This is a genomic window from Streptomyces sp. SX-6 (assembly GCF_059089585.1).
The window spans coordinates 1-56107 of sequence record NZ_JBTHHU010000023.1 but is presented as its reverse complement, the minus strand read 5'-3'; the positions used below and the strand labels follow the sequence as shown (position 1 = coordinate 56107).

Genomic DNA, 56107 nt, shown 5'->3' with positions numbered 1-56107 from the left:
GCGAGGTTGGTCGTCACGACCATCGGCAGCATCTCGGGGGTGAGCCCGACGGCGACGGCGATCGCGAAGGTGAAGGCCTCCGCCCAGTCGCCCTTGGTGAACCCGTTGATCGCGAACACCACGGGGACCATGACCAGCATGAAGCGGATCAGCAGGTAGCTGACCTTCTTCACCCCGGTGTCGAAGCTGGTCTCCGGGCGCGCGCCGACGAGCGAGCCGGCCATCGAGCCGAAGTACGTGTTCGCCCCGGTGGCGACGACCACGCCGCTGGCCGTACCGGAGGTGACGGACGTGCCCATCAGGCACAGGTTGTCGGCCTCGACCGGGTCGCCGGTCGCATGCTGTCCGTAGTCACGGACCCGGGTGTCGGCCTTGGCGACCGGCAGCGACTCCCCGGAGAGCGCGGCCTGGCTGACCATGAGGTCCTTGGACGTGAGCAGCCGCAGGTCCGCGGGCACGAGGTCGCCGGCCGCGAGCCGCACGATGTCGCCGCGTACGACCTGCTCCATCGGGATCTCCGAGACGGCCGGGGCGGCATTGCGGCCGTCCCGGCGCCGTACCGCGCACGTCGTGGTCACCAGCGCCCGCAGTGCGGCGGCGCTGCGGCCCGAGCGGTACTCCTGCCAGAACCGCAGCAGACCGCTGACCAGCACCATCGTGGCCAGGATGGCGATGCCCGGGTCGAAGGGCTCGGTGTCCGCGACCTGGAGCCACTGCCACAGCATGACGCTGTCCAGCGCGATCAGAACCATCACGAACGGGTTCCAGAACGCCTTCGCCAGCTGGACGAACCAGCGCGGCGCGCGCTCCTGGGCGACGACGTTGCCGCCGTCGCGCTCCAGGCGCTCCGCGGCCTCGTCCTTCCGCAGGCCCTGGGCGGTGGCCTGCATGTTCTGCAGCACCTGCGCGGCGGGCTGCGAGCTGAGCACCGTGAGCCGCTGGCCGACCGAGCGGGTACGGGTCTCGAGCTCGGCGGCCTTGCGCTCGCGACGGCGAGCACGGCCCGGCGGTGCGAGCTTCTGGGGGGTGAGGGTGGTGTTGGTCATGGCGGAACCTCTCTCCGGGCATGACGGCATGGCGGCATAGCGGCGCGACGGCATCGCGATGCGACGCGCGGCGGCCGGGCCGAAGCACGGATGACATGGGGATGCGCCTGACGCATGCAGACGCGAAGGCATGAGAAACAGGCCTTGAAGGCCGGAGGGGAGGGGAAATACGCGCAACAGCGCACCCAGGGCTCAGAGGGCCCCGGCGCGCCGGCTCAGCCGACGATCAGCGGAATCGGTTGATCGCGAGCGAGGCAGGGACGCTGCGGCGAGGACTTCCCTCGGGACTCCGACTGGTCATCCCGATCACCTCCTCGCTCGTACGGACAGCGTGGGTGCGCGAGGCGCACCGCCGCGCCCCAGCTTGCCATAGGTTTGTGTGACGTCAAGGCCGAATGTTAAGAGGGCGGACCCGGCCACTGCCGAATCCGCCCTCTTTAAGTCGCTGTCTCGCTAGGAAGAGACCATCGCATTCCACGAACCGAGACCGTTCGCCGAGGTGCTGTCGTAGAGCGTGGTCTCGCCGTCGCCCCAGCGGACGATCAGGTTGTTACTGGCGCCGAAGCCGCCCGCGACCATCGCGGTCCCCGTGTACGAGGCGTTCCCTCCCTGGACGACGCTCGCAGCACCGAGGCCGTTCGCGGCGCTGGTGCCGGTGAAGGCCTTGAGCTGCCCGTTGGGCATGCGCATCAGCAGGTCCGTCCCCGCCTTGCCCGAGAACCGCGCCGAGGCCAGCGCGCCGGCGTTCGCGAACTCGGTGTTCTTCGCCCGGAGTTGGCGCTCCTTGCCCTTGCCGGTGGCGGTGACTCCGCTGTAGAGGCTGAGCTCGCCGTCCTTCCACAGGACGGCCAGGTCACGGGAGTTGGCGCCCGCAGTGATCTTGCGGACGTTCTTCCACTCACCGTACTTGCCGATGGTGGTCTCCTTGCCGAGGACGGACGGACCGACGTCCCCGAAGACGCTGAGCTTGCCGCTCTTCCAGAGCACGACCAGGTTGGACCGGCCTCCGGTGACCTTGGCGCCCGTGAGGGCGACCACGTTGTCGCCCTTCCAGTACTTGTCGCCCGACTTCTTGAGCGTGCTCTCCGCGCCGAAGCCGCCGTTGCCGTCGTTCGGGTAGAGGGTGACCTCGCCGTCGTCGTACGCCACCAGCAGGTCGTCGCGCCCGTTGCCGGCGAAGTCGCCGGTGGCGAAGTGCTGGGCGTGCTTCCAGGTCCCCGCACCCCCGGGCAGGACGGTGCGGGGCGGAGCGCTCACGACGCCGGTGCGCGGAGCGCGGCCGGCCACAGCGTCCTGGTAGAGGTTCTGGATCTGGTCGTCGAAGACCGGGGAGTAGCTGAGCCAGTCGTCTTCGGTCGAGTTACCGCCGCCGTTGCTGCCACCCACGACGCCGATCACGTCACCGGTGTTGCGCTTGGCGTCGTAGTTCATGATCCACGGGCCACCGGAGACGCCGCCGTAGTACCCGCCGCACATCATCTTGAGCTGCCGGTAGTCCTTGAGCTGCGAGGTGGGAACGGTGCAGCTGACGGCCTTCTGGTCCGGGTTGTGGCTGCCCGGATATCCGATCACGTTGACCGTGTTGGCCGGACCGGGGGTGTTGGTCAGCCGAAGGCCACCCGCCTTGTCCTGGACCTTCGCCTTCTGCTTGTTGGGGGCGACGCGTACGAAGCCGAAGTCCAGATTGCTCTCGGGACCCGTGCCCTGCACCCACTGGTCGTAGACGAAGACGTTCTCGACCGGGAAAGCACCGAACTTCTGCTTGTCCGCGTCCAATCCCTTCTTGTACTGCGGGATGAAGAACTTGTTCGTGGCGCCCTTGAACCGCTTGAGGCAGTGCGCGGCGGACAGCACCAGGTTGCGGCCCGGGCTGTTCACGACACTCGCGCTGCAGGACATCTTCTTGTCCTTGCCCTCGAGCCAGAAGAACGTGCCCACCATCGACAGCCCGTCCCCGAGCTTCCCCTGCGGCGTCCCGGGCGGCTTCGCCACCGTCCGCATTCGCGGCGCGGCCGCCTTCGCGGCCTTCGCGTCCACCGGCTTCGCCTCGGCGAGCCGGTCCGCCGTCCAGTACTTCGCGGCGTCGGGTCCGTCACCCCCCGGTGCCGCTTCGGCCGCTGTCACGGTGACGGCGGTGCCGCAGGCGGCCATGCTGAGGGCTATCGCGAGGTTCCGGGACCATCTGGAGGGGGTCAAGGCGAACGAATCTCCGACCTAGGGGACAAGTGTTCGCCGAATGTTTTCACAAGGTAAAAACTCACCGGTAACCGGGGTCGAAAACGATCACCCCCACAACCCAACGGGCCGCCCAGCCCGCCCAGTTCGCCACCCGCGCCTCACCGCTACGGCAATCACCCTCCGCAGCGCTCCAGGCACACAGAGCTCATCCGCACCGCTCGGCGGCGTCAGCAGCCAGTGCACCCCGGGCGGCTCGGCCCGGTGCGGCGCCGGTACGCCGAGGTAATGCCGCTCCCCCAGCGCCTCGCATCCGTCCTCGCCCCAGGCGGCTGCGGTGCCGGGCGGCACGAGCGCGTAGTACCAGCGGCGCGCGGGGTCGGCGATCACGGCGGTGCCGATGCCGACGTCGCGGAGCGCGCCCTCGACCGCGTCGCGGTCGTCGCTCCCGGCGACGAGGTGCACAAGCCCGGCCGGGAGCCGGACGGCGTCGAAGTGCACGCCGGTGCGGAGCATGGCGGGGGTGTCGAGCATCCACGCTTCGCGGGCGACGCGGGGGTGGAGCTCGCGGGATACGAGCCAAGCACCTGCATCTACGGCCGGGTACAGGCCAGTTGGCTTCTTCTCCGGAGAGTTCATGGCTCAAGAACACCGCGCCGCGTCAGCCAGGGCCAGGCCGGAAAGGAGGCCGATCAGGCGGACGTTTCGGAGGACATTTCCACACCCGCAAGCCACTGCACGGGATACGTTGTGCGCTAGGCCACACTGCGGAGGCAGCACATGTCAGGTCTGCCGGGCAACCCCTTGCTCGTGCATGCGCGCATCGCCAGAGGCATCTACACACAGGAGGAGTTCGTCGAAGCCTTCGAGGCGAAGGCGGCCGAGCTGGGCATTCGGCTCAGCGTGTCCGTGCGGCAGGTCCGGCGCTGGGAGTCCGGGAAACCTGGGTGGCCGCACCCTGGAGCGCGGACCGTTCTTCAAGCTCTGTTGCAGTACCCCATCGAGCAATTGGGCTTTACGCGCCCGGTCAAGGCAGCCCAGCCCCTGTTCTCTCCCGCGGAGGCGCAAGATGGCCCTGTGAGACGACGTGAGTTCATGGCCGGTTCGCTCGCCGCGGTGACCGCCTTGAGCGTGCCCGCCGTCCCCGACGATCTGCTTGGGCTTGCCTCTGCGGACCCATTGGACCCGCTGAGGAATGTACTTACCGGCACAATCGCCACCACCGTCGAGCCCAGCAGCCCTGACACGCTGAGTAAAGCGACAGCCTCCGCAAAGCGGCAGGTCCAAGCCTGCCGTTACGCCCAGGTCGCGCAATCCTTACCCAGTCTGCTAGTCGAACTGAAAGCTTGCCGTGAGCAAGGCAATGAACAAAAGAGGATCGACTTCCTCGCGGCCAACGCCTATCACGTGGCAGCCTCGCTGCTTCTCAAGTCCGATGATCCGGCCTCGGCTTGGATCGCCGCAGAGACAGCCATGGCAGCCGCCCGCCGGACCGAGAGTGCCGCTGCCTTTGCCACAGCTTCCCGCATCCTCACCCATGCAGTCGCTGCCGTCGGTCATCACCGTCAAGCCATCCGAGTGGCCACGCACGCAGCCGATCAGCTCAGCGGCGGAGTCAACCGAAACGACCCCGATCGAGTGGCAGTATTCGGCTCTCTGCTCTTGCGAGGGGCCTGGGCAGCCTCAACCGCCAGAGACCGAGACACCGCCGAGTCTCTGCTGGAAGACGCCGACAAGGCAGCTGAGTTGCTGGAGGAGTCCGGCAACAATCGTCAATGGACAGCCTTCGAAGCCAACAACGTTTCCCTGCACAGAGTCTCGGTTGCCCTCACTCTCGGCGATGCCGGTCGTGCACTCGACGAAGCCCGGAAGGTCAAGGTGGGCACCTTGGCAGTGGCTGAACGCCGCGCTGTCTTCTGGACTGACGTCGCACGTGCCTTGTACGGCTGCGGACGAATGCAGAAGGCAGCGGCGGCCCTTCTCGCAGCCGAGCGCGAAGCACCGGAAGAGGTACGTTCTCGCCCCGTGGTTCGCAACCTGATCGGAGAACTCTTGATGGGCGACGGAGGCGGACGATCCTCTGCCTTTCGCGCGCTGGCGGACCGCGCTCAGGTAGTGTTATGAGCATTGAACTCAAGGATTTTCTCACCGAGTTCAGCGAGACTGTCGATGCGGAATGTCGTCAACTCGGCTGCCGACGGATCATGCTGCTGAATCACGCCCCAAGGCCCGCGACGGATCAGAGCCGTCCGCATGCCGGCGGCGACAGCGGGCCTGATGTCGTTGTCCAGGCGGTCACCGACATACACGATCTCGTGTGGTTCGAACGGCGCGGCCTTCGCAACGCGCACGAAGAACTCGGGGTCTGGCTTGCTCGCTCCCCAATCATCCGACGTACCGATCAGGTCGACGTCAGAACTGAACAGCTCCCGAAGCAGCGCCCCGGCGCGCGCCGTCTGGTTCCCGGCAATGCCGAGCCACAAGTCGCCTGTGCGCAATGCACGCAACGCAGGCCGAACGTCCGGATAAAGGTCATCTTCACCGAACCACTCCGGCTGCCCGGCCACCGCACGCTTCTCGCGTTCCGCGCAGAGATCAAAACCCGGGCGGAATACCTGAAACGTCTCACGGTAGTCCTGCCCTCGGGCAATGACCGCGCCGAATACGGCAGCGAAGGTATGCCGCGGTACCCCGAGCCAGTCCGCCCAGGTTCCGTACTCACGTGTCTCGTCGACGAGGCACTCACCGACGTCGAACACCACAGCTCTGATCGCAGGACGCATCGTAGGGCCCTTTTCCACAGGAGGAACCATGTCAGACAGCCCAACTCGGCTCACGGATGAGCAGATTTCGCAACGCTTACAGCAGACACCCGGCTGGCACCGGGACGGCGACCGGATCACCCGCACCTTCAGGATCCGCTATCACGGCAGCGTCGCACTGATCGTGCACGTCGCAGACGTCGAGCGCCTCATCGGCCACCACGCGGACATCGACCTGCGGTGGGACCATGTCCGCTTCTCGATCACCACCCACGACGCAGGCCATAAACTCACCGACGCCGACTTCGACCTCGCCGCGAGGATCGACGCAATCGCTCACGCCCACCAGGCGGCCCCCGCCTAGAAAGCAGGTCAGGCTGTGCCCGGCAAGGTCCTCTACCACGTAATCTGCGCCGCCGGACCAGCCGCCGACGCAATGCTACTGACCCAAGCGGCAGTTGAGCAGGATTGGGACGTCTGTGTCATCACCACCCCCACCACCGCGAGCGGAGGCTTCATCGACCGCCCCGCACTGGAGGCGGCTACGGGTCGCCCGGTCCGCTCCGACTGGCGCCGCGCCAACGAAGAGAAGCGCAACCCTCCCGCCGATGCCATCATCGTCGCCCCGATGACGATGAACACCGTCAACAAGTGGGCCGCCGGTATCGCAGACACCTACGCCCTGGGCCTGCTCTGCGAGGCCATCGGACTCGGCCTGCCCATCGCGGCCCTGCCGTTCTGGTCAACGGCTTTCGACAGGCACCCGGCCACGCAGCGCTCAATCGAGACCCTGCGCGCGTCCGGCGTACAGATTCTGCATGGGCCGGGCGAATGGACACCCCATGCACCGGGAACCGGCGGCCAGCAACTCGACTCGTATCCGTGGCACTTCGCACTGGAAGCGTTGGCGGCCCGGGAAGCAGGGCGATGAGGAGGCATCCATGCGTCTGGTCCTGTGGGACATCGACCACACGCTCCTCGACACGAGAGGTGTCGGACGGTCCCTGTTCGCCGAGGCCTTTCACCGGGTGACTGGCCGGACCGTGCAGCATCAGCCACCCATCGACGGGCTGACCGAATCAGTCGTCTTCCGCGAGGAGGCCAAACTGCACGGAATCACCACCACCCACGAGGACTTCGAGGCATTCGCCAGAACCCTCGCCGAAGTACACCTCCAACACGTCACCGAACTACGCGAGCGAGGCCACGCACTCCCCGGTGCCGCAACCGTCCTCGGAGCCCTGGCTATCACGCCCGGCGTGGCGCAGACCGTGGTGACCGGCAACGTCCGCAAGGCATCCGAGATCAAGCTTGCGACGTTCGGGCTCGATAGCCACCTGGACCTCGGCGTCGGCGCATACGGCGACGAGGACGACGAGCGGTCCGCACTGGTCACGCTTGCACTCGACCGAGCCGGCTTCGCCGCCACGCAAGCCGTGCTGGTGGGCGACACACCACGGGACATACAGGCCGGACTGGACACAGGAGTTCGTGTAGTGGCCGTCGCCACGGGACGATACTCCGAGGGCGAGTTGCTCTCGGCCGGTGCGCAGGCCGTCGTACGCGACCTGACAGATACCCCGCACATCGTCGGCGTGCTTACGGAACGGGGACACCGGTGATCGAGGCAGAGATCAAAGCCCGACTCCGCGACCCCGAAGCCGTCACGCGGCACCTCGATCAGCGCGCGACCACGGCCCGCTCGGAGCTGTACCAGGACACGTACTACGACACCCCCACCGGCACCCTGGCCCAAAGCGACCGTGAGCTACGCGTCCGAACCGTCCATGGCCCAGAGGGCACCGGCACCCGCTCCCTCCTGACATACAAGGAAGCCCGCGTCGACGAAGCCTCCGGCTCCAAGCCGGAGCACGAGACCGAAGTCGCCGACCCGGCCGCAGTGCACGCCATGCTCCGGGGCCTCGGTTACGTCCCCTCCATCGCCTTCGAGAAGCGATGCCGCAACTACGCCTTCGACGCGAACGGTCGCCGCATGCTGGCCACGCTCGTCCAGGTCCCCGAGCTCGAAGGCACCTTCATCGAGCTCGAGACACCGGCGGACGAGGCCGACGTCCAGTCAGCACTGACGGACGTACGGACCGTTCTCGAGGAACTCGGAATCGGAGACGAAGACTTTACGACGGAGACGTATACCGAAGCTGTCGCCGCCCGCCGGGACGTTACGGCAAGATCTCCAGCTGAACAGCGCTTCCGCTGCCCTGGAGACCAGAGGTGAGGCAGTCCGTGGGCAGCTGCCGGGGCGGGGCGGCCACCGTCCGCCGTACAAGGTGTCCTGCACCGCGCCCTTCGGTGACCCGGCCGGTTTGCTGGATGAACAGGGTGCCCGCGGCGCGGACCGTGGTGACACCATCGATGACGATCAACGACCGTCCGCCGTCGGCGTACTGGACGGCTTCCACGCCGCGTGCAACGGAATCCGAGACACAGGACGCCGCGGTCGGGGAAGAGTCGAAGGTGCTGGTGGCCTCGACGGTACGGCCGGGTCCGACAGTGCACGCGTACCGCACATCCGCGTGAATGCGGGTCGGCTGGGTGACCAGGGTGAGCGGTGGGTCGTAGCTGCTCTCGGAGTTGCCCGTGCAAGTGACGGCCCCCTGCCCGCCGTTCCGGGCCTGACCGGCCGGCGCCCACACCAGCGACGACAACACCAACGCCAGGGACCCCAGCGTCACCACCGTGCCACGCATCCCGAACACACACCCTCCAACAGTCCGCACCGCCACTGCCCCTTGGCTGCCCTCGGCCGCAGCCGCCACTCCGGCGCCTCGAAGCGCGCCTCCCTCGCCCGTACGGCCGGTCGCGCGGTCCAACGCGCCACTGCTCCCGCCGGGTTGCACCCGTTGCCACGGCCGCATCAGACGCGCAGAGCGTCGGGGTAGGAAGGGCCGGGACGAGCCCTCGTCGGGCCGGAGCGAGCAGGAGGAAACACCGCATGGACCGTACGACCGTCACAGCCGCCGCCACCCCCACCAGGCGCGTCTTCGCCATGATGGACGCGGACGGCGACAGCGTCATCTCGGCGCACGACTACCTCTCCCGCATCGACCGGGTGGTCAAGGCGACTGGGCGTACGGAGGACGATCCGCTCGTCGCCGCCGCCCGTGCGGAAGGGCACAAAGCCTGGAGCGCGATGGACGCCAACGCGGACGGCCGGCTGACCTTCGACGAATACGACGCATGGGTGGATGCCGACAAATTCGACAACATCTGCCGGTTCGCGCTCGGCTCGCTGTTCGACCTCGTCGACGCCGACGGGGACGGTGCCCTGGACCGGACCGAGTTCACCACCCTGCGCACCGCGCTGAACAATCCGTCCGGCAATGCCGAGGCCGCGTTCGACGCGCTGGACACCGATGGCGACGGCCGGGTCGCCCGCGACGCGTACCTGGCGGCGATCCGCGCCTATGTCGTCGGGGACAACTCGCCGATGGGCGAGGCCCTGTACTGAGCTTGTTCCTCAACCTCGTCCGTCAGCACCGACACGACCGCGCCGCAGGCCTGGGCTACTGGCCCCCGGCCACCCGGAGGATCGCTCCAGTCGCGTACGAGGGGGGCGACGTCTCGCGCTTCGGCCGAGCCGAAGCGGTCGCGGTATCCGCTGGGGGCGATCCCGACGCGGCGGTGGAAGGTGCGGCGCAAGGTCCCGGCGGTGCCGAAGCCGAGGCGGCGGGCGAGTGCGGCCACTGGCCCGTCGGCCTCGGTGAGCGCCCGACGGGCCGCCTCCACCCGAACGCGTTCGACGTAGGCCGCCGGCCCCACGCCGATCTCCGCAGTGAAGCGACGCTGCAGGTGACGCGGGCTCAGTCCGGCGCGGTCGGCCAGTGCTGCGACGGTGTGCCTGCCGCCGGGATTGTCCTGGACCGCCCGCACGGCTTTGCGGATCGGGTCGCTGGTCGGCTGCGCCGACCGCACCTGGTGGGGTCAGATGCCGCGCTGGACCATGTCGATGAGGTGCTGGCCGGCGTCGTACGCCTGGGTGGGGTGGAGGCCGCGCAGCGGGCCGTCGATGAGGAGGACGGCGAGGCCGTGGACGGCGGACCAGGCGAGGAACTCGGCGCCGGGGCGCCGGTCCTCGGGCAGCACGCCCGTCTCGACCAGCCCGTCGAGGGCGTCGCCGAGCAGTTCGAAGGGAGTCTTGCCGGTGGTGCCCGCCGCATCGTCGTCGGCCGCGTGCGTCATGTCGCCGGGGACGTGGAAGGCGATGCGGAACAGTCCCGGCTCCTCCTGAGCGAAGCGCAGATAGCCGGTGCCGACCGCGCGGAAGCGGGCCCGTGCGGTGGCCGCCGGGTCCTCGGCCGACGGCAGCACGGCCTGCTCGGCCTCCATGGTGCGGGCGACCTCGGCCATGGCGGCCTGGGAGACGGCGTGCAGCAGGGCGCCCCGGTCGGCGAAGTGCCGGTAGGCGGCGTTGGGGACGACCCCGGCCTGCCGGGTGGCGGCCCGCAGCACCACGGCCTCGGGCCCGCCCTGCCGGGCCAGCTCGACCCCGGCCCTGATCAGCGCGTTGCGTAGGTCGCCGTGCCGGTAGGTGTCCCGCTTCGGCTTGCCGTTCCCGGTTGCCGCCATGGCCGCCGCCTCCAATGTGGACAGCATCCACTTAGGTCGTCTAGGCTCCTGCATGATCACTCGGGGGCGCGGATGCCTGCATCCCTCGAATGTGGACATCGTACACAAAAGGCGGCCGATGGCCGTCCGGACACCTGTCGCCAAGGGGGACCCGGCACTCATGGGTAAGATCACGCACTTCGTGCACCAGTCGCTGGACGGTTTCATCGAGGGCCCGAACGGCGAGTTCGACTGGCCCCGCATGGACGGCGAGTTGTCCGCCTACTCGCAGGCCCTCACCGACAGCGCCGACATCTTCCTGTACGGGCGCACGGTGTGGGACATGATGTCCGGCTTCTGGCCCCGCGCCGAGGAGTACTCCACCCACGAACACGACCTCGCCTTCGCCCCCGTCTGGCGAAAGGCGTCCAAGGTCGTCGTCTCCTCCACCCTGACCGAGGCCGACTGGAACACCCGCGTCATCACCACCGACGTCGTCGATGAACTCACCGCCCTCAAGAACGGCGGCGCGCACCTGCTGCTGTTCGGCGGCGCCACGCTGGCCGGGTTCCTGACCGAGCACCAACTGATCGACGAGTACCAGATCTTCGTGCACCCCGTCGTCCTCGGCGGCGGCAAGCCCGCCTTCACCCCGCAGCAGCGGTTCGACCTCACCCTGACCGAGACCCGGACCTTCGACTCCCAGGTGGTCCTCCTCCGCCACACACGGGCCCACTAGACCGCTCGCTCACACCGCCCCGACGGGCGGCGGCCGATGAGTTTCTCCGCGGCCGGCAGTCAGAGATCACAGTTGGTGCGCCGCGGCAGCGCATGCAACCGAAGCGTGCACCGGCCGAACCCATTTGCACCCAGGCACGAGATACCGAGGAACCCTACGATGCGTACCCTGATCAGCACCGCGTTCGTCTCGCTCGACGGCGTCGTCGAGGCACCGGGCGGCGAACCCGGCTACCGCAACTCCGGATGGACCTTCAAGCACACCGAGTTCGTGCCCGAGGCGTTCGAGATCAAGGGCAGGGAGCAGCAGGAAGCCGCCGCGATGCTCATGGGGCGGACCAGCTACCAGGCGTTCAGCCAAGCGTGGCCGGACATGAAGGAGTTCGCCGACTACAAGGCCATGCCGAAGTACGTCGTCTCCACCACCCTCGGCAACGACGAACTGGTCTCCAACTGGGGCGAAACCGTGATCCTGCGCTCGGTCGACGACGTCGCCGCGCTCAAGGAGACCGAGGGCGGCCCGATCATCCTCCACGGCAGCGCCACGCTCAACCACGGCCTCTCGGACGCCGGCCTGATCGACCGCTACCACCTCCTCGTCTTCCCGCTCCTGCTCGGCGCGGGCAAGCGCCTGTTCAGCACCACCGACAAGGACGCCCAGAAGCTGACGCTGGTCGAGTCCGAGGCGTACTCCAACGGCCTCCAGAAGCAGGTCTTCGACGTCATCCGCTGACACGCTGCCCGCACCCGAAGAACACCCCCGGGCAGAAGGACGAAGCCCTGAAATGACGGCAGCGGTAAAAGGCCCCGCGGGGCACGCTTGCGGGCCCCTGCCGCATGCTGATGAGCCCGGCAGACGGTGGAGTCCGCGCTCACCAGGGACCAGTCGATCCGCCCCTCCGCATCCGCGGCTGCCTGGACGGCACGCAAGATCTTCTCCCAGGTACCGTCCGCCGCCCACCTGCGATGGCGGGAGTACACCGTCTGCCATTTTCCGGACCGAGTTGGCAGATCCCGCCACGGGATACCCGTCCGCAGACGGAACAGAATCCCGTTGATCACGCGACGGTGACCCTTCCACCGACCGCCTCGGCCCACGTTCTTGGGCAGGTGCGGCTCCAGCCGAACCCACTCATCGTCTCTCGGATCACCCCGCGCCACATTGCTCAGAACGAGTTGTTCGTCCCGCCCGTCACCGACCCATCAGACAGGCTCCAGGGCCGGTCGGGACGTTGCATGCAACAAGGCTGATTGTCCATGAACTGGAGGACAGACAATGACCGCTACCACTCGCGACGCGTTCGAGCGCTACCACGCTTGTTGGGAGGCTCGCGACCCCGATCGGATCGCCGAACTCCACACGGTCGACTCGGTGTTCCATCTGCACTCGGGTCAGCCCCCGGCACACGGGCGGGCAGCCATCCGTCAGGCGGCGGCCGGCATGTTCGAGCTCGTCCCTGACCTGACGTTCGAACTTGTCTCGCTGCGTGTCGGGGAGGACTTCTGGGTGGCCCAGCTCAAGATGACCGGGAAGTCCGCCTCCGGCACCGAACTCGACGCCGACCTCGCGGACTTCGTCCTGGTCGAGAACGGGGCGGTGAAGGAAAAGCACTCCTACGTCGACGGAGTGGCGATGCAGGCCGCGACCGCGCCCGCCGAGGTTTCCCCTTGATGTTGGACACGCGGAGACCGGGCGATGCACGCCCGGAGGAAGCAGCACCAGTCGGTAACTGCACGTAGAAACAGTGCCGCCAAGCATCACGAGGCCATACTGAGGCCTTCGTGTGATTGATGCCGACGGCGGAAACTCATGCGAGTTTTCTCGCGGGCGATGTCAAGACGACGGCCACGGCTCCGACTACTGGTCGAAGGGCCCAGCCGGGGCTCGCGAACCGCGAGGAGAAGCACACATGAAGTTCCTGATCAGCCTGCACATCAACCCCGCCGTGCTGGACGCGCTGACCGACGACGAGAAGGCGGCGATCGGCGAAGGCCACGGCAAGTTCATCGAGGTGCTGGAGGAATCCGGCGAGCTGATCACCACGCAGGCGCTCGTCGACCCGTCGCAGGCCGCTGTTGTGTCCGTACGCAACGGCCAGCCGGTGGTGACCGACGGCCCTTTCCTGGAGGCCAAGGAGTTCCTGGGCGGCCTCTACCTGGTCGACTGCGAGAACAAGGAGCGGGCGATCGAGCTGGCGGCGCAGATCCCGGACGCCGCGATCGAGGGGCTGGGGGTGGAGGTGCGGCAGGTGATGTTCGCTGACGGACACTTGGAGGCGTGACAGCACCGGAATTCGAGGACCTGCTGCGTGAACTCACGCCGCAGGTCCTCGGCGCGCTCGTGCGCCGCCATGGCCAGTTCGAAGGGTGCGAGGACGCCGTGCAGGAGGCTGTCCTCGCCGCCACCGTGCAGTGGCCGGAGGAGGGCGTGCCGGGCAACCCGCGCGGCTGGCTGGTGACCGTCGCATCCCGGCGGCTCATCGACCAGGTGCGCAGCGACCACGCGCGCCGCGAGCGGGAGTTGGCGACGACGGCCGCCGAGGTGGTGCCCGAGGACGTGCCGGACACCGACGACACGCTCGTCCTGCTGTTCCTGTGCTGTCACCCGACGCTGACCGCGGCCTCCCAGACCGCGCTGACGCTGCGGGCGGTCGGCGGCCTGACCACTGCCGAGATCGCCCGCGCGTTCCTGGTGCCGGAGGCCACGATGGCGGCCAGGATCAGCCGGGCGAAGCAGCGCATCAGGGCCGCAGGCAGTTCGTTCGGCATGCCGGACGGTGCGGAGCGCGAAGAGAGACTGCGCGTCGTGCTGCACGTGCTGTACCTCATCTTCAATGAGGGCTATACCGCCTCCTCGGGCGCCGAGTTGCACCGCCCCGACCTCGCGCACGAGGCGATCCGGCTGGCCAGGATGGTGCACGCGCAGCTGCCCGAGGACGGCGAGGTGAGCGGGCTGCTCGCGTTGATGCTGCTGACCCACGCCCGCCGGGAGGCACGTACCACGCCAACCGGCGACCTCATCCCGCTGGAGGAGCAGGACCGTACGGAGTGGGACCGCGCGCTCATCGACGAGGGCACGGCACTGGTCAAGGCCTCGCTGGCCGGTCCTGCGCTGGGGCCGTACCAGCTACAGGCCGCCATCGCCGCCACGCACGCCGACGCGGCCACGGCCGGGGAGACCAACTGGCGGCAGGTGAACGCCCTTTACCTGATCCTGGAACGGATCGCGCCCAACCCGATGGTCACGCTCAACCGCGCCATCGCGCTCGCCGAGGTCGAGGGACCGGAGGCCGGCCTGGCCTTGCTGTCCGCTCTGGACGGTGACGAGCGGATAGCCGGGCATCACCGGCTGCTGTCCGTACGGGCGCACCTGCTGGAGAAGGCCGGCGACACGGCCGGGGCGTACGAGCTCTACCGGCGCGCCGCGAAGGCCACCGCCAGCATCGCCGAGCAGCGCTATCTCGAATCCCGGGCCGCCGCTACGGCTACTGCCGCAGGGCGGGCGTGTTCTCGATGAAGCTGTCGAAACCCAGCGGCGGGCGCCCGAGCAGTTCGGCGACGTCGTTCGTCACTCGGTCGTAGCGGTTCTGACCGTGGAGCCGGGCCATCGTGGCGATGTGGTCGAAGACGTGGGGCGGCAGGTCCTGTTCCGCGAGGTCGTGCTTCAGCCACTCCTCGTACGGCACGTCGACGTACGTCACGTCACGGCCCAGGGCGGCGGAGAACTCGGCCGCGATGGCCGTCATGTCACGCGACCGCGCCCCGGTCAGCTCGTAGACGCGGCCGACGGGCGGTGGGGCCGGGTCGAGCAGGAGGCGGGCGATGACCTCCGCCACGTCGGCCGCGGCGACCGGAGAGGTCCGGGCGGAGCCGAACGGCAGGCGGATCGTGCCGTCCCGCAGGATCGAGGCGACGGCGATCCTGGCGAAGAGCGGATTCTCCATGAACACCGTGGGCCGTACGTGGACGACCGGCACCCCCGACCAGTCGAGGACGTGCTCGGCCAGCCAGTGCAGTCGCTGCTGCCGGGATTCGGCTTCGCTGGTGAGGTCCATCTGCGAGACCGTCATCTGCGAGATGCTCACCAGCAGATCGAGGCCGTCGCCCTCCCGGGCGGCCGCGGCGACCGTCGTCGCGGCCTCCAGGTACGCGGGCGAGACGCTCATCCCAAAGTAGGCGCGGCGGCAACCCGCCAGTGCCTTCACCACGTCGGCGCCACGGGTGAGGTCGCCGATCACCACGTCCACGCCGGCCATGGCCCGCAGGGCCACGGCCCGTTCGTCGTCGTGGTGCAGCAGAGCCCGCACCGGTACGCCCTGCGCATGCAACCGGTCGAGGACGGCTCTGCCGATTCCTCCGACGCCACCGCCGACGCCGGTGACCAGGACGGGTTGGGCATTCACCACGATCGCCTCCTGCCTTTGCGGACTGCTCCACCCTAGGCCGGAATCCGGTGGGCCACCCGTCGGCGATGCCATAGCGTGCCGTTGACGACCTGCTTGATCACTGCCAGGAGCCCGAGATGCCCGTCGAGGCCTTCAGCCACCTCCATGGCCGCCGCTTCGCCTACCTGGACTCCGGGGGACCCGGCCCCGTTCTGCTCGCCCTGCACGGTCACTTCGGGCGCGGACGGATCTTCGCCCCGCTGGCCGCCGCCCTCGCCGGGCGCTACCGCGTGGTCGCGCTCGACCAGCGGGGCCACGGACTGTCGGACCACGGCGGCGAGGTCACGCCCGACGCGTACGTCGCCGACGCCGCCGCCTTCCTGCGGGAGCTCGGCCTCGCGCCCGCGGCCGTCCTGGGCCACTCGATGGGCGGCGCGATCGCCTATCTCCTCGCCGACCGCCACCCCGAGCTCGTCTCGTCCCTCGTCGTCGCCGACATGACCGTCCTCAACCAGGAGCCCGAGACCCACCCCGTCCTCGATATCTCCACATGGCCCCGGCGCACCGCCTCCCGCCAGGCCCTCAAGGACGCCATCGAGGCACAGGGCATACCTGATGCCTCGTACTTCCTCGACAGCGCGGTCGAGTTCGACGACGGCTGGGGGCTGCTCTTCGACACCGACGAGATGGTGGAATCCCAACGCGCGCTCGTCGGTGACTTCTCCGCCCAGTGGGCGGCCTCCGCGCAACCGGCCCTGCTCATGCGCGCCGGTGACAGCTTCATCCTCACCGCCGCTACGGCGCAGCGCATGGCGGCAGAGCGGCCGAACACGCGGCTGGTCGGGTTTCCCGGGTGCGGGCACTGGCTCTACGCGGACGCACCGGACAGATTCGCCGCGGAAGTTCGGTCATTCCTCGACCGGTTGCGCGAACCTCACTTGCACAGCAACTGAACTGCCGCCCGCTTGAGTTGCGTATCCATCGCCTCCGACCGGACCCCGGCGATCCCCGACCGCATCAGCGCCGCCCCTTCCACCAGCGCCACGAACGTCTCCGCCCTGGCCCGGCAGAGGCCGACCGGCCAGTCGGGGCGGTACTGCCGTACGAACGCCTCCACGTGGGCAACGTACTTCCGGTAGAACTCGCGCACCGCTTCCGCGATGTCCTCGTCCCGCGCCGCCAGTGCCCACACCTCGACGTACAACCGGACCAGCCGCGGGTCCTCCTGTTCGGCCAGCACCACCGCCACCGCCTCGGCGGGGTCCACGGACTCCACCGCGGCCAACCGCGCCAGGGATCGGTCCAACGCCCGTTCCAGGACGGCCTTGATCAGCTCGGCCCGTGTGGGGAAGTAGTGCTGCAAGTGACCGACCCGCACGCCCGCCTCGTCGGCGATGGCCCGCAGCGACGCGTCCGCGTTGCCCTTGGCGATCAGGACGGTCTCGGCGGCGTCCAGCAGGCTCGTGCGCCGGATGCTCCCCTGCCGGGTCAGGCGCGGTTTCGTGTCGCCGGTCATGACACCGTCACCTCGACTCCCAGCTTCTCCAGGGCGGGGACGACGTCCTGCGGTGCCGGTGTCATCTCCGGGAAGGCCACGCCGCCGGGGGCCTCCGCACTCAGCACCCGCCTCAGCCCCAACAGGCCTCCCACCGCAGTGAGATGAGCCTGTCCGGCGGTGTCCCTGATCGTCGCGGTGCGGTGCTCCCCGTTCCGCCCCCGCACGTCGACACGGACCAGCGCCTCTCCGCCCTCGCCCGGCGAGTACAGCACCGACCGCCGTATCGACTCGAACCTGTCGCCGCGCCCCCACCGGAAGAACCCGGTCCTCTTGAGCGCCAGCAGGGTGGACGTCGACGAGTTCGCGCTGAACCCGATCCGTGTGACGGCCATGTCGACGCCCAGCGACAGCGGCAGCGTGAACTGCTCCGGTGTGTCGATCCGGGCGACCTTCGTGCGGTGCTCGCCGATGGCGACGTGTCCGGCATCGCTCAGCGGCATGACCATCCGGCGCTGCCCGGCCTCCGTCACTTCGTAGTCCAGCCCCAACCGGTCCATGAACTCGACCGAGTCTGCGCCCGCACGGTCCTTGAGGTCGTACCGGACGGCGATCTCCACCGCCGACGCCCCGCCGAGGCCGTCCGCCAGGGCCGCGGCGACCAGGGCGCTCACGCCGCCCATCCAGCTGGACGACAGCAGCACCGGAGCGCTCGGGGGTGTTACGGCGGCGATCGCCGCCGCGCGCTGCAACCGTGCGGTCCACCGTGTGATGTCCACGTACGACACCCCGCCGCGGATCGCGGCGTGCAGCACCCGGTCGTCGGGGTCGTTCACGGCGCTGATCACGGCGCGGGCCTTCGCCGAGAACGGTTCCGGGTCGCTCAGGTCCCAGCGGCGCGCCGCTGCCCCGGTCTCATCGGCCAGGCCCTTGCCGCGTTCCGGGGTACGGCCGGTGAGCAGCAGCGGCCAGAACGGCGCGGCCAGCCGCGCCAGTTCGCTACCGACGGTTCCCCAACCGCCGACTACGAGCACGGGGCCTGTTGTGTCGAGCTGTATGTCATCGTCCACGACCTCGACGCTAGGTCACGTGACCTAGAAACTCAACGGTCGCCCATGTCGCCCAGATCACATGGGAGTTCGCGACGCACGACCCGAACCGATCGCACGCCCCTAGCACGGCCAGGCGTATTTACCACCCGTCCGCATGAACGGGCGGTTCCCCTGCCGAATAGCGGTCATGCATATCAACGGGGGCAATTCGGGTGCGTGATCGGCATGCAACATCAAGTTCCTCTCCCCCTTGCACTCGTCGACCGCACACGGAAGGAGTGCCTCTCAATGAAAGCCGGTATTCCACTTCCGGACGTACCCGCCGCGTATGACGCCGCTTGCGCGCGCCTCCTGGGGCTTCAGTCCGACGACGGCTCCTGGGAAGGGGAGATGGAGTGGAACACCACGATCCTCTCCCAGTACGTCATCGTCATGCGGGCGTTGGGGCGCGCACCGGACGAGACCTCCCGGCGGAGGATGGTCACGTACTTCCGTAACTCGGTCACACCGCAGGGTGGTTGGGGCATGCATCCCGTGGCTCCTGCTTCGCCGTACGCCACGGTGCTGGCCTATGTGGCGCTGCGCCTGCTCGGCGTGGGTCCGGAGGAACCGCCGGCCGCCGAGGCCAGGAAGTGGCTCGGTACGCAGCCGGGTGGTGCGCGGGCCGTTCCGCAGTGGGGGATGTTCTGGCTGGCGGTGCTCGGGCTGGTGCCCTACCGCGAGGTGGCGCCGTTCCCGCCGGAGGCGATGCTCCTCCCCCGCTGGGTGCCGCTCCATCCGGAGCGGATGCTCGGCTGGACCCGCATGCTCTACCAGGGCATGAGCTACCTCTACGGCGCGCGGTTCCGCGTGGACTTGGGGCCCGTGGGCGACGAGCTCGGGCGCGAGCTTTTCGGCGATATGCCACCGGTCCCGACGAGCGGCCCTCGCTCCGACGTGGTGTTCCCGCGCGGCCGCCTCCTCCGCGCTCTCCAACTGGGCCTGCGCGGCTGGGAACGCGTACACAGTCGCCGGCTGCGCCGCGCCGCCCTCGAACACTGCCACCGTGCCGTTGTCGACGAGCAGCACGCGTCTCCCGTGCACGGGCTGTCCTCGGTGAACGCGCTGGTGGAGTGCCTCGTGTTGTTCGCGCACGACCGGCGGCACCCCCTGCTCGACACGGCAGTGGCCAGGCTGGAGTACTGGGTCTGGTCGGACGAGAAGCAGGGGCTGCGCATCTGCGGTGACCGGACCATGGTGTGGGAGACCTCCTTCGCCGTGAGCGCTCTCCTCGCGTCGGGGGCGGAACACCGGGCGGCGCAGGCGGGACCGGCGCTCACCCGCGCGTCCAGATATCTGCGTGACGCCCAGATCACCACCTACCCGGGGCTGGTGCCGCCACTGCGCACGGTGATCGGCGGCTGGGCGCTCTCCGACCGCGACAGCCGATGGCCGGTCGGCGACTGCACGGCGGAGGCCGTCAACGCGCTGCTCGGCGTGGAGGACGCGCAGCACCTGCGTACCGGAGCCGGGCACCTGCGGTCATGGCCCCTGTCCGCCGCGCTCGACATCATCCTCGACCGCCAGAACCGCGACGGCGGCTTCGGCACACTCGACCGCCAACGTGCCGGCCGCTGGCTCGAGGCGCTCAACCCGACGGAGATGTTCGCCCATTGCATGGTCGATTCGTCGTCCGTGGACTGCACCGGCTCCGCACTCACCGCCCTGGCCCGAATGTGCCCGCATCTCCTGCCGGACGGACGCCGACGGGCCGGCACGGCGATCAAACGGGGGGCCGACTTCCTGCGCTCCGCCCAGAACCCGGACGGATCCTTCACCAGCTCGTGGGGCATCAACTACACCTACGCCGCCTTCCATGCCGCCCGCGGACTCCGCGCGGCGGGCGCCTCCCCCGACGACCCGGCCCTGCACGCCCTGGGGCAGTGGCTGGCGGCGACGCAGCTGGCGGACGGGAGTTGGGGCGAGGACTGGCGGAGCTGTGTCGAGCGCCGCTACATCGCACTCGACCACGGCCTGCCCGGGATGACCAGCTGGGCCGTGCTGGCCGGACTGGACGCGCTCGGCCCCGCGCACCCGGCCGTCGCCGACGGCGTCCAGTGGCTGTGCACCGCCCAACGGCCCGACGGCTCCTGGGGCGAGGAGCAGGTCAACGGCGTCTTCTTCACCACCATGATGATCAACTACCGCCTCTATCCAGCCTACTTCCCGACCCTGGCCCTGGGCCGCTACCTACGCGCGGTCGCCTCACTCACCCCGGACTCCGCGAGTCCGGCACACCACAGGGAGCGGCATGACCACTGAGACCGAGGCAACGGAACGATTCGAGGCCCTCGTTGCCGGCCCCGACGTCCGACCGGTCCGGGTGGGCCTGACCGCTCCGCCCCACCACCCCTGTCTGCTGCGCTACCGCCGCAGGAAGCCATGACCCCGGCCGCGTACGATGTCGCCGTCATCGGCGCGGGCCCGGCCGGCTGCGCCGCGGCCCTCGCGCACGCCCGTTCCGGACACAGCGTCCTGCTGCTCGAGGCAACGCGCCGTCCGCCGACACGACTTGCCGGTGAGTGGATCCATCCGACGGGACTCGACGCCCTGCAACGGCTGGGTGTCGAGCTCCCTACAGCCCGTACGAACACCACCCTCGGCTTCGTGCTGCATCCCGAGGACGGCGGTACGCCCATCACGCTCCCCTGTCCCGACGGCCAACGCGCCGCCACCATCCGGCACGAGGACCTGGTCACTGCCCTCCGCACCACCGCGTCCGCCCACCCCGGCATCACCCTGGCACTCGGCGCCCGGGTCCGGTCCGTCGAGCAGGCCACTGTGACGTACGACCAGGGCGACGGGCCCACACGGCTCGTCCGTGCACGGCGCATTGTCGGCGCCGAAGGGCAAACCTCCCTGGTTCGGCGCACGTTGAGGCCGACGACCACACCCCCGGCCATGGTCTCGCGCACGGCCGGGGTGGTGTTGCGGGGCGTGTCACTGCCGACCGAGGGCTACGGCCATGTCTTCGCGGGTGGTCCCGGGCCTGTCCTCGCCTACCGGCTGGACCGCCACACCGTCCGGCTCTCCCTCGACATCCCCCCGCTGCCGCTCCGCTCCGCCCCCTTACTGACCTTCCTGCGCCGCGCCTACGCCCCGTATCTCCCGGGCCACTTGGCCGATGCCCTCCGCGACGCCCTGGAGCACGGCGGCGTCCAGTGGGCCGCCAACCGCCTGCGCCCGCGCGGCTTCCACGGCCGCGGGCCGTACGCCCTGGTGGGCGACGCGGTCGGCACCTGCCACCCGCTCACCGCGTCCGGGCTGACCTTGGCGCTACGGGACGCCGAATGCCTCGCGCACGCCGGGAACATCGCCGCGCACGGCCGCCGGCGACGGGCCGCGGGCCGTGCGGGCGAACACCTCGCCGCTGCACTGCACCGCATCTTCTGCGACCCCGGCCGGTCCACCACCGAGCTGCGCCGGAGCATGTACGCGGTTCTGCGCAAGAGCGCGGTCGAGCGCGAGCGCATGATGCGGGTGCTGTGCGCCGAGGAGCACCGGACGACGGAGCTGGCCGGTGCCGTCCTGCATGTCGCCGCACGCGCCCTGCGCGAACGCGCCTCGGCACGGGCCTGTACCGACTACGCCGCCTGGCTGTGGTGGATCTGCCGCAACCGCAGCCATCCGGAACACCCTTCGGCGATCGGAGCGGCACCGTGATGGTGATGCTGCCGCTCATGCTGGCGCTGTTCGTCGCAAGCCTGGATCAGACGGTCGTGACGACCGCACTGCCGCACGCTCGGCGGTGCCTTCGGTGCCGCCCTCTTCGGTGCGATCCTCGCCGCCGGTCTCCGCTCCCCGCGGCCGGGCCCGGCGGAGAGCGCCTCGGCCTTCCACGCCGTCTTCGGCTGGACGGTGCCGTTCATGGCAGTCGCCTTCGTGCTGGCGCTCGCGATGCGCGAGGAGCCGCTGTCGGAGCGGCAGTCGGAGGTTGAGACCACGTGTAAGCATCAGGCGCGAAGAAGTTCAGGCGCTTGAGAAGGCGGCCGGTGGACCAGGGCCAGCAGAAAGTGTTGACGCCGGGTAGGCCGAAGTAGTAGCTGGAGCAGTCGGCGGTGTTGTAGACGGTGGTCGGCAGTGCACCGTGCAGGGCTGCTTGGTGGGCCAGTTCGACCTCAGGTCGTACGTCCATCGCGGTGTGCCCGTGAGAGCGCAGGTACGTGAGCGCCGCGGTGATGTAGCGGAGTTGGGCCTCGAGGACCGTGGGTACCGCTGTGGTGCCAGTGAGAGTGTTCGGTCCGATGAGGAGGAAGAGGTTGGGGTAGCCGCTGACGCTCGTGCCCAGGTAGGCACGACGGTTGTCGGACCAGGTCCGGGCGAGTGTGGTGCCGTGGGCGCCATGCAGGTGGGGGGCGAGGGGCAGGTCGCCGACATGGAAGCCGGTGGCCAGGATGATGACGTCGACCGGGGTGTGAGTGCCATCGGCACCGATGACGTCCTGGCCGTGCACAGCGGTCACCCGGGTGGGGTGCAGACGGACGTTGGGCTGCGTCAGGGCCGGGTAGTACGCGTCGGAGGCGATCAGACGGCGGCCGCCGAGCCGGTAGCGAGGGGTCAGGGCCTCGCGCAGGGTCGCGTCGGGAACCGAGGTGCGCAGGTGATGGCGGGCCAGCGCCTCGAGGGGTGCCAGCAGGCGGGGGTGACGCAGTGGCACGCCGATCGCCTCCTGCGTCCAGTAGTGCAGGCCGCGCAGCGCATGCCGTGCGGCCGGGTGGCGCCCGAGGAATCGGTGAACGGCCGGGGGGAACGCGTAGTCCGGCTTCGGGAGCACCCAGGGCGGGGTGCTCTGGAAGACGTCGACGCTGCCCGCGCGGGGCTGGATCTCGGGCAGGAACTGGACGGTGGAGGCCGCGGTGCCCACCACGGCGACGCGGCGCCCCGCCAGATCGGCGTCGTGGTCCCAGCGGGCGGAATGGAAGACCGTGCCGGGGAAGCCGTCCAGGCCGGGGATGTCGGGGTAGCGGGGACGGCACCAGGGGCCGGTGGCCACAATGAGGGCCCGGGAGGTGTAAGTGCCCGCTGTGGTACGCAGGTTCCAGCGGTGTGCCTTCTGGTCCCAGTGGCCGGACAGGACGTCCGTGTCGTAGCGGATCAGCTTGTCCACGCCATGGGTCGCCGCGGTCGCCTCGAGGTAGCCCAGGATCTCGGGCTGGGAGGCGAAGCCCCTGCTCCAGGGGTTGGGGGCGAAGGAGTACTCGTAGAGCAGGGACGGTACGTCGCAGCCGCATCCGGGGTAGGTGTTGTCTCGCCAAGTGCCGCCCAGGCGGCTCGACTTCTCGAGAACGACGATGTCGTCGACACCGGCCCGGCGCAGCGCGATCGCGGCGGCCACCCCCGACATGCCCGCACCGATGACGAGAACCTCCGCCTCGCCACATGTACTCCCGACGGATTCGTCGGCCATGGCTCCACCCCCTGCACCGAGGCGATCGGATCGTACCGGCGGGTGATACCAGAACAAGCACGTATGACGAGAAAATGACTCTTACGAGTGGCTTTTCCTGATAGATGGTCTTCAGTGTCCCCCCTCGTGATTGACTCCTGGGTATGACGACGGGAGTGGAACTCCCCTACCCGAGCGGCTGGTTCTTCCTGGCTCGGTCCAGCGAGCTGGCTCCCGGCCGTGTGCTGACCCGGCGGCTCGCGGGCGAGGACGTGGTCGCCTACCGCACCCCTGACGGGCGGCCGTACGCGGTACGCCCCTACTGCCCGCACCTCGGAGCCCATCTCGGCGCCGGCGGCACCGTCGAGGGCGGGAACCTGGTGTGCCCGTTCCACCGTTTCGCCTTCGCTCCCGACGGCGCCTGCGTCAGTACGCCCGACGGTCCGCCACCGCGTGCCCGGTTGGGGCATCACACGCTGCGTGAGCGCAACGGTTTCATCCTCATCTGGTACGGACACGACGACTCCCCGCCCACCTGGGAGGTGCCCGACACCTCCCCCGCAGGGATCACCCCAACCGCCTCCTGGAGCACTGATGTTCATGCCCATGTCCAGGAGCTCACCGAGAACACGGCCGACTACCGGCATCTGCCGACCGTGCACGATGTGACCGTGTGGAAAGTCGACCCGCCGCAGTCGCAAGCTCCCTGTCTGCAAACGGACTTGCTGCTCAGTCCGAATCACCCTTCCCTGCTGAAGAGGTTCCGGTACGACACCACATTCCTGCAGGCGGGAATGGGCTGTCTGCGTGTCGAGCTCCCACTGCCCTCACTCGGAGTGGTCATCTATTCGTGGGTCATGCACACGCCCACCGCGCCCCAGCGCACACGCCTGGTGCTCGCGACCGCCTGCACGGACATCCGACAGCCCCGGTCCGCCGGAACGTCGCTCCTGCGACGCCCCATGCACCGCGCCCTCGCCCTCACCATGCTCCGGATCTCGGTGCACAAGGTCCAGGACGACATCAGGATCTGGAACGCCAAGCGCTACGAGCCACGCCCTCGCCTCGCCACAGGCGACGAAGCCATCGGCCGTTACCGCCACTGGGTCCGCCAGTTCTATCCGCCCTGCTGAGCACGCCACCGCGCTGAGCTGGTAGTACATCGGTCCGGCTGGAAAGGACCGATACCGAATGACTCTTCTGCTCGAGCGCGTACGTTTTTTGTCCCTGCGGCAGCGGCTGACCGCCGCCGGTGTCGCCACCGCGACTGCTGTCGGCGCCGTGATCGCGCCGCTTGCCTGTCCTGTGCAGGTTTGGTACGCCGCCCCGTTCGTGGCCGCGGCGTTGGCCCTGGCGGCGAGACGCCTGGCACGGCCCTGGTTCGAAGGGCTGCCCCCCGCCTGGCGATGGCGTCTGACCTCCCTCCCGGTCATCGCCATCGGTGTGACGTTCGCCGCTGTCGCGATGACTGCCGTTCTCTGCGCGGGGACGGCGGATCAGACGGTGGCGGCCGGCTCGCTGTTCGCCGTCTGGGTGTTCAACTTCTCCGGCGCCGGGCTGGCGGAGCCGACGGACTTTCCGCTGCATCGCCTGCGGGGCAGGCTGGTCCGGGCGGCGGTCGCGCGGGTCTTCGCGCTGTGGTGCGGTCTGGGAGGGCTGCTGTTGCTGACGTCACGCAGTCAAGTGGCACATACCTACCGGCCGTCGATGCTTGCCGCGAGTATGACGCTCCTGGTCGCGGGTACGGCAGCGTCGCTGAAGGTCTTCGCCCGGGTACGGAAGTTGTCGACCGAACTCCATCGGCGCGCTCAGGACGTGATCCGGTCCCTGGAGGAGTTGCGGGGTGCGACGGATCCGGGCGAGAGACGCAAGACGCAGGCGGTCGCACGCCGGTCCTGGGATGCCCTGCGTGTCGTTCTGTGCAATCGGGTGGAGACGGGGTTCCATCTTCAGGGGACTTTTGTTCTGCCGGGTCCGGCGATAAGAGCCCTTGAGTCGACCGTCATGGCGTCGATTGACACACCCGCGTTTGACGCCGTGAAGGACCGTGTCGCACTTGCTCATCTTCGAGTGATCCGGGCAGCGTGCATCGGCCATATCGACACGCTGGCCTGACCATGTTGTTGGAAGGAAGCGATGAAAGCAGCTGGGCTGTTGACTTTTTCCTGTGCCGCAGCAGTGGCCTTTGCCAGTACGGCAGTTGCGGAGCCGCACATCACGTTGACGAACGCGGACAACCACCGTGTCATCACCGTGCACCAGGGCGACGAGATCACCGTCCGTCTCACCGGCCGCCGGGACGACCAGTTGTCCTGGGCCTGGACCGCCCCGGCCGTCCCCGGCAACCCGGTGCTGCACCGTGACGCGCAGCGCACGTCACCGAACGGTGACGCCGAGGCGACGTTCCATGCGGTGCGGGGCGGCGGCACCATGGACGTCATTTCCTACCAGCGCTGTACGCCCCGCCGGGCCGGGGCCGTCTGCCCGCAGACGGCCCCGGTCTGGGATGTCAGGTTCATCATCGTGCGGTGACGCTCACTTCTCGCACAGCGCCGTGTCCAGCAGCTTGTACATCGGCCCGACGGGGTTGCTGAGAGGGGTGAGTGCATTGCTCACCACGGCGGCGTGGCGGCCGTCCTCGGTGACCATGGTCTCCGTGTAGTAGCCCGTCACCTCGCCGTCGTGCCCCCAGGCCACACCGCCGCAAGGCAGGGTGTGCTTGATCAGGCCGAGTCCGTAGCCGAGGCCCGGGCCGACGTCCCTCGCCTTCTTCATCTCGGCCAGACTCGCCGGTGACACGACCTTGCCGCCGATCAGCGCCCGGTAGAAGGTGCTGATGTCCTGTTCCGTGGAGATCATCGCGCCTGCGGTGCTGTAGATGGACGGCTCGAACGCCGTCATGACGTCCGTCCAGAAGAAGAACGGGCCGATACGCACGCCGTTGTACCCGTGCACGGCCGGCTCGGCCACGGTGCGGTTGCCTGCGGCGGGGAATGTGGTCTGGGTGAGATTGAGCGGCTGGACGATCCGGCTCGTGATCACCTGGGCCACCGGCGTACCGGTGACCTTCTCGATGAGCATGCCGAGGATTTCGTAATTGGTGTTGGAATACTGCCAGCCGCCGCCCGGCGGGAAGGCCGGGGGACGCTTGAGCCCGTCCCGCACCAGTGCGGCCAGGGTGAACGTGCCGTCCGGGTTGGCCTCCGGGGACGCCGGACTGTTGGTCGCTATTCCGCTGGTGTGCTGGAGCAACTGCCGCACCGTGATGGTGTTGCCGTCGTATCCGTTGCCGTCGACCACGCCGGGCAGGTACTTCTCGATCGGTGTGTCGAGGGCGACCTTGCCCTCGTCGACCAGCTGCAGCACCACCGCCGCGGTGAAGCTCTTGGTCTGGCTACCAATGCGGTAATGGTCGGTCGGCTGGACCGGCCGCTTCGTGTTGATGACGGCCGTACCCGTGGAGAGCGTCCAGGAGTCTGTGCTGTCACCGGCGTGGATCCCGGCCCCCGGACCCGCGCTCGCCTGGAACACGTTCAACGCCGCCTGGACGGCGGCGTGGTCACCGGCCTGCTGGGCGGACGCCGGTGACGGCAGCATCAGCACCGCCGCCGTCACCGCGCCCAGTACGGCCGGCAGTCTTCTCGCGAGCAACTTCCCTGCCACAGCTCCCCCTTGGTGGGTCCCGGTACACAGGCGTCAACTCGCGGAATTCTTTCCTCCTCTGCACCTTCTCCAGAAGTGGGCTGTCGGCCATACGTTTTCGGTCAGGAGCCAGGGGTCAGGGGTCGGGGGTCAGGGCGAGACCAGCGGGCTCCAGTTCCCCAGCTCCCGTGCCGTGGTGCCCTCGTACAGCGATGTCTCGCCGTTGCCCCAGCGCACGACGAGGTCGTCCGGGCGGCCGGAGCCCGTGAAGGTGCCCGCGGCCATGGCGGAGGAGCCGGTGTACGACGGGTTGGGGGCCTGGATGTTGGTGCGGGTGCCGAGGCCGGACGGGCCGGTTCCGGCGTAGACGTCGAGGGCGCCGTCCTTCCAGCGCACCGTGAGATCCGCACCGGGCCTGCCGGAGTAGCGGCCCGTGGTGATCGCGACGGCGCGCGTCCAGTTGGCGTGCTTCGCCAGCCGGTGCTCGCGGCCGACGCCGGAGGAGCCGAGGCCGGTGTAGAGGGAGACCTCGCCGTCGGACCAGCGCACGACCACGTCGTCGGCCCGCCCCGCGGAGTCGTACGCGCCCGCGGTGATCTGGGTGGCGTGCTTCCAGACCGTCCCCTGCTTGGCGAGGGTGTACTCCTTGCCGAAGCCGGAGGCGCTCACGTCCGCGAACATGCTGAGCTTGCCGCCCTTCCAGCGGACCAGGAGGTCGGAGGACCGGCCCCTGCCGGTGAAGTCGCCCGCGGTGACGGCCTCGGCGCGCACCCAGGGGCTCTTCTCGCTGCTCCTGAGCATGCGGTCCCGGCCGAAGCCGCCGCGGCCGTTGCCGGGGTAGAGGCTGACCTCGCCGTCGTTCCAGATCACCAGCAGGTCGTCACGGCCGTTGCCGGTGAAGTCGCCGGAGACCAGGTGGGTCGCGTTCCTCCAGAGCCGCGCGGATCCGGGAAGGGAGGGACGGGCGGAGGTGTCGAGGGCGCCGCGGCTCGGCGTACGGCCGGCGACCGCGTCCCGGTAGAGGTCCTGGATCTCGCGGCCGAACACCGGGGAGTAGCTCACCCAGTCGTTGTTGGCGTCGTTGCCGCCGCCGTTGTAGCCGCCTATGACGCCGATCACGTCGCCGGTCTTGCGCTTGGCGTCGTAGTGGGTGATCCAGGGACCGCCGGAGACGCCGTTGTAGTAGCCGCCGCACAGCATCTGGAGCTGGCGGTAGCCGTTGAGCCGGGAGGTGGGGGTGGTGCAACTGATGGCCTTCTGGCCGGGGTTGCTCCCGCCGCCCGGGTAGCCCATCACCGTGACCGTGTTGTTCCAGCGCGGGGTGCCGGTCAGCCGGAGGCCGCCCGTCCGGTTCTCTGCCTTCTGGCCGCGGTCGTTGACACCCACCCGGACGAAGGCGAAGTCGAGATCGGTGGAGCGCCCCTTGCCGCCCTGGTAGCGGGGGTCGATGAACACCTGCCGCACGGGGTACGCCCCGTACGTCTGCCGGGAGGCGGCGAGGCCCTTGCGGAACTGGGGTATGAACACGCGGTTCTTGGCGGCCTTCAGCGACTTCGCACAGTGCGCGGCGGTGAGCACGAGGTCGCGGCCCGCGCTGCGGACGACGCTCGCGCTGCAGTAGGTCTTCTTGTTCTTGTCTCCGACCATGAAGAACGTACCGACCATGGGCAGCCCGTCCCCGAGCCTGCCCTGGGCCACGGACGGCGGGCCCACGGTACGCATCCGGGGCGCCGCCGCCGGCGCCTTCGCCGGGAGCGGCTCCGCCTCCGCGAGGCGGTCGGCGGTCCAGTACTTCTCGGCGGACGGCCCGTCGTTCGGCGCCGCTACAGCCGCTGTGGCTGTGGCTGTTGTGCCGGAGGCGGCGGCTATGCAGAGGGCTACGGCAAGGGTTCGGGACCATCTGGAAGGCAACAAGGCGAGCAACGCTCCACACTAGGGGACATATGTTCGCCAAATGCTTTCACGAGCAAGGTTCTGACCTGCCGTCGGGGTGGCTGAGAAGAAGCCGAGAAGAAGCCGAGAAGAAACAGCCGGGAAGAAGCGGACGCGCAAATGCCCGGCCCCGCTCCGGAAGACCGGAGAAGGGCCGGGCCGCAGGACTACCCGGCGGTCAGTGGAGACCCGCCGCGCTCACTAACCCTTCTTGAAACCCCAGGTCGTGGCGTCCTTCTTCGTGTGAATGGTGCCGTCCGTGTCCTTGGTGAAGTTGCCGACCTTGGCGACGGTCGGGGCGGTGTAACGCTCGGGCAGCTTGGCCATGAGCTTCTCCTGTCCATCTCGGTGGTACCGGATTCGACGTCAAACATGTAACCGGCATCCACCTTGGACGTCCACGTGCCCCTGGCAACTTCCGCCATCCTCGAGCCGACTTCGCGCCCGCACGGATGGATCAAGAAGAAACAGCGGCTGACCAGTGGAATGTGACCACTGAGGCGACGGCCCCCGCGGTCTGGCGCGCCGCGTAGGCAACGCTCGGGTAACAACCAGGATTCGCGCGGGTCACGGCACCCTCCGACCTGCTGTTATTCCCGGTGCGGACGGGGCGGGAGAAGCCCCGTGGGCCCCCATACCGCACATGGTGCGGAACATGACTTATATCAGTGCTTGGCACGACCACACACTTGCCCGGCTCGGTCACCGGGGGTTTGGCTGGGCCCAGTTGCGCGATCTTCTTCCCCGGTCCTTGATAGCTGGCGGTGAGGCATGTGCAGGCCCTGAACGACAACCTTGCGGTCCTTCCGGACTCCCCCGGCGGAGCCTGGGCCCACCGCCAACTCGGCGACGGAGCGCCGCGGATGGTGCCCCACGCCTCCGGGCGGCCGTGGCTGGCCGGCTCGTGGGCGCCGGAGGACCTGGTGGTGGCCGAGGCGGGCTCCGTACGGGTGGCCGTGTTCGGTACCACCTCGGTCACGCCGGATCGCCTGTCCGCGCTGGCCTCCTCGGTGCGCAGCCTCCCGGACCTGGACAGGCTCGCCCGCCGACTGCCCGGCAGCACGCATCTGGTGGCATCGGTCAACGGCCAAGTGCGCTTCCAGGGCACCATCTCCGGGACCCGCTGCGTATTCACCGCCCGGCTGGGTGATGTCCCGATCGCCGCCGACCGGGCCGACATCCTGGCAGGGCTCATCGGTGCGGAGCCGGACGAAGATCTGCTGGCGGCAGGCGTGACGTACGGGATGCTCTTCGCACCGCTGAGCGAGCGCAGCTGGTGGCGCGGCGTACAGCAAGTGGCCGCGGACTCCTACCTGGTGCTCCCCGACAACGGCCGGGCCCGCACGGTACGTTGGTGGCTTCCGCCGGAGCCGGACCGTCCCCTGGCCCACGGCGCGGCCCTGGTGCGCGAGAAGCTCCAGGAGGCCGTGGCCCAACGGCAGCCCCGCGAGGGCAGGTTGTCGGCCGACCTGTCGGGCGGCATGGACTCCACCTCGCTGTGCTTTCTCGCCGCCGAGCACCGCCCCGATCTGCTGACCTTCCGCTGGACCGGCGGCAGCGCGATCAACGACGACGCGCAGTACGCCGCCCAGGCCGAGCGCCTGCTGGCGCGGGGCGAGCACCTGACCCTGCCGGAGGCCGCCGCCCCGCCCGTGTTCTCCCCGCCGTACTCGCTGCCGGACACGGAGGCCCCGCGCTCTCTCACCCGGGGGATGAACGCGGTCCGCACGGGGATCCAGCTGATGGTCGAGCACGGCGCCACCTGGCACCTGGCCGGGCACGGGGCCGACGAGTTGTTCACCGGCACCGCCGCCTACCTGCACACGCTCTTCCGCCGTCGGCCCCTGACCGCCCTGCGGGAGCTGCGTGCCCACCGGGCGCTGAACCGCTGGCCGTTGGGGCCCAGCCTGGCCGGGCTGCTGCGCGGGGAGGACCTCGGCACGTGGTGGCGGGGGTGCGCCGACGCCCTCGGCAGTTCCGCGCCGCTGTCCCCGGCTCCCACCCTGGACTGGGGACCGCGGATCCCGGCGACCCCGTGGACCACCGGCGACGCCGTGAAGACCACACAGACGCTCTTCCACGACGTCGCGGATCACGCCGTTCCCCTGGCACGGGACCGCGGGCAGCACGAGGCACTTGTCGCGATGCGCAGCTCAGGGCCCGCGCTGCGGTTGCTCGGCCGTGAGTACGCCGCCGAGGGGCTGCGGCTCGAACTGCCGTACGTGGACGACCGGGTGGTCGAGGCCGTGCTGACGACCCGTCCCCACGAGCGCTACACCCCCTGGCGGTACAAGCCGGTGCTGGCCCTGGCGATGCGCGGCCTCGTACCCGACGTGATCCTGGACCGGACCACGAAGGGCGACGCCGAGGAGTCCGTCGACCGGGCCTTGCAGGATCATGTTCCCGATCTGCTCGAGCTGTTCGAGGATTCGCTGCTGGCGCGGCGCGGCCTGCTCGACGTGGCCAGGCTGCGGACCACCTTGCTCACGCCGCCCCGCTCCGGGGACGTCTGGTCCGCCCAGCTGGAATCGACGCTCGGTGCCGAGCTGTGGCTGCGGGAGATCGCGGCCCGCCCCGCCGGACCCGCCCGCACCCTTCGCCCCGTGCCCGAGCCCGAGGAGGCCTCGTGACCAGTCCCCCGCGCGCGCTGCCGCGCCGTGTCCGGCTGCCCCTGCACCGGCGCGTGCTGCCGCTGACCGCCGTGGCCGTCGCCTGGCCGCTGGCCAAACTGCCGCCGAAATACCTGCGCACCGCGCTCGAGACGCTGCGCACCGGTGCCCGCCCGGGCACCGTCGCCCAGGCGTCCGCGGCCCGTGCCGCGGTCGTCGCGGTCAGTCTGCAGTGCGCTGTCCACAACTGCGTGCAACGGTCGATCGCGGCGGCCTTGTTGTGCCGTTTCAAGGGCGTGTGGCCCACGTGGCAGGCCGGTGTGCGGACGACGCCGTTCGCCGCGCACGCCTGGATCGAGGCCGAAGGCCAGGTGATCGACGAGCCGTACCCCGACGGCTACTACCGGCCGATGATCACCGTCGCCCCCGCACCGTCCAAGCCATCCCTCCGGAGGACCACCTCATGACGCTCCGCCTGACCGCCGACACGGTCTCCACCAGCACCGACGACGGCGCGGTGCTGCTGAGCCAGCGCACCGGGAACTACTGGCAGCTCAACCAGACCGGCGCCTACGCGCTGCAACGCCTGCTCGACGGCGGCACCGTGGACCAGGTGGCCGGCGAGTTCGCGGACCGGTTCGGCATCGCGCCGGAGCAGGCACACCAGGATCTGACGCAGCTGACCGGACAACTCCGGGCGTCCGGCCTGGTGGAGGCCGGCTGACACCGGCGATGCTCCGACATCTGTGGACCCTGACCCGGGGGCAGCGGGGCCCTCTGGGTGCCGCCCTGTTCCTCACCCTGATCGCCGCCGGCGTGGGCCTCGCGCAACCCCTGGCCGCCAAGGGTGTGATCGACGCGCTCACCGCACACCGGTCGCTCTTCCTCCCCGTCACCACCCTCGTCCTGCTATTGCTGGCCCAGGCGTTGATCGGTGCCTGCGCCGCCTTCCTGCTGGAGCGCACGGGCGAGCGGTTCGTCCTGGGCATGCGCACCGGGCTGGTCTCGCACCTGCTGCGGGTCCGTATGCAGGACTTCGACCGTCTGCGTGTGGGCGACCTCATGGCGCGTGCCTCGACGGACGTGGCCGTCCTGCGCGAGGCGCTCACGCACGTCTCCGTCCAGATCGCCACGAACCTGTGCGTCGCTCTGGGGAGCATCATCGTCATGTTCGCGATGGACCCGGTCCTGATGCTGCTCATCCTGGGCGTGCTGTTCGTCGGCGGCATCGTGATCAAGACCCTTTCGGCGAGGATCGGCCGTGCCTCGACGACGCTGCAGAACGCCGTCGGGGCGATCTCGGCCGGACTGGAACGAGCGCTCTCCGCTCTGCGCACCGTCCGGGCCAACCGTGCCGAACAGCGGGAGATCGAGCGCATCAACTCCCTTGCCCACGACGCCTATGACGCCGCCGTGCGCAGCGCCCGGCTCGAGGCGATGGCCGGCCCCACGGCCCAGATGGCCATCAACGCGGCCTTCGTCCTGGTCCTGCTGGTCGGTGCCGCCCGTGTCAGCGACGGTGCCCTGTCGCTCGGCGCCCTGGTGGCCATGCTGCTGTACGCGACCCAGCTCACGGGGCCCATCACCGAACTGATGGCGGGCGTCGCCTCGGTGAACAGGGCCAAGGGTGCCACCGAACGCATCCAGGAGGTCTACGAGCTCCCCGTCGAGGACAACACCGCTCCCGCGATCGGACCGTCGCGGCAGAAGACCGCATCCTCTGCGGCCCTGGAGATCCGTGACCTGCGGTTCGGCTACACCCCCGACGCCCCGGTGCTCCGAGGACTGTCCCTGAGCGTCCCCCCTCACTCGCTCGTGGCCCTGGTCGGCCCGTCCGGGGCCGGCAAGTCGACCACCTTCGCGCTGGTCAACCGGTTCTACGAACCGTGGAGCGGCAGCCTCCGCATCGACGGGCGGCCCGCCACGGAGCTCGGCCTCGACGAGTGGCGCTCGCACATCGGCTGGGTCGAGCAGGACTGCCCGATCCTGCACGGCACTTTGCGGGACAACCTCTGTTACGCCGCCCCGGACGTCAGCGACGACAGACTGTGGGAGGTCATCGACCTCGTCAACCTCACCGAGAAGGTCCACCGCCTGCCGGCAGGGCTCGAAACCGAGGTCGGTGAACGCGGGGCGCGCCTGTCCGGTGGCGAACGTCAGAGGATCGCCATAGCCCGGGCGGTCCTGGCCCGTCCCCGTCTGCTGCTGATGGACGAGCCCACCGCCCACCTCGACCCCGCCAACGAGGCCGCCCTGACGGTCACCATGCACAACCTCCGGAAGGAATGCGCCCTCCTGGTCATCGCCCACCGGATGTCGACCGTCGAAGCGGCGGACACCATCGTCATGCTCGGGAACGGCACGACTCACGCCACGGGGACGTACGCCGAACTCCTCCGTACCGAACCGGAATTCGAGCGGCTCGTCAGGCCGCCCGGCCGAGCAGCCGCTCCACCGCACGACGAGTACGGTCCTGCGCCGTCGGATCCGCGAACAGCTGGATCGCGTGGTTGAGGCCCAGGTCGTCCGCTGCCCGTGAACGTCAGCCGGGCAGACGGGACTCGATCACGTCGGCGGCCCGGAGAGCGCCGCCCGCCGTGCGGATGTCCTGCCGCATGGCGTCCAGCCGCTTCCGGAGAGCGGTGTCACCGAGCAGGTGACGGACGGTCTCACGCAGGCGCTCGGCGGTGGCCTCCTCCGGAGCCACCGCCACACCGAGGCCGAGTTCGGCGATGCGGTCGGCGGTGGTCCGCTGCTCGGGGGTGTGCGGTACGGCCACCATCGGCACGGCCGCGGCCAGGGCCTCCATCGCGGAGTTCATGCCGGCGGCGGTGACGAAGGCGTCGGCGTGCGCGAGCACGGCCGGCTGTGGGACGTGCTGATGCGCTTCGATGTTCGCGGGCAACTCCCCTAGTCCGACTGGGTCGATGCCGCGCCCCACGGACATCACCACATGGCAGGGCTGGTCGGCGAACGCCTGGACGCAGGTGCGGAAGAAATCCGGGCGGCTGATGATCGTGCCCAGCGAGACCAGCACCAGCGGACGCCCCGGGGGCGTCCAGTCCTGCGGGGCGGGCAGCCTGGTCGGGCCGACGAACGCGTAGCGGTCGTCGAAGGTCTCGTTGTGCACGTGGAACGACTTGGGCTGGTAGACGAGATTGGACTCGGCGGGCCTGTAGAAGTCGTGCACCTCGAACGCGGGCAGGCCGTGCCGGGCGAGGACGGTGGCCAGCAGGCCGTCGAACTCCGCCTTGCACGAGCTGCCGGCGAACATCTCGACGATGAACGCCCCGAAGTCGTAGCCCTCGCTGGCCGCATGGGCGGACCAGGACTGGACCCGGGGAATCTCCCACTTGGCGGCGAGCATCGGACCGGCCCAGGCGAGCCAGTCGTTGACGATCAGATCCGGCCGGTCGTCCGCGTAACCGGCCTCGATTTGCGGCAGAGCATGCTCCACCTGCTGGAGCAGCGTGAGCGTGGCGCGCGCCGCCGCGTCCATGCCGTCGATCAGGATCGCCTCGGCAGGCCGCGGCTCGCAGGGGATGACCTCGGCGCCGGTGGGCCGGATGCGCTCGGCCATCCGCTCATCGGCGGGAAAGGTGACACGGTGCCCGCGCCCGATCAGTTCCCGGGCGATCGGCAGGGTGGGGTTGAGGTGACCGGCCTCGGCCGGGCTCATGAAGGCTATGTGGGCCATGACCGACAGAATCATCCGCACGGATGCACTTGTCAAACGACTGATTGATTAAGACAGTTGGGCGCATGACAGAATCGCGTCCATGGCCGCACAACACTCGACGCAGGACCAGGAACCGGCCGGGCGGCAGCGGCCGGCCAGACGATCGCCGGCTCGGCACGAGCGGCAGCGCGATGCGGAGCGCACCAAGGCCCGCATCCTCGACGCCGCGGCGGAGGTGTTCTCCGCCAAGGGCTTCGACGGCGCCCGGGTCGCGGAGATCGCCCAACGCGCCGGTGTGAACCAGCAGCTCATCTCCTACTACTTCGGCGGCAAGCAGGGCCTGTACCGGGAGATCGGCCGCTGCTGGCGTGCCTACGAAGCCGAGGAGATCGCCAACGACCTGGATTTCACCGAGCAGATCAAGCGCAGCGTGCACGCAAGCGTCCACCCCCACCTCGGCGGGCGCCTGCTCGCCTGGGACGGCCTCGCCGACACCGGCGAGGACGACGAGGAGGCGCGGGAACGCAACGCCCGGCTCCGGCAGGAGGTCGAGGCCCTCCGCGAACGCCAGCGCGCCGGCGAGATCGACGATCGCCTCGACCCGGCCGCGCTGATCCTCATCACCATGGCCGCCGGCAACGCCCTCGCCGTCTACCCCCAGCTGGCCCGCGGCCTGTTCGGCGCCGACGCCACCTCGCCCGAACTGGTCGAGCATTACGCCGAGCAGCTGGCCCAGTTGATCGCTCGCCGCGCCGGTGGCCCGAAGGTCCCATAGGTCTTCAGCCTGCCGAGACGATCAACCTGCGCGGCTCCTACTCGACCCCCGAGTGCGGCAGACGGCGGTGAGGCCGGTCACGAAGCCGTGTCCACCGGTACCGTCCTCCTTCGACGGGCGAAGTAGACCAGCGCGGGAGGCAGGTTTCGCCAGACCGTCCGGCTGAGGACAACCTCCTCGAACGCGCATCGCAGTTCGGCGAGTTGACGTCTCGACGGGGGTGCCCAGAGCGACCACGTATAGGTGAACTGGGTAAACACGCCGGCGTTGGAAAGCGACTTCGCCACAGCGGAGCTCAACGGTCGCTGATAGGCAGCCCACGGCAATCCACTGATCACCACATCGGCGCTCAGGTCTCGCTCGGCAAGCTGGTCGGGCAGCGAAGCCGCATCAGCAGTGATCACTTCCACCTTCGGGAACCGGTCCGCGAGGATCCTGGCCAGTCGGGGGTTCAGCTCGATGGCCAGATGCCTCCCCCGTCCTGCCAGATGCTCCTGAATCGCGCCGGTGAAGGCGCCGGTACCGGGGCCGAGTTCCACCACCACGGGGTCGCCCTGCTCGGGCACCGGAAGGGTCATCTGTCTGGCCAGGCCTGGTGAACTGGCGGTCACCGTCGCCGTGACCATCGGCGAACGAATGAACTCACGGAAGAAGACCATGGTGTCGGCCACTCGGTTACGCTACCCCCTCGCCCGGCGGCTGACGCTCGGCACCAAGGGGCGCGGCAGGCAGCGGGTGAGCGGTGCGGGGAGCCACCAATTGGCCCTGCCGAGCAGGTGCATGGCGGCCGGAACCAGCAGCAGACGCATGAGGGTGGCGTCGATGAGCACGCCGGCCCCCAGGCCGAGGGCGATCATTTCGATGACGATGTCGGTGCTGAGGAGGAAGGCGAGGAAGACACTGGTCATGATGACTGCCGCGCTGGTGATGATGCGGGCGGTGGCCGTGAGGCCCGTAGCGATGCTCTGCTGGTTGTCGCCGGTCTGCAGCCAGGCCTCACGGATACGGGTGATGAGGAAGATCTCGTAGTCCATGGAGAGGCCGAAGACGATGGCCAGCACCAGGACCGGCACATAGGGCTCTACGGGGACGGGTGCGGACACGCCGAAGAGGCCGCTTCCCCAGCCTTTCTGGAAGACGGCGATAACGACGGCCAGGGCTGCGCCGACGGACAGCAGGTTGAGGAGTGCGGCCTTGACCGCGACGAGCAGGCCGCGGAACGTGGCGAGCAGCAGGAGGAAGGCCGTGGTGGTGACGAAGGCCGCCATGGCAGGAAGGCTGTTCACGAGGTCGTCCGCGAAGGTGAGCCGGGCGGCGGTGAGGCCGGTCACGAAGCCGTGTGCACCGGTACCGGCCAAAGCCTGGGGCAGGGCGGTGTGTTCGAGGCTTCGGAGCAGGCCGGGGGTCTTCTCGTCCTGCGGGCCGGTATCCGGGGTGACGGTTGTGGTCAGCAGCGCGTGATCCGCGCTGGGGACCGGTGCGGCGACCGCGGCGACGCCGGGGGCCCCGGCAAGAGATGCGACGAGGGCGTCGGACAGTCGGCCGCGTTGGGCGCTGCTCGCGGTGTGTGCGGGGTCGAGCTCGACGACGATGGTGAACTGGCCGTTGGCGCCGGGCCCGAAGCTCTCGGAGACGTGCTCGTACGCGCGTTTCTCGGGGTAATGGCCAGGCAGCGAACCGGAGTCGATGTGCCCCAAGTGCACAGAGACGAGCGGGATGCTGACGGCGCCCAGCACGATGACACCTGCGGCGAGGAACGTACCCGGGTACCGCCCCAGGATGCGGGACCAGCGGTACCAGAGGTCCCGGGCGCCGGTGGCCTCGTGGACAGGCCGGCCGAGGCGCAGCCGGTCAATGGAGCGGCCGAACAGCCCGAGGAGGGCCGGCGTCAGGGTGAGGGTGGCGAGGGCGGTGATCAGTACGGTCGTGCCGGCGGCAGCGGCGAGGCTCGCGATGAAGCCCGTGCCGCAGAGGTAGAGACCGTTCAGCGCGAGGGTCACGGCTGCCGCTGCCATGACGACGGCGTGACCACTGGTCGCCATGGCCCGGCCGGCGGCATCGGCCGGGTCGTCCACGTCGTGCAGCAGGCGCCGGTGCCGGGTGGCCAGGAAGAGCGTGTAGTCCAGTCCGGCACCGAGGCTCATCATGGCGGCCACTGTCGGGGCCGCCGTGGCGAACGTGAACACGTTCGCCAGCAGATGGAGCGCGCACAGCCCGACGGGCAGCGCAACAAGTGTGGTGAGCAAGGGAATTGCGGCAGCGGCGACACTGCGAAAGGCCAGGAGCAGCACTGCCAGCGCGGTGCCGAGACCGATCAGCTCCGACAGTGCGTCGGACCCTGCGGGGCGCGCAAGTTCTCCGAGCGGGCTGCCGTAGTCGACCGTGATGCCCTGCTCGCGCAGCTCATGGACCGCGTCGTCGCACCGCGTGAGATAGGGCGTGCCGAACCTGCTCGGGAAATCGTCGAACCAGACCGTGAAGTACCCCGTTGTTCCGTCCCGTGAGAGTGTGCCCGGGGTGGTGAAAGGGCCGGCTACCGCCGTGACGTGAGGAAGGCGCGACAGACGGGCTCCGGCTGCGGTGACATCGCGTTGATGTACTGCCAGCCCTCCTGGCTCCGTATGGAGAACGATCTGCGAGCTGACACCTCGGACGGCGTTGCTGCCGTGCGCGGCGATCAGGTCGGCACCGCGTTGGACCGAGGTCCCCGGCAGGGAGTACTCGTCCTTGAACGTCCCGCCCCAGAAGCAGTCGAGCAGCGCCAGGGTGGCGAGTACGAACACCCATGCGGCGATGACTCCTTTCGGATGCCGGGCGCACGCCCGTCCCCACCTGTACAGCCCGCGCCGCATGCCCCCTGAGTGATCCTTCACAACCGGGCGGGACATGCTCGGCCCGGCTCCCGTAGCCGGGGGGCGGACTGCGCCGCCCGGTCGACCGCGTGCTCGGCGGTGCGTGCCAGGGTCCGCCGGTCGGTGGCCGGGCAGCGCCGCACGGGCGGGAGCCGCTCCAGCTCGGCGGTCAGCCCGCGCTGAGCGGTGATCAGGAGCGCCGACTCCACGACACTCATGGGCCCGACCAGCGCGGCCGCCGTGGTGGTGTGACCGCCGGAGCGGTAGCGGAGGACCACGGGGAACACAGGAACGTCCGCATCCAGTGCTGCCTGGAAGAAGGCGGGCCGGTACGCCCCGCTCGCTCCGCCGCACCATGTCGTTCCCTCGGGGCAGAGGTACACCCGGTCACCGGCCCGCAATGCCCGGGTGACTCCGGCGACGGCGGCGGGCAGGGCGGAGAGCCGCTCGCGGTCGAGGTACAGGGTGCGGCCCAGCACTGCTGCCCAGCCGATGAACGGCCATCGCCGTACGTCCGCCTTGCTCAGCTGCCGGGCGGAGTCGTACCCGGCAAGCACGAGGACGTCGAGCAGAGAAGTGTGGTTGCTCACCAGGAGTCCGGGGACCGTGTTCCTCGCCTCATGCGCGTACCCGTGCGGCACGAGGCGCACGCGCACCCCGAGGGCTCGTACGACTGCCCTGATCCAACAGCGATAGGTCCACAGCCCCACCCGCCGTCCCGCCGCGAAGGACAGGGCGGGGCAGACGATCGCCAGGACGGCCAGCAGCGTCGCCGTCAGCCGCAGCACCCGCAGGAGAGGTCCCACCCGGTCCTGTCGCACCTTTGTCGGCAGGCAGGAGCGTCCGCAGGGGGAACTGGGACGCCACGGGCCGAGGCCGGGCTGCGGCTCGGTCATGCTACTGCTGCCCGCAACGGGCGGAGCCGGTCTTCCGGCACCCGGTCCAACGACAGCAGCGTGAACAGGTCGGCGGTCCGGAAGTCGCTGTCGAGTGCGGGCGGTCCGCAGACCCAGGCGCCCAGCGCGAGGTAACCGCGGAGCAGTGACGGAATGGCGGCCGGTTTGACGGGACCGGCTTGTTGCGGCAGCCAGGGAGTCCGGGGGCGCACCTGGTATTCAGCAGGGGCACGATGCCGTGCCCGGACCGCTTCCCACACGGCGGCCGCCCGGTCACCTCCGTCCGCCAGTGACACCGAGGTGCAGCCGCAGATCCAGCCCAGCCCCTGGTCCGTCATGTAGCGCAGGATGCCCGCCCACATGGCTTGCAGCGCCCACCCGTTGCGATGCGCGGGCTGTACGCAGGCCCGGCCTGCCTCCACCAGGGCACCGCGCAGCGGTGCAAGGGCATCGAGTGCGAACTCGCCGTCCGCGACGAGTCGTTCCGACCGGCCAGGGGGCAGGAGCCGGTAGGTTCCCACCACCTCGGCCGTTGCCTCGTCCCGCACGAGGAGGTGGTCGCAGAGATCGTCGAAGCCGTCCGCGTCCAGCCCGGAGCCGGCCGACGGCAGACGGGCGCCCTGTTCCATGCCGAAGACCTCGTAACGCAGCCGCTGGGCGCTGCGCACGTCCGACGCTTCCCGGGCCAGGCCGACTTGATAGGCGCGGCCGGACGTCGCCGCCCCGCCTCGCGGGCGCACGACGCGCGCCAGCACACGGAAGTCCGTCATGAGGTTCCCCGCACTGCCATGAGGCCGTTCCCGAGCCAGTTCCGGGAGTTCCTTCCCTGAGGCGCACGTGCCACAGCGCCGGGGGCGGGTTATCACTCCAAAGGGTTAGCCACCCGTCCGCCGGGCGTCGGCAGCTGTGCCCATGGGTAGCCCGGTAGCTCTCAGCCGGGCACGAAGGGGGAATCCATGGGGCTCGGAAGCACATTGTCCGGGCATCTGCTGCGTGGACGACTCCGGCGTGCGGTCCGGAGGGGAGGCGATGCGGCACTGCTGGAGCTGGTTCCCGAGCCGGTCATGGATCTCTTCCGGCGAGACGGCCTGGCCTCCCCTGAACCGCCCCGTGGAACCCTCTGGGAAAAGGTGACCCCGGCGCCACTGGGGTTCGGCGTGAACATGTGGCTGGTCAACAGCCCGGACCAGGTCCGGCACGTCCTCGCCGCCGACGACATGTTCAGCAACGACCCGGCCCGGCTCCCCTACATGGGGCAGTTCACGCGCGGGCAGGTGCTGGGCGGCCTGGGCACGTGCGACCCGCCTCTGCACGGCAGACTGCGGCGCATCCTCGCCCCCGAGTTCACGGTCCGCGGGCTGCGCCACCTCGAGCCGCGGATCCGGCGGATCGTGGACGAACAACTCGACCTCATCGCGGGCCGGCCCCAACCCGTCGACCTCGCACAGGACTTCGCCTGGCCCGTGCCGACCCGCACCATGTGCGAGCTGCTCGGGATTCCGGCCTCGCACCTTGCGGACTTCCAGCGGCTGAGTACCGAACGCTTCGACATCGTCCCGGGCCTGGACGCTCTGCTCGGCGCCGTCTCCTCTTCCGTGACCCGCCTGGAACAGCTGATCGCCGACGAGCGCGGCGATCCCGGAAACCGTCTCCTGGGCACCATGGTGACCCGTGGGGCCGACCTGGACGACCGCACGCTGGCAGGCCTGGCCGACGGCGTGCTCACCGGTGGCCTGGAGACCACCGCCGGCATGCTGGCGCTCGGGACGCTCGCTCTCCTCCGTGACCCCCGGGCCCGCGAACGAGCCGCCGACTCCCACGCCGTCGACGATCTGGTGGAGGACCTTCTGCGCCGTCTCACCGTGGTGCAGGTCGCCTTCCCCCGCTATGCCCTCGAAGCCTGCGAGCTGGGTGATCACCAGGTGGCCAAGGGGGACGTGGTGATGTGCTCCCTGCTGCGCGCCAACCACGACACGAGCGCCGAGCCGTCACAGGCCCGCGCGGGCCGGCGCCACCTGGCCTTCGGCCACGGCCCTCACCGCTGCCTGGGCGCGGAACTGGCCCGCATGGAGCTGAGGATCGCCTATCGGCGTCTGGTCGAGCGATTCCCCCGCATGCGACTCGCGATCGATGAGTGCGAGGTTCCGTTCCACCGGCTGGCGATGGTCCACGGGCTCCGGAGTCTGCCGGTGATCCTGAACTGAACGAGGTCATGCCACCGCCTCGCGATGGATCGGCACCCCCGCCCCCGTCAGCGACACCCCCGTGCCGCCACGCCGGACCGCGACGATCTCGGCGGCGATGGACAGCGCCGTCTCCTCCGGCGTACGGGCGCCGAGGTCGAGGCCAATGGGGGAATGCAGCAGCGCCAACTCCCCCTCGCTCAAGCCCACTTCACGCAGCCGGTCGAGCCGGGCCTCGTGCGTACGCCGCGAGCCCATCGCACCCACGTACGCGACCGGCAGCCGCAACGCCCGCTCCAGCAGCGGCACGTCGAACTTGGCGTCGTGGGTCAGGACGCACAGGACCGTACGGGCGTCCAGGTGCTGGGTGTCGAGGTAGCGGTGGGGCCAGTCGACGACGACCTCGTCGGCGTCGGGGAAGCGGCGGGCGGTGGCGAAGACGGGGCGGGCGTCGCAGACGGTGACGTGGTAGCCGAGGAACTTGCCGGCGCGGACGAGGGCCGCGGCGAAGTCGACGGCGCCGAAGACGATCATGCGGGGCGGGGGGACGCGGCATTCGACGAAGAGCGGGGTGCGACTGGCCTCGCAGCCGGCCTCCACCATTCCGGTGCGCCCCGCGTCGAGCAGCGCCGCGGCCTCCGCCCGTGCGGCGAAGTCGAGTTCGCGGGCGCCACCAAGGGTGCCGGTGCCCGTGCCGTCGGAGCGGACGAGCAGTGCGCCCGCCGCTCCCGTGAGGGGACGCGCCAGCGCGACCGGCTCACCGCGCGCGGCGTACGCCAACGCTGCGGAGTACAGCGTCCGTTGCGGGTCGCGGGCCCGCACCGGTGTGACCAGGACGTCGAGGACACCTCCGCATGTCAGGCCCACGGCGAAGGCGTCCTCGTCGGAGTAGCCGAAGCGTTCGAGGACGCTCTCGCCGCTGTCGAGGGCGGCGCGGCACAGCTCGTACACCGCGCCCTCGACGCAGCCGCCCGACACCGACCCCACCGCCTCGCCGTCGGTGTCGACCGCGAGGGCGGCACCGGGCTGCCGCGGGGCGCTGCCCCGGACGGCGACGACCGTGGCGACGGCGAAGTCGCGGCCCTTCTCGCACCACGCGTGCAGCTCTTCGGCGATGTCCAGCACGTCGGCTCCCCTCAGCTCCCTTTGATGCCGAGCCAGTTCTCGATGGGATGCAGGGCGAAGTAGACGGCGAAGACCAGGGTGAGCGCCCACATGAAGGCGCCCGGTGCGCGCCATTTGCCCTCGGCGGCCTTGATGACGGTGTAGGAGATGACACCGGCGCCGACGCCCGCGGTGATGGAGTAGGTGAACGGCATCAGGGTGACCGTCAGGAAGACCGGGATGGCCACGGCCCGGTCGTTCCAGTCGATGTGGCGGGCGTTGCCCATCATCATCGCGCCGATCACCACCAGTGCCGCCGCCGCGACCTCGCCGGGCACGATGCGGGTGAGCGGGGTGAGGAACAGGCAGGCGGCGAAGAGGAGTCCGGTCACCACGGAGGACAGGCCGGTACGGGCGCCCTCCCCCACGCCCGTCGCGGACTCGATGAAGACGGTCTGGCCGGACGCCCCGCCGATGCCGCCGATCGCACCGCCGGCGCCGTCGATGAGCAGGGCCCGGCTGAGGCCGGGCATCCGGCCGCGGCCGTCGGCGAGGCCGGCCTCGGTGCCCACGCCGATGATGGTGGCCATGGCGTCGAAGAACCCGGCCAGCACCAGCGTGAACACGATCATGCCGACGCTCATGGCGCCGATCGAGCCCCAGCCGCCGAACGCGACGTGCCCGAAGAGCGAGAAGTCGGGCATCGAGACGGCGCCGCCGGCCAGTTCGGGCGGCCCGTTCTTCCAGGCGCGCGTACCGGGGGCGGCCGTCGCGTTGACGACGACGGCGAGGACGGTGCCGAAGACGATGCCGATGAGGATGGCGCCGGAGACGTTGCGGGCCTGGAGCACGAAGACGGTCAGGAGCGTGACGCAGAAGACCAGCACGGGCCAGCCCGTCAGTTCGCCGGCCGGGCCGAGGGTGACCGGGCCGCCGCCGGCCGAGGCGTGCACGAAGCCCGCCTTGACCAGGCCGATGAGCGCGATGAACATGCCGATGCCCATGGTGATGGCGTGCTTGAGCGCCAACGGCAGGGCGTTCATGATGAGTTCGCGCAGCCCGGTGAGGACGAGCAGCATGATGACCGCGCCGTAGATCACGCACATGCCCATGGCCTGCTGCCAGCTCATGTGCGGGGCGACCTGAGTGGAGAGCACGCCGGAGACGCTCAGTCCGGCGGCCAGGGCGAGCGGGACCTTGCCGACGAGGCCCATGAGCAGGGTGCACACCGCCGCGGCGAACGCGGTCGCCGTGATCAGAGCGGTGTGGCCGAGGACGTGGCCGTGCGCGTCCTTGCCGGACAGGATCAGGGGGTTGAGCAGGAGGATGTAACACATCGCCATGAAGGTGGTGATGCCGCCGCGCACCTCCCGCGCGAGCGTGGAGTCCCGGTCGGAGATGTGGAAGTAGCGGTCGAGCCAGGACCGTCCGGCCGGGGGCCGCGAGCCCTCGCCCGCGTCCTCGGCCGTGGTCGCCGGCCGCGTGGGGGATTGGGTCATGGTGTGCCTGCTCCTTGGGATGACATGAGGCTGCACCCGACCCGGGGGACGGCCCGAGGCGAGAGGACTATGGCGAGAGGACTGTGAAGGTCAGGACCCGGTCAGATGCTCCGGGCGGACCGGTACGCGGGCCAGCGCCAGGCCCGTGGCCTGGCGGATGGCCGCGACGACGGCCGGAGTCGAGGACAGGGTCGGCGCCTCGCCCACACCGCGCAGCCCGTACGGGGCGTGCTCGTCGGCCAGTTCGAGGATGTCGACCGGGATGGCCGGGGTGTCGAGGATGGTGGGGATGAGGTAGTCGGTGAAGGAGGGGTTGCGTACGCGTCCGTCGTCCGCGACGACGATCTCCTCCATCACGGCGAGCCCCAGCCCCTGGGTCGTCCCGCCCTGGATCTGGCCGATGACGGACAGCGGGTTGAGCGCCTTGCCGACGTCCTGGGCGCAGGCGAGTTCGACGACCTTGACCAGGCCGAGCTCGGTGTCGACCTCGACGACGGCACGGTGCGCGGCGAAGGAGTACTGGACATGGCCGAAGCCCTGGCCCGTCCTCACGTCGAAGGGCTCGGTGGGCCGGTGCCGCCACTCCAGCTCCGCCTCCACCACCTCGCTGCCGAGGACGTCCGCCAGCCCGGCGAGCACCTCGCCGCCGTCGGTGACCACCTTGCCGTCCTCCAGCAGGAGTTCGGCCGTCACCCAGGCCGGGTGGTACGAGCCGAAGCGGGACCGGCCGAGGGCGAGCACCTGCTCGCGCACGGCCTCGCAGGCGTGCTTGACCGCGCCGCCGGTGACATAGGTCTGGCGGGAGGCGGAGGTCGAACCCGCCGAGCCGACGCGGGTGTCGGCGGGGTGGAGCACGACCCGCTCCACGCCCAGCTCGGTGCGGGCGATCTGGGTGTGCACGGTCACCCCGCCCTGGCCCACCTCGGCCATCGCGGTGTGCACGGTGACGACGGGCTCGCCGCCGACGGCCTCCATGCGCACCCGGGCGGTGGAGTAGTCGTCGAACCCCTCGGAGAAACCGACGTTCTTGATGCCGACCGCATAGCCGACGCCGCGCACGACGCCCTCGCCGTGGGTGGTGTTGGACAGCCCGCCGGGCAGGGCCCGCAGATCCGGGGTGCCGCCGGCGGTCTCCCACTGCCGCTGCGGGGGCAGCGGCCTGGCCTTGACGCGGCGCAGCAGCTCGGCGACCGGCGCCGGGGAGTCGACGACCTGGCCGGTCGGCATGACCGCGCCCTGCGTCATGGCGTTGCGGCGGCGGAACTCGACCGGGTCCAGGCCGAGTTCGGCCGCGAGCCGGTCCATCTGGGCCTCGTAGGCGAAGCACGCCTGCACCGCGCCGAAGCCGCGCATCGCGCCGCAGGGCGGGTTGTTGGTGTAGAGGGCGAGGGCCTCGATGTCGGCGTTGTCGACGACGTACGGGCCCGCGCCGAGCGAGGCGGCGTTGCCGACGACGGCCGGGGAGGAGGAGGCGTACGCCCCGCCGTCGAGCACGATGCGGGCGCGTACGTAGAGGAGTTTGCCGTCGCGGTCGGCGCCGTGCTCGTAGTGGAGCCGGGCGGGGTGGCGGTGGACGTGGCCGAAGAAGGACTCGAACCGGTTGTAGACGATCTTCACCGGGCGGCCGGTGCGCAGCGCGAGCAGACAGGCGTGGGCCTGCATCGACAGGTCCTCGCGCCCGCCGAAGGCGCCGCCGACGCCGGAGAGGGTCATGCGCACCTTGTCCTCGGGCAGGCCGAGGACGGGGGCGATCTGGCGCAGGTCGGCGTGCAGCCACTGGGTGGCGATGTAGAGGTCGACGCCGCCGTCCTCGGCGGGCACGGCGAGGCCCGACTCGGGGCCGAGGAACGCCTGGTCCTGCATGCCCACTTCGTAGTCGCCGGTGACGACGGCGTGGGCCCGGGCCCGCGCGGCCTCGACGTCGCCGCGCACGACGGGCTGCCGGTGCACGATGTTGGGGTGCGGGACGTGTGCGGCGTGGCCGTCCGTACGTCCGGGGTGCAGGACGGGTGCGTCGGGGGCGGTGGCGCTCTTCTCGTCGGTGACGACCGGGAGTTGCTCGTACTCGACGCGGATCTTCGCGGCGGCGCGCCGCGCCGTCTCGGGGTGGTCGGCGGCGACGAGGGCCACGGGCTCGCCGTGGTAGCGCACGACGCCGTCGGCGAGGACGGGGGTGTCCTGGAACTCCAGCCCGTACCGGGTGGTCGCCGGGAGGTCGTCGTACGTCATGACGGTGGCCACTCCCGCCGTGGCGAGGGCCTCGGAGATGTCGACGGAGACGATCCGGGCGTGGGGGTACGGGCTGCGGAGGGTGAAGCCCCACAGCATGTCGTCGTGCCACAGGTCGGAGGCGTAGGCGAATTCACCGGTCACCTTGAGGGTGCCGTCGGGGCGGAGGGCGGAGTCGCCGATGCGGCCGTCGGCACGGCTGGTGGGGGTGCGTGCGACGCTCATCGCGGGGTGCCCTCTCCCGTGCGGGCCGCCGCCAGGCGTACGGCGTCGAGGATCTTCTCGTAGCCGGTGCACCGGCAGAGGTTGCCGGCCAGGGCCTCGCGGATATCCGCGTCGGAGGGGTCGGGGTTGCGCTCGAGCAGATCGTCGGCGGCGACGAGGAGGCCCGGGGTGCAGAAGCCGCACTGCACGGCCCCGGCGTCGACGAACGCCCGCTGCACCGGCGCGAGTTCGCCGCCGGGCGCGAGCCCCTCCACGGTGACGACCTCGCGGCCCTCGGCCTGTCCCGCCGCCACCAGGCAGGAACAGACCGGGACGCCGTCGAGGCGCACCGTACAGGAGCCGCATTCCCCTTGCTCGCAGGCGTTCTTGGAGCCCGGCAGGCCCAGGCGCTCGCGCAGGACGTACAGCAGGCTCTCGCCCTCCCATACGTCGTCGGCCTGCCGCGGACGGCCGTTGACCGTGACGTTCACGCGCACCGCGCGCTCCTCTCCCCCGTGGTGTAGGTGTCCCAGGCCCAGCCGAGCGTGCGCCGGGCCATGATCCCCACGGCGCGCCTGCGATAGGCGGCGCTGCCGCGGACGTCGTCGATCGGGTTGCAGGCCCCCGAGGCCAGCGCCGCGAACTCGGCCGCGGCGGACGGCGGTACGGGCCGTCCCGACTCCCAGTGCCCGCCCTCGTCCAGCACCGCGGCGAGGAACTCCTCGGCCGCGCGCGCCCGTACGGGCGTCGGGGCGGCCGATCCGATGCCGGTGCGCACGGTGCGGGTGTCGGGGTGCAGCGCGAGGCCGAACGCGCAGACCGCGATGACCATCGCGTTGCGGGTGCCGACCTTGGAGAACTGCTGCGGGCCGCTCGCCCCGCGGATGCGGACCGCGCGGATCAGTTCGTCCGGCGCGAGGGCGTTGCGCTTCACACCGGTGTAGAAGTCGTCGACGGGGATGAGCCGGGTGCCGCGCACCGACTCCGCCTCGACCTGCGCGCCCGCCGCCAGCAGCGCGGGGTGCGAGTCGCCCGCCGGGGAGGCCGCGCCGAGGTTGCCGCCGACGCTGCCGCGGTTGCGTATCTGCGGGGAGCCCACGGTGCGGGCGGCGAGGGCGAGCCCGGGCAGCGGGCCGTGCAGGTGCTCGATGATCGCGGCATACGGGACGGCGGCGCCGAGCCGCACCTCGTCCCCGCCGCTCTCCCAGGCCTGCAGTTCGCCGATGCGGCCGAGATCCAGCAGGTACTGCGGCCTGCGATGATCGAAGTTGATCTCGACCATCACATCCGTGCCGCCGGCGATCGGCACGGCGGTCGGATGCTCGGCCTTGGCGGCGAGAGCCTCCTCCCAATTGGCGGGGCGCAGGAAGTCCATGGATGATCTCTTCTCGGGCTCGAGGCCGTTCGAGGCGCGTCCGGTGGGGGGTTGGCCCCGTACAGGTGGGGGTTGGCCCCAGTACAGGGGAGAGCCGACGCGGCCGTGCAGTCACCGAAAACATGAAGCGGTTGGCTGGCCAGGGCACCTGTCTTGTAGATTCGAACGAAAGACGGCGTGCTGAAACCTCACGGCATTCCACAGGCATTCCACCGGAAACATCCGGCACACGAGAGAGATCGGCGGCGACCCACGATGCGGCTGCGCGCACTGCTGGAGACCGAAGCGCTGGGCCTTCGGCTGCTCGGCGGCGAGGACGAGCTCGACCGCACCGTACGCGGCGTGATGACCACCGACCTCCGCGACCCCAGCCGCTACCTCGCGGGCGGCGAGCTGGTACTCACCGGCCTCGCCTGGCGGCGCGAGCCGGAGGACTCCGAGCGCTTCGTGCGCATCCTGGCCTCCGCCGGGGTGGCCGGGCTCGCCGCGGGCGAGGCGGAGATCAGCTCCACCCCCGACGACCTGGTCCAGGCCTGCGCACGGCACCGGATGCCGCTGTTCTCCGTGGACGAGACCGTCTCCTTCGCGTCCATCACCGAGCACGTCGTGCGGCAGGTCTCCGGCGAGCGCGCCGGCGATCTGGCCGCGGTCGTGGACCGGCACCGGCGCCTGATGACCTCGGGCCCGGCCGGCGGCGGCCCGGAGGTCGTCCTCGACCTGCTCGGCTCCGACCTCGACCTGCGCGCCTGGGTGCTCTCCCCCACCGGCCGCCCGATCGCCTCCGGCGGCTCGGGCCCGGCCCTCGCCCCCCAGGTCGGCGCCACCCTCGCCGGCGAGTACCTCGCCGCCTCCCGCGCCGGCCGCCCCGACCCGCACCGGGTCTTCGCCGAGGGCTGCACGTACTCCCTCTTCCCCATCCACGGCAGCGCCGGCGCCCCGGCCCCGCAGGGCCCGCACGACCCGCGGGGCAGCGTGCTCTCCGACTGGCTGCTCGCCGTCGGGGCCGACGCCGGGGAGTGGCCCGCCGAGCGGCTCGACCTGCTGCACGGCGTCACCCAGCTGATCGCCGTCGAGCGCGACCGGCGCGACGCGGCCCGTACGGTACGGCGCCGCCTCGCCCAGGAGGTCCTGGAGCTCGTCCAGACCGGTGCCGCGCCCGGCGAGATCGCCGCCCGGCTGCGCGTGGCCGCCCCCGTCCTGCTGCCCGGGCCGGTCACCGCCCCGCACTGGCAGGTCGTCGTCGCCCGCGTCGAGTGGGACGACTCCGACCTCCCCGCCGGGACCGTCGCACAGGCCCTGCTCGAGGAGATCCTGGTCGCCCCGGACACGCCGGGCGCCGAACCCTCCGACCGCATCGCGGTCGCCGACGCGGGCGACGAGGCCGTCGCCCTGGTGCCGCTGCCCGCCGTGCCCGCCCCCGCCGCCACCGGAACGGACGAGCCCCTGGCCCCCGTCTCCTCCGACGCGGGCCTGCACGCCGACGCCCTCCTCGCCGCCATCCGCGAACCCCTCTCCCGCGGCCTCGACGGCGACGGCCGCCTCACCCTCGGCGTCAGCGCCGCCGTCCACTCCGCCGAAGGCCTGCGCGGCGCCCTGGAAGAGGCCCGCCACGCCCGCCGCGTCGCCGCCGCCCGCCCCGGCCGCGTCAGCGCCGCGGGCCACCAGGAGCTCGCCTCCCACGTCCTGCTGCTCCCCTTCGTCCCCGACGACGTCCGCCGCGCTTTCACGGCCCGCCTCCTGGACCCCCTGCGCGACTACGACCACCGCCACCGCGCCGAACTCATCCCCACCCTCGAGGCGTTCCTCGAGTCCGACGGCTCCTGGACCCGCTGCGCCACCCGGCTCCACCTGCACGTCAACACCCTCCGGTACCGGGTGGGCCGCATCGAGCAGCTGACGGGCCGCGACCTGTCCCGCCTGGAGGACAAGCTCGACTTCTTCCTCGCGCTGCGGATGAGTTAAGCGCCGGTCTGACGTTCGAGGCGGGCGTAACCGTATCGACTTCAACGTTCCGGGGAGCTGTGCTCTCTATATTTGGTGCGGGCGTTATCAACGCATCAACGCACCGATGAGAAAGCCTGTCTTGCGCTCTGGCCGAGACTCGGGGACAGGCACCGTCAGGCGGAAGCCGTAACGGCTTCCGCCTGATGTCTTTGGGGCGCCGCCCTGGATCCGTGACGGCCGCAACTCTTGCGCAACATTTCCGCGACTGGATTCCGGCGATTTCACCGCCGGTTCGGCCGAAGCGAGACGCCGTACCGCCCGCGCCGCCAGGCATTGGCCAGAGAGTCACACCTCGCAAGCACACCCCTCGCGCATACATGCGGGTCCAAAACGACCGAACCGGGCGCATTCAGCAGCGCATCAGTGATCATAAAACTGACACACCCGACCAACCCGCAGCAGATATCTGCGAGTTGGACATCGGACGCGCCTCGCTGGTACTGGTGTCCTCGGCGATCCATCCCCCGAGTCTCGGCCAAGCAGCGGGGATCCGCCGTCCTCATCGAGGTGCGTCAACGCCCAAGAAAAGAGCGGTTTCCTTTGGTCTCGTACGACGAATTCCGAATCCGGTCCTGCGGGGTGAAGCGCAGGACCGTGGAAGAACTGCACCGCCTGTTCAAACGGCACTTCGCGGACGACGGGGCGATCGAGTTCGCAACCTGTTACACCCCTCAGCCGAACTCGCCCAGCATCAAGGTGCGGGCCGCCAGCCCGTCCGAGCTGATCGACCACGAAGAGGTCCGGGAGGCGACTCCCACGGAGGCGCAAGTCCTGCTCACCAACCTGGAGATGAAGGCGGCCAGCACCAGGCACGAACTGCACGTCTCCATCACTCCGGTCCACATCACCGTCAAAATCACCAGCCAGGATGCGGACTGGGTGCATGTTCGCAGCCGCGAAGTGAAAAACCTCTTCGCACCCCGGCGCAGGCCATGGCATCTCAAAGCCGATACGCCTCACAGGAGTTCCGTCTTTCTGGGGCTGGCGAGCGCCATAGGCATCCTCGCCTTCTTTCTCTTCCACCGCCCCCGGCTGCTCAGTCCTCCCGCTGCCGTCGCCCTCTTCGCCGCACTCGTCGTCATCGTGCCGTTCCTCTGCCGGATAGCCGCCTGCCGGCTCTTCCATTGCTGCACGACGCGCATCGTCAGGACCGAGCCGAAAGGCCGGTGGCAAGCGATGACGGTCGGAGAGCGGATCTCCTTCGCCGCGCTCGTGGTGGCAATCCTGGTGCTCGCGCTGCAAATCACGCTGGCACTGAACCGGCAGTCCGCCGACGAGCAGCACGCTCACCGCCCGCGTCCCGTACTCGCCACCCTGGAGGACCGCACTCGGTGAAGCCGAGCACCAGCCCCCGCCATGGCGGGGGCACCCCCCTGCCGTCGGAGAAACCCACTTTCGAAGAGTTCTACGCCACGCGTTTCCGCCGCTTGCTCGCGCAGGCCTGCCCCAACACCCCTGACCTGGACACCGCCCTCGACGCGGTGCAGGAAGCCCTCCTCGCCGTCTTCCAGCACTGGGACGACGTCAACGACCCACCCGCCTACGCGGGTACCGCCTTGCAGCGCGTCATCTGTGAGGGGGCAATCAAAACCCTCCAGCACCGCGCCCTGCGCGCACTGGACTCCGCGCCCCTCGACCAGACCGCCTCCCATGTACTGCACGAAGTCGCCCAGCAGGCCGAGATCGCCCAACCCGATCCCACAGCCCGGCAGCGGCTCCTGGCCGAGGTCAGCACCAATATTTAGGTTAGCCTTACCTTCATGAGCTTGATGCACCTCGCCACGGCCACGGCCTACACCACCCCACCCTTGTGGCGAATTCTGACCAAATCCGGCTATTTCATTGGCCTGTGTGGTGCCATCGGCTTCACCGTGACCTACGCGGCAGCGGTACGCCCGGCGCTGCGCGCACCGGAGAACGAGCGCGGCGACATCGCGGCCCTGCGGCAGCGGATCGCGACGTCCATGGCGTGGGCCGGGCTGGTGCTGCTGGTGGCGGGCTACTTCCAGCTCGCGGCCCGGGTGGCCCGGGCCGGCAAGGGCATGCCGTTCGGGGATGCGCTCGCGCCGGGACGGATCCTGGACTTCCTCCGCGCACCCGCAGCACCGGGCGCATGGATACCGCAGGGCACGATCTACCTGACCCAGAACATCGCGCTTCTGCTGGCATCCGCCGCGCTGATCGCCCTGTTCAGCCCGCGCGCACGTCCTCACCTCAACACCCTCGCGCTGACCGCGCTGCCGCTGTCGGTCGCGGTGACGCTCATCGCGGCCATACCGGCCACCGCTCCGGCGGACGCGGACCGCGTGCTCGACCTCGTCTTCGACCAGGCCCACATCGTCAGCGGCACGGTGTGGACCGGCGGACTGGCCCTGCTCGTCACCCTCGCCGGAGCCCGCCGCCACCTTGGCGAGAACGCCGGCCTGCTGTGGGCGGACATCTGGCGGCGATTCAGCCTGGTCGCCCTGATATGCGTCGGGGCAGTGCTGACGTCCGGCCTGTGGATGTCGTGGAAGCACGTCGGCAGCATCGGGCAGTTGTGGACGACGACCTACGGTCTCTTCCTGCTCATCAAGACCCTGCTGGTGCTCGGCATGGTCGCGGCCGGCGGCTTCAACCAGTTCTGGCTGATGCCGCGCATCGCCCGCGCCCGCCGGACCGACGCCACGGCCTCCCTCCTGCACCTCACGCTGCACCACTTCCCCAAGGTCGTCTGGACCGAAGTCGCGCTCGGTGTCGGCGTCCTGGCCGTCGTCCCCTTCCTCACCGGCTCCGCCCGCTCCCAGACCGACCCGGCGCCCGTCGCGACCGGCAGCATCTTCGCCGTCGGCGCCGCGCTCGTCCTCACGCTCGCCGCTTCGCTCTGCATCACGGCCAAGACCTCCGACGCGCTCTCCCGTCGCCAAGTTGCGGCGGCATCCTGACGTAATGTGCCCCCATGGGGGTTGTGATCAGACAAGGGCGCACTCGGGTGTGGGTCGCGGGACGCGAGGTGCGCTGGCAGGAGGGGCGGGCGATCACGGTCATACCTGGTGCGTGCGGCAATGCAGTGGCTGACGCGGTACGTGCGCCGGGGTACGCCGCTGCAGAAGTGCGCTGCGTGGTATGTGGCGTTGGTCGTGCCCCTGATCACGCTCATACTGGTCGGACCGTGGTTCGGGCGACTGCTCGCCGTGGCTCTGTGCCCCCTGGGCGTGGCCGTCCTCGTACCGCTGGATCACGGGCTGTCGCTCGTAAGTTGTCAGGCAGCCGCCAGGACGGCAGAGGTAGGGGCGGGCACGGCGTTGGTGGCCGATACGGCGGGGCGAAGGGCTCGGGCGAGTTTGACAGCGTCGTCGACTGCCCAGATGTGGGTGAAGAACAAGCGTGGTTCTTCTGTGAGGCCGTGGTTGTGCAACTCGACGAGATCGATGAAGCCGTGGCGCAACGCCGCGATGACATCTTGCACTTCGTGGGCGACCATGACGAAGTCGCCGTTGAGCGCAGCGCGGCCGCGGCCGATGGGCTGGAAGTTGAGGGCGGTCGTTGCGGCGAGACCAGGGGGCAGTACACGACCGTCATCGACGATCGTTTCCCGGCGGATGAATGTGCAGGTATAGACATCGGTGCCGGCGGTTCCCCTGACGCCCAGAGCGGCGTCGATTCCCGCCGTATCGAGGTCGAGAAGAACTGGTGGCTTTATTCGGGGAGGGGGTGGGGTGCCGCTCTCCTCCAGGGCGGTGCGCAGTCCTCGGGTCAAAGTGATGGGGTTGTGACCGTGCGCGTGAATGTGCGTCCACCACACTGAGGGGGTTTGTGCGAGCAGGTGTTTGTGGATCGCTGTCTGCATGAAGCCATGTGCCTGCAAGGAGTCGATGAGCTTCTGCAGTTTGCTCTCGGGGACCACCAGGTCGCCCATGACCAGCGTGCTCCCGTCGCTGTACCGGACGAACGATGCGTGAGAGCCCAGGGCCAGCCCGGAGGTGATGGTGATTCCGTGGGAGACGACGTGGAGATCCCATCGCGGGAAGGGCGTGTGGTAGTAGAGGCCGTGGATCATGTTGCCGGTACGCCCGAGCGCTTCCGCGACATCGGCCCAGGATGCCATTGTCGTGGGCACTGGGGTGATGGGGCTCCGCGTCCGGCTCCGACGTTCCTGCGTGGGCACGGCCTGGGCGTCGACGGCTCCTAGTTTCGCAACTGCCGGTGTGAGCACGGCCATTGCCAGTAGCCGCCGCCGTCGCACTCCAATTTCCTGATCTGCGACCTGAGGCAGTCGGTCAGTGCCCATCGTCGAACACCCCCGTCCACTCATGATCTGCCGTCTGAGTCTCCCGGGGAATTCTCCGAATAAGGGGGCCGGCAGAATCTTTGTGAAGGTGTGCCCGAATTCATACTCACGTAAACGAGGTACGAGGTACAGGGAGAGACCGCCTCTGCCCCGCACCCGGGACGGACTCAAAAACCTCGCCGCCCCCACAACACCCGTTATGGAGCGGTCTGCAGTTGCTGGACTGCCGTCACGTACCAGCTTCCCGAGTCCTGCGACTTCTGCTCGGCCTTCTTCTTGTTCTGGGCGTCGAGCCGGTTGTACTGGACACCGCGCCAGCCGGTTGTCAGATCGGTCCGCGAGATGGGCCCGAACAGCTTGCTCACGACGGAGGCGTCATAGGCCTGCGTGAGATGGAGCTCCTCGTCCTGCGGGAGCTGCCCCTGTCCCTGGATGTTCTTGTTGCAGGTGTTCTGGACGAACTCCACGTCCTGCACCTGCTGGTAGACGCAGTGCGCACCGTACTGCTGGTCGATGACGCGGGACCACGCGTCCCCGATGCACTTCATCTGCTGGCGCACGGTGGCTTGCCTGAGGTCGATCCCGGTCTCCTCGAAGAACTCGATCCGCCCGCCGGTGATCACGTCGCTTGCAGTGACCGACCCTCCGGGGATGACGAGTTGCCCCGCCCCGTTCAGAACCGTGGGCGGAGTCGGCTTGCCGGGCGCTCAGCGACCCGAGTGAAGTGCCGGGCTGTGCCCGGGCCGGGGAACCGGGTACCGGTTTCCCCCCGTCTGAGGGCTGTTATCGGGAGGAAACCGGTACCCGAATCATCAGTCACCCTTCGCGGCGGAGAAATTGTCAGCGCCACCATTCCCCACAGCGCGGAAGACGTGACTCAACCTCCCGTTCATTGGCTTGAGTTGGCTCCTGACAACAGGGGTGTCCTCAGAGCACTGTTCCTCCAGACACGGTCGGCTCCTGGCTGACAGAGCCCACTCCTGAGGAGATAGGCCAGTGACGAGGAGATCCATGACGCGTACCCGCCGTGCCCGCGGGGCCGCGGTTTCGGCTGTGCTGTTCACCGCAGCGGTCGGCCTGCCGGGGGTCGCGGCGGCGGCCACTGCGCCCGCCCCGCACCCGGTGTCACAAGGAAGCACGGATCTGAGTCCGGACTCGGAGATCTCGCTGCGCGCGACGACCTCGTGCTGCACGAGCTACTACCTCCGCC

Annotated in this window: 54 protein-coding genes and 2 pseudogenes (1 of these 56 cut by a window edge); 29 read left to right on the top strand and 27 right to left on the bottom strand. The window is 69.7% G+C overall.

Features of this window, described 5'->3' with window-relative positions; translation table 11 throughout:
• From mgtA to ACV530_RS24820, 3 genes are all read right to left on the bottom strand, one after another.
• On the bottom strand, nucleotides 1-1046 hold the start of the coding sequence (mgtA, locus tag ACV530_RS24830) for a magnesium-translocating P-type ATPase (RefSeq protein WP_494334852.1). It extends 1690 nt beyond the left edge of the window; the window shows 1046 of its 2736 coding nt (coding positions 1-1046); it begins with the start codon at nucleotides 1044-1046; its stop codon lies off the left edge, out of view.
• Between the two features lie 453 nt (nucleotides 1047-1499).
• Nucleotides 1500-3242, bottom strand: coding sequence for a trypsin-like serine peptidase (locus ACV530_RS24825; protein WP_494334851.1), 1743 nt, complete (start codon nucleotides 3240-3242; stop codon nucleotides 1500-1502).
• A gap of 87 nt (nucleotides 3243-3329) precedes the next feature.
• Complete coding sequence (locus ACV530_RS24820; protein WP_494334850.1) at nucleotides 3330-3755, bottom strand: hypothetical protein; 426 nt, start codon at nucleotides 3753-3755, stop codon at nucleotides 3330-3332.
• Nucleotides 3756-4001: 246 nt separating this feature from the next.
• Between ACV530_RS24820 and ACV530_RS24815 the strand changes: the two genes are divergently transcribed.
• Nucleotides 4002-5345: a hypothetical protein gene (locus tag ACV530_RS24815; protein WP_494334849.1), complete on the top strand. Its 1344-nt coding sequence runs from the start codon at nucleotides 4002-4004 to the stop codon at nucleotides 5343-5345.
• Here the strand turns inward: ACV530_RS24815 and ACV530_RS24810 are convergent.
• Nucleotides 5330-6004, bottom strand: a complete 675-nt coding sequence (locus ACV530_RS24810; RefSeq protein WP_494334848.1) for an HAD family hydrolase — start codon at nucleotides 6002-6004, stop codon at nucleotides 5330-5332. The two genes, ACV530_RS24815 and ACV530_RS24810, sit on opposite strands and share 16 nt — an antisense overlap.
• A gap of 28 nt (nucleotides 6005-6032) precedes the next feature.
• On the opposite strand from ACV530_RS24810, the gene ACV530_RS24805 reads away from it, so the two are divergent.
• Genes ACV530_RS24805 through cyaB form a run of 4 tightly spaced genes read left to right on the top strand, consistent with a single transcriptional unit; the run spans nucleotide 6033 to nucleotide 8219 of the window.
• On the top strand, nucleotides 6033-6347 hold the full coding sequence (locus tag ACV530_RS24805) for a 4a-hydroxytetrahydrobiopterin dehydratase (RefSeq protein WP_494334847.1): 315 nt from the start codon (nucleotides 6033-6035) through the stop codon (nucleotides 6345-6347).
• A 15-nt stretch (nucleotides 6348-6362) separates the two neighbouring features.
• Nucleotides 6363-6914: a flavoprotein gene (locus tag ACV530_RS24800; protein WP_494334846.1), complete on the top strand. Its 552-nt coding sequence runs from the start codon at nucleotides 6363-6365 to the stop codon at nucleotides 6912-6914.
• A gap of 10 nt (nucleotides 6915-6924) precedes the next feature.
• A complete protein-coding gene (locus ACV530_RS24795; protein WP_494334845.1) occupies nucleotides 6925-7605 on the top strand; it encodes an HAD family hydrolase in 681 nt (226 codons plus the stop codon).
• Nucleotides 7602-8219 (top strand): class IV adenylate cyclase, encoded by a 618-nt coding sequence (gene cyaB, locus ACV530_RS24790; RefSeq protein ID WP_494334844.1) that lies wholly within the window; start codon nucleotides 7602-7604, stop codon nucleotides 8217-8219. The genes ACV530_RS24795 and cyaB overlap by 4 nt, the downstream gene beginning before the upstream one ends.
• Here cyaB and ACV530_RS24785 read toward each other — a convergent pair.
• A complete protein-coding gene (locus ACV530_RS24785; protein ID WP_494334843.1) occupies nucleotides 8164-8691 on the bottom strand; it encodes a hypothetical protein in 528 nt (175 codons plus the stop codon). The genes cyaB and ACV530_RS24785 overlap by 56 nt on opposite strands.
• A gap of 245 nt (nucleotides 8692-8936) precedes the next feature.
• Here ACV530_RS24785 and ACV530_RS24780 point away from each other — a divergent pair, with 245 nt between their 5' ends.
• A complete protein-coding gene (locus tag ACV530_RS24780; protein ID WP_494334842.1) occupies nucleotides 8937-9452 on the top strand; it encodes an EF-hand domain-containing protein in 516 nt (171 codons plus the stop codon).
• Between the two features lie 125 nt (nucleotides 9453-9577).
• Here the strand turns inward: ACV530_RS24780 and ACV530_RS24775 are convergent.
• Nucleotides 9578-9910 (bottom strand): annotated as a pseudogene (locus ACV530_RS24775) (helix-turn-helix domain-containing protein); the annotation flags it as partial.
• A 15-nt stretch (nucleotides 9911-9925) separates the two neighbouring features.
• Nucleotides 9926-10597, bottom strand: coding sequence for a TetR/AcrR family transcriptional regulator (locus tag ACV530_RS24770; RefSeq protein WP_494334841.1), 672 nt, complete (start codon nucleotides 10595-10597; stop codon nucleotides 9926-9928).
• 133 nt (nucleotides 10598-10730) lie between these two features.
• On the opposite strand from ACV530_RS24770, the gene ACV530_RS24765 reads away from it, so the two are divergent.
• Entirely contained in the window at nucleotides 10731-11288 is a 558-nt protein-coding gene (locus ACV530_RS24765; protein WP_494334840.1) for a dihydrofolate reductase family protein, read from the top strand.
• 159 nt (nucleotides 11289-11447) lie between these two features.
• On the top strand, nucleotides 11448-12020 hold the full coding sequence (locus ACV530_RS24760; protein WP_494334839.1) for a dihydrofolate reductase family protein: 573 nt from the start codon (nucleotides 11448-11450) through the stop codon (nucleotides 12018-12020).
• Between the two features lie 74 nt (nucleotides 12021-12094).
• On the opposite strand, the pseudogene ACV530_RS24755 reads toward ACV530_RS24760, so the two are convergent.
• Nucleotides 12095-12448 (bottom strand): annotated as a pseudogene (locus ACV530_RS24755) (IS5 family transposase); the annotation flags it as partial.
• A gap of 115 nt (nucleotides 12449-12563) precedes the next feature.
• Between ACV530_RS24755 and ACV530_RS24750 the strand changes: the two are divergent.
• The 3 genes from ACV530_RS24750 to ACV530_RS24740 all read left to right on the top strand — a co-directional run bounded on the left by ACV530_RS24750 (nucleotide 12564) and on the right by ACV530_RS24740 (nucleotide 14804).
• Complete coding sequence (locus ACV530_RS24750) at nucleotides 12564-12959, top strand: nuclear transport factor 2 family protein (RefSeq protein WP_494334838.1); 396 nt, start codon at nucleotides 12564-12566, stop codon at nucleotides 12957-12959.
• A 238-nt stretch (nucleotides 12960-13197) separates the two neighbouring features.
• The gene (locus tag ACV530_RS24745) at nucleotides 13198-13569 is read left to right on the top strand and encodes a YciI family protein (RefSeq protein WP_494334837.1); all 372 of its coding nucleotides are present in this window, start codon (nucleotides 13198-13200) and stop codon (nucleotides 13567-13569) included.
• Nucleotides 13566-14804 carry an RNA polymerase sigma factor gene (locus tag ACV530_RS24740; protein ID WP_494334836.1) on the top strand — a complete coding sequence of 413 codons (1239 nt, stop codon included), beginning with the start codon at nucleotides 13566-13568 and terminating at the stop codon, nucleotides 14802-14804. The genes ACV530_RS24745 and ACV530_RS24740 overlap by 4 nt, the downstream gene beginning before the upstream one ends.
• On the opposite strand, the gene ACV530_RS24735 is transcribed toward ACV530_RS24740, so the two are convergent.
• A complete protein-coding gene (locus tag ACV530_RS24735) occupies nucleotides 14773-15693 on the bottom strand; it encodes an NAD(P)H-binding protein (RefSeq protein WP_494334835.1) in 921 nt (306 codons plus the stop codon). The two genes, ACV530_RS24740 and ACV530_RS24735, sit on opposite strands and share 32 nt — an antisense overlap.
• A 116-nt stretch (nucleotides 15694-15809) precedes the next feature.
• Between ACV530_RS24735 and ACV530_RS24730 the strand changes: the two genes are divergently transcribed.
• Nucleotides 15810-16625 carry an alpha/beta fold hydrolase gene (locus ACV530_RS24730; protein WP_494334834.1) on the top strand — a complete coding sequence of 272 codons (816 nt, stop codon included), beginning with the start codon at nucleotides 15810-15812 and terminating at the stop codon, nucleotides 16623-16625.
• Here ACV530_RS24730 and ACV530_RS24725 read toward each other — a convergent pair.
• Both ACV530_RS24725 and ACV530_RS24720 read right to left on the bottom strand, forming a co-directional pair.
• On the bottom strand, nucleotides 16607-17188 hold the full coding sequence (locus ACV530_RS24725; protein ID WP_494334833.1) for a TetR/AcrR family transcriptional regulator: 582 nt from the start codon (nucleotides 17186-17188) through the stop codon (nucleotides 16607-16609). The genes ACV530_RS24730 and ACV530_RS24725 overlap by 19 nt on opposite strands.
• The gene (locus ACV530_RS24720) at nucleotides 17185-18237 is read right to left on the bottom strand and encodes a saccharopine dehydrogenase family protein (RefSeq protein ID WP_494334832.1); all 1053 of its coding nucleotides are present in this window, start codon (nucleotides 18235-18237) and stop codon (nucleotides 17185-17187) included. Before ACV530_RS24720 ends, ACV530_RS24725 begins: the two co-directional genes overlap by 4 nt.
• Nucleotides 18238-18507: 270 nt before the next feature.
• Between ACV530_RS24720 and ACV530_RS24715 the strand changes: the two genes are divergently transcribed.
• The 3 genes from ACV530_RS24715 to ACV530_RS24705 are packed head-to-tail and all read left to right on the top strand — an operon-like array spanning nucleotide 18508 to nucleotide 21921.
• Nucleotides 18508-20520, top strand: coding sequence for a hypothetical protein (locus ACV530_RS24715; protein WP_494334831.1), 2013 nt, complete (start codon nucleotides 18508-18510; stop codon nucleotides 20518-20520).
• Nucleotides 20510-20644 (top strand): hypothetical protein, encoded by a 135-nt coding sequence (locus ACV530_RS24710; RefSeq protein ID WP_494334830.1) that lies wholly within the window; start codon nucleotides 20510-20512, stop codon nucleotides 20642-20644. The genes ACV530_RS24715 and ACV530_RS24710 overlap by 11 nt, the downstream gene beginning before the upstream one ends.
• Nucleotides 20641-21921, top strand: a complete 1281-nt coding sequence (locus tag ACV530_RS24705; protein WP_494334829.1) for an FAD-dependent oxidoreductase — start codon at nucleotides 20641-20643, stop codon at nucleotides 21919-21921. The genes ACV530_RS24710 and ACV530_RS24705 overlap by 4 nt, the downstream gene beginning before the upstream one ends.
• A gap of 202 nt (nucleotides 21922-22123) precedes the next feature.
• Here the strand turns inward: ACV530_RS24705 and ACV530_RS24700 are convergent, their stop codons facing one another.
• Nucleotides 22124-23665 (bottom strand): flavin-containing monooxygenase, encoded by a 1542-nt coding sequence (locus ACV530_RS24700; RefSeq protein WP_494334828.1) that lies wholly within the window; start codon nucleotides 23663-23665, stop codon nucleotides 22124-22126.
• Nucleotides 23666-23808: 143 nt separating this feature from the next.
• Here ACV530_RS24700 and ACV530_RS24695 point away from each other — a divergent pair, with 143 nt between their 5' ends.
• From ACV530_RS24695 to ACV530_RS24685, 3 genes are all read left to right on the top strand, one after another.
• Nucleotides 23809-24777: an aromatic ring-hydroxylating oxygenase subunit alpha gene (locus tag ACV530_RS24695; protein WP_494334827.1), complete on the top strand. Its 969-nt coding sequence runs from the start codon at nucleotides 23809-23811 to the stop codon at nucleotides 24775-24777.
• A 58-nt stretch (nucleotides 24778-24835) separates the two neighbouring features.
• On the top strand, nucleotides 24836-25759 hold the full coding sequence (locus ACV530_RS24690) for a hypothetical protein (RefSeq protein WP_494334826.1): 924 nt from the start codon (nucleotides 24836-24838) through the stop codon (nucleotides 25757-25759).
• A gap of 105 nt (nucleotides 25760-25864) precedes the next feature.
• A complete protein-coding gene (locus tag ACV530_RS24685) occupies nucleotides 25865-26176 on the top strand; it encodes a hypothetical protein (protein WP_494334825.1) in 312 nt (103 codons plus the stop codon).
• A gap of 3 nt (nucleotides 26177-26179) precedes the next feature.
• Here the strand turns inward: ACV530_RS24685 and ACV530_RS24680 are convergent, their stop codons facing one another.
• The 3 genes from ACV530_RS24680 to ACV530_RS24670 form a co-directional block, all read right to left on the bottom strand.
• The gene (locus ACV530_RS24680) at nucleotides 26180-27307 is read right to left on the bottom strand and encodes a serine hydrolase domain-containing protein (protein WP_494334824.1); all 1128 of its coding nucleotides are present in this window, start codon (nucleotides 27305-27307) and stop codon (nucleotides 26180-26182) included.
• A 129-nt stretch (nucleotides 27308-27436) separates the two neighbouring features.
• A complete protein-coding gene (locus ACV530_RS24675) occupies nucleotides 27437-29200 on the bottom strand; it encodes a trypsin-like serine peptidase (RefSeq protein WP_494334823.1) in 1764 nt (587 codons plus the stop codon).
• A 219-nt stretch (nucleotides 29201-29419) separates the two neighbouring features.
• A complete protein-coding gene (locus tag ACV530_RS24670) occupies nucleotides 29420-29545 on the bottom strand; it encodes a hypothetical protein (RefSeq protein ID WP_494334822.1) in 126 nt (41 codons plus the stop codon).
• Nucleotides 29546-29982: 437 nt separating this feature from the next.
• On the opposite strand from ACV530_RS24670, the gene ACV530_RS24665 reads away from it, so the two are divergent.
• Genes ACV530_RS24665 through ACV530_RS24650 form a run of 4 tightly spaced genes read left to right on the top strand, consistent with a single transcriptional unit; the run spans nucleotide 29983 to nucleotide 34341 of the window.
• Nucleotides 29983-31848: an asparagine synthase-related protein gene (locus tag ACV530_RS24665; RefSeq protein WP_494334821.1), complete on the top strand. Its 1866-nt coding sequence runs from the start codon at nucleotides 29983-29985 to the stop codon at nucleotides 31846-31848.
• Nucleotides 31845-32294 (top strand): lasso peptide biosynthesis B2 protein, encoded by a 450-nt coding sequence (locus ACV530_RS24660; RefSeq protein WP_494334820.1) that lies wholly within the window; start codon nucleotides 31845-31847, stop codon nucleotides 32292-32294. Before ACV530_RS24665 ends, ACV530_RS24660 begins: the two co-directional genes overlap by 4 nt.
• Nucleotides 32291-32551 carry a lasso peptide biosynthesis PqqD family chaperone gene (locus tag ACV530_RS24655; protein ID WP_494334819.1) on the top strand — a complete coding sequence of 87 codons (261 nt, stop codon included), beginning with the start codon at nucleotides 32291-32293 and terminating at the stop codon, nucleotides 32549-32551. The genes ACV530_RS24660 and ACV530_RS24655 overlap by 4 nt, the downstream gene beginning before the upstream one ends.
• Before the next feature lie 8 nt (nucleotides 32552-32559).
• Nucleotides 32560-34341, top strand: coding sequence for an ABC transporter ATP-binding protein (locus tag ACV530_RS24650; RefSeq protein WP_494334818.1), 1782 nt, complete (start codon nucleotides 32560-32562; stop codon nucleotides 34339-34341).
• A gap of 28 nt (nucleotides 34342-34369) precedes the next feature.
• Here the strand turns inward: ACV530_RS24650 and ACV530_RS24645 are convergent, their stop codons facing one another.
• Nucleotides 34370-35524 (bottom strand): macrolide family glycosyltransferase, encoded by a 1155-nt coding sequence (locus ACV530_RS24645; protein ID WP_494334817.1) that lies wholly within the window; start codon nucleotides 35522-35524, stop codon nucleotides 34370-34372.
• Between the two features lie 82 nt (nucleotides 35525-35606).
• Here ACV530_RS24645 and ACV530_RS24640 point away from each other — a divergent pair, with 82 nt between their 5' ends.
• Nucleotides 35607-36281 carry a TetR family transcriptional regulator gene (locus ACV530_RS24640; RefSeq protein WP_494334816.1) on the top strand — a complete coding sequence of 225 codons (675 nt, stop codon included), beginning with the start codon at nucleotides 35607-35609 and terminating at the stop codon, nucleotides 36279-36281.
• A 77-nt stretch (nucleotides 36282-36358) separates the two neighbouring features.
• Here ACV530_RS24640 and ACV530_RS24635 read toward each other — a convergent pair whose 3' ends face one another.
• The 4 genes from ACV530_RS24635 to ACV530_RS24620 form a co-directional block, all read right to left on the bottom strand.
• Complete coding sequence (locus ACV530_RS24635) at nucleotides 36359-36952, bottom strand: class I SAM-dependent methyltransferase (protein WP_494334815.1); 594 nt, start codon at nucleotides 36950-36952, stop codon at nucleotides 36359-36361.
• A gap of 9 nt (nucleotides 36953-36961) precedes the next feature.
• Nucleotides 36962-39064, bottom strand: coding sequence for an MMPL family transporter (locus ACV530_RS24630; protein ID WP_494334814.1), 2103 nt, complete (start codon nucleotides 39062-39064; stop codon nucleotides 36962-36964).
• 86 nt (nucleotides 39065-39150) lie between these two features.
• Complete coding sequence (locus ACV530_RS24625; RefSeq protein WP_494334813.1) at nucleotides 39151-39939, bottom strand: lysophospholipid acyltransferase family protein; 789 nt, start codon at nucleotides 39937-39939, stop codon at nucleotides 39151-39153.
• Between the two features lie 86 nt (nucleotides 39940-40025).
• On the bottom strand, nucleotides 40026-40799 hold the full coding sequence (locus tag ACV530_RS24620; protein ID WP_494334812.1) for a GNAT family N-acetyltransferase: 774 nt from the start codon (nucleotides 40797-40799) through the stop codon (nucleotides 40026-40028).
• 393 nt (nucleotides 40800-41192) lie between these two features.
• On the opposite strand from ACV530_RS24620, the gene ACV530_RS24615 reads away from it, so the two are divergent.
• Nucleotides 41193-42233 (top strand): cytochrome P450, encoded by a 1041-nt coding sequence (locus ACV530_RS24615; RefSeq protein ID WP_494334901.1) that lies wholly within the window; start codon nucleotides 41193-41195, stop codon nucleotides 42231-42233.
• A gap of 6 nt (nucleotides 42234-42239) precedes the next feature.
• Here ACV530_RS24615 and ACV530_RS24610 read toward each other — a convergent pair whose 3' ends face one another.
• The 5 genes from ACV530_RS24610 to ACV530_RS24590 all read right to left on the bottom strand — a co-directional run bounded on the left by ACV530_RS24610 (nucleotide 42240) and on the right by ACV530_RS24590 (nucleotide 48623).
• Entirely contained in the window at nucleotides 42240-43337 is a 1098-nt protein-coding gene (locus tag ACV530_RS24610) for an XdhC family protein (RefSeq protein WP_494334811.1), read from the bottom strand.
• Nucleotides 43338-43348: 11 nt separating this feature from the next.
• Complete coding sequence (locus ACV530_RS24605; protein WP_494334810.1) at nucleotides 43349-44815, bottom strand: NCS2 family permease; 1467 nt, start codon at nucleotides 44813-44815, stop codon at nucleotides 43349-43351.
• Between the two features lie 90 nt (nucleotides 44816-44905).
• The gene (gene pucD / locus ACV530_RS24600) at nucleotides 44906-47269 is read right to left on the bottom strand and encodes a xanthine dehydrogenase subunit D (RefSeq protein WP_494334809.1); all 2364 of its coding nucleotides are present in this window, start codon (nucleotides 47267-47269) and stop codon (nucleotides 44906-44908) included.
• Nucleotides 47266-47745 (bottom strand): (2Fe-2S)-binding protein, encoded by a 480-nt coding sequence (locus ACV530_RS24595; RefSeq protein WP_494334808.1) that lies wholly within the window; start codon nucleotides 47743-47745, stop codon nucleotides 47266-47268. Before ACV530_RS24595 ends, pucD begins: the two co-directional genes overlap by 4 nt.
• Nucleotides 47736-48623 carry an FAD binding domain-containing protein gene (locus tag ACV530_RS24590; RefSeq protein WP_494334807.1) on the bottom strand — a complete coding sequence of 296 codons (888 nt, stop codon included), beginning with the start codon at nucleotides 48621-48623 and terminating at the stop codon, nucleotides 47736-47738. Before ACV530_RS24590 ends, ACV530_RS24595 begins: the two co-directional genes overlap by 10 nt.
• A gap of 255 nt (nucleotides 48624-48878) precedes the next feature.
• Here ACV530_RS24590 and ACV530_RS24585 point away from each other — a divergent pair, with 255 nt between their 5' ends.
• From ACV530_RS24585 to ACV530_RS24570, 4 genes are all read left to right on the top strand, one after another.
• Nucleotides 48879-50585, top strand: coding sequence for a PucR family transcriptional regulator (locus ACV530_RS24585; protein WP_494334806.1), 1707 nt, complete (start codon nucleotides 48879-48881; stop codon nucleotides 50583-50585).
• A 405-nt stretch (nucleotides 50586-50990) separates the two neighbouring features.
• On the top strand, nucleotides 50991-51962 hold the full coding sequence (locus tag ACV530_RS24580) for a hypothetical protein (protein ID WP_494334805.1): 972 nt from the start codon (nucleotides 50991-50993) through the stop codon (nucleotides 51960-51962).
• The gene (locus tag ACV530_RS24575; RefSeq protein ID WP_494334804.1) at nucleotides 51959-52372 is read left to right on the top strand and encodes a SigE family RNA polymerase sigma factor; all 414 of its coding nucleotides are present in this window, start codon (nucleotides 51959-51961) and stop codon (nucleotides 52370-52372) included. Before ACV530_RS24580 ends, ACV530_RS24575 begins: the two co-directional genes overlap by 4 nt.
• Before the next feature lie 15 nt (nucleotides 52373-52387).
• Entirely contained in the window at nucleotides 52388-53551 is a 1164-nt protein-coding gene (locus ACV530_RS24570; protein ID WP_494334803.1) for a copper resistance D family protein, read from the top strand.
• A gap of 317 nt (nucleotides 53552-53868) precedes the next feature.
• Here ACV530_RS24570 and ACV530_RS24565 read toward each other — a convergent pair whose 3' ends face one another.
• The gene (locus tag ACV530_RS24565; RefSeq protein WP_494334802.1) at nucleotides 53869-54726 is read right to left on the bottom strand and encodes a DUF1259 domain-containing protein; all 858 of its coding nucleotides are present in this window, start codon (nucleotides 54724-54726) and stop codon (nucleotides 53869-53871) included.
• 368 nt (nucleotides 54727-55094) lie between these two features.
• Nucleotides 55095-55520: a hypothetical protein gene (locus ACV530_RS24560; RefSeq protein ID WP_494334801.1), complete on the bottom strand. Its 426-nt coding sequence runs from the start codon at nucleotides 55518-55520 to the stop codon at nucleotides 55095-55097.
• Between the two features lie 388 nt (nucleotides 55521-55908).
• Here ACV530_RS24560 and ACV530_RS24555 point away from each other — a divergent pair.
• On the top strand, nucleotides 55909-56107 hold a 199-nt coding region (locus ACV530_RS24555), incomplete at its 3' end, for a hypothetical protein (protein ID WP_494334800.1).

Bases quoted from the DNA above. Each gene is read 5' to 3' on its own strand.
- ACV530_RS24820 (WP_494334850.1), bottom strand. From the start codon at position 3,755: ATGCTCGACACCCCCGCCATGCTCCGCACCGGCGTGCACTTCGACGCC.
- ACV530_RS24815 (WP_494334849.1), top strand. From the start codon at position 4,002: ATGTCAGGTCTGCCGGGCAACCCCTTGCTCGTGCATGCGCGCATCGCC.
- ACV530_RS24810 (WP_494334848.1), bottom strand. From the start codon at position 6,004: ATGCGTCCTGCGATCAGAGCTGTGGTGTTCGACGTCGGTGAGTGCCTC.
- ACV530_RS24805 (WP_494334847.1), top strand. From the start codon at position 6,033: ATGTCAGACAGCCCAACTCGGCTCACGGATGAGCAGATTTCGCAACGC.
- ACV530_RS24795 (WP_494334845.1), top strand. From the start codon at position 6,925: ATGCGTCTGGTCCTGTGGGACATCGACCACACGCTCCTCGACACGAGA.
- ACV530_RS24785 (WP_494334843.1), bottom strand. From the start codon at position 8,691: ATGCGTGGCACGGTGGTGACGCTGGGGTCCCTGGCGTTGGTGTTGTCG.
- ACV530_RS24780 (WP_494334842.1), top strand. From the start codon at position 8,937: ATGGACCGTACGACCGTCACAGCCGCCGCCACCCCCACCAGGCGCGTC.
- ACV530_RS24770 (WP_494334841.1), bottom strand. From the start codon at position 10,597: ATGCTGTCCACATTGGAGGCGGCGGCCATGGCGGCAACCGGGAACGGC.
- ACV530_RS24765 (WP_494334840.1), top strand. From the start codon at position 10,731: ATGGGTAAGATCACGCACTTCGTGCACCAGTCGCTGGACGGTTTCATC.
- ACV530_RS24760 (WP_494334839.1), top strand. From the start codon at position 11,448: ATGCGTACCCTGATCAGCACCGCGTTCGTCTCGCTCGACGGCGTCGTC.
- ACV530_RS24750 (WP_494334838.1), top strand. From the start codon at position 12,564: ATGACCGCTACCACTCGCGACGCGTTCGAGCGCTACCACGCTTGTTGG.
- ACV530_RS24745 (WP_494334837.1), top strand. From the start codon at position 13,198: ATGAAGTTCCTGATCAGCCTGCACATCAACCCCGCCGTGCTGGACGCG.
- ACV530_RS24730 (WP_494334834.1), top strand. From the start codon at position 15,810: ATGCCCGTCGAGGCCTTCAGCCACCTCCATGGCCGCCGCTTCGCCTAC.
- ACV530_RS24725 (WP_494334833.1), bottom strand. From the start codon at position 17,188: ATGACCGGCGACACGAAACCGCGCCTGACCCGGCAGGGGAGCATCCGG.
- ACV530_RS24715 (WP_494334831.1), top strand. From the start codon at position 18,508: ATGAAAGCCGGTATTCCACTTCCGGACGTACCCGCCGCGTATGACGCC.
- ACV530_RS24710 (WP_494334830.1), top strand. From the start codon at position 20,510: ATGACCACTGAGACCGAGGCAACGGAACGATTCGAGGCCCTCGTTGCC.
- ACV530_RS24705 (WP_494334829.1), top strand. From the start codon at position 20,641: ATGACCCCGGCCGCGTACGATGTCGCCGTCATCGGCGCGGGCCCGGCC.
- ACV530_RS24700 (WP_494334828.1), bottom strand. From the start codon at position 23,665: ATGGCCGACGAATCCGTCGGGAGTACATGTGGCGAGGCGGAGGTTCTC.
- ACV530_RS24695 (WP_494334827.1), top strand. From the start codon at position 23,809: ATGACGACGGGAGTGGAACTCCCCTACCCGAGCGGCTGGTTCTTCCTG.
- ACV530_RS24690 (WP_494334826.1), top strand. From the start codon at position 24,836: ATGACTCTTCTGCTCGAGCGCGTACGTTTTTTGTCCCTGCGGCAGCGG.
- ACV530_RS24670 (WP_494334822.1), bottom strand. From the start codon at position 29,545: ATGGCCAAGCTGCCCGAGCGTTACACCGCCCCGACCGTCGCCAAGGTC.
- ACV530_RS24655 (WP_494334819.1), top strand. From the start codon at position 32,291: ATGACGCTCCGCCTGACCGCCGACACGGTCTCCACCAGCACCGACGAC.
- ACV530_RS24650 (WP_494334818.1), top strand. From the start codon at position 32,560: ATGCTCCGACATCTGTGGACCCTGACCCGGGGGCAGCGGGGCCCTCTG.
- ACV530_RS24645 (WP_494334817.1), bottom strand. From the start codon at position 35,524: ATGGCCCACATAGCCTTCATGAGCCCGGCCGAGGCCGGTCACCTCAAC.
- ACV530_RS24640 (WP_494334816.1), top strand. From the start codon at position 35,607: ATGGCCGCACAACACTCGACGCAGGACCAGGAACCGGCCGGGCGGCAG.
- ACV530_RS24620 (WP_494334812.1), bottom strand. From the start codon at position 40,799: ATGACGGACTTCCGTGTGCTGGCGCGCGTCGTGCGCCCGCGAGGCGGG.
- ACV530_RS24615 (WP_494334901.1), top strand. From the start codon at position 41,193: ATGTGGCTGGTCAACAGCCCGGACCAGGTCCGGCACGTCCTCGCCGCC.
- ACV530_RS24605 (WP_494334810.1), bottom strand. From the start codon at position 44,815: ATGACCCAATCCCCCACGCGGCCGGCGACCACGGCCGAGGACGCGGGC.
- pucD (WP_494334809.1), bottom strand. From the start codon at position 47,269: ATGAGCGTCGCACGCACCCCCACCAGCCGTGCCGACGGCCGCATCGGC.
- ACV530_RS24590 (WP_494334807.1), bottom strand. From the start codon at position 48,623: ATGGACTTCCTGCGCCCCGCCAATTGGGAGGAGGCTCTCGCCGCCAAG.
- ACV530_RS24585 (WP_494334806.1), top strand. From the start codon at position 48,879: ATGCGGCTGCGCGCACTGCTGGAGACCGAAGCGCTGGGCCTTCGGCTG.
- ACV530_RS24570 (WP_494334803.1), top strand. From the start codon at position 52,388: ATGAGCTTGATGCACCTCGCCACGGCCACGGCCTACACCACCCCACCC.